The 48,053-nt window shown below is 66.3% G+C and carries 42 protein-coding genes (1 of these 42 cut by a window edge); 20 read left to right on the top strand and 22 right to left on the bottom strand.

The window, feature by feature from the left end; genetic code table 11:
* Positions 1 to 155: 155 nt before the first annotated feature.
* From N5C91_RS14275 to N5C91_RS14265, 3 genes are all read left to right on the top strand, one after another.
* Positions 156 to 632, top strand: coding sequence for a PaaI family thioesterase (locus N5C91_RS14275; RefSeq protein WP_236174677.1), 477 nt, complete (start codon positions 156 to 158; stop codon positions 630 to 632).
* 21 nt (positions 633 to 653) lie between these two features.
* Positions 654 to 1,787, top strand: coding sequence for a thiolase family protein (locus N5C91_RS14270; RefSeq protein WP_279830187.1), 1,134 nt, complete (start codon positions 654 to 656; stop codon positions 1,785 to 1,787).
* Positions 1,788 to 1,998: 211 nt separating this feature from the next.
* Entirely contained in the window at positions 1,999 to 2,565 is a 567-nt protein-coding gene (locus N5C91_RS14265; protein WP_279830186.1) for a TetR/AcrR family transcriptional regulator, read from the top strand.
* Positions 2,566 to 2,808: 243 nt separating this feature from the next.
* Here N5C91_RS14265 and N5C91_RS14260 read toward each other — a convergent pair whose 3' ends face one another.
* Positions 2,809 to 3,615, bottom strand: coding sequence for an SDR family oxidoreductase (locus tag N5C91_RS14260; protein ID WP_279830185.1), 807 nt, complete (start codon positions 3,613 to 3,615; stop codon positions 2,809 to 2,811).
* A 338-nt stretch (positions 3,616 to 3,953) separates the two neighbouring features.
* On the opposite strand from N5C91_RS14260, the gene N5C91_RS14255 reads away from it, so the two are divergent.
* Positions 3,954 to 4,091, top strand: a complete 138-nt coding sequence (locus N5C91_RS14255) for a PSPA7_2676 family Cys-rich small protein (protein WP_279830184.1) — start codon at positions 3,954 to 3,956, stop codon at positions 4,089 to 4,091.
* A 75-nt stretch (positions 4,092 to 4,166) separates the two neighbouring features.
* On the opposite strand, the gene peaD is transcribed toward N5C91_RS14255, so the two are convergent.
* From peaD to ccsA, 5 genes are all read right to left on the bottom strand, one after another.
* Positions 4,167 to 5,300: a quinohemoprotein amine dehydrogenase subunit beta gene (gene peaD, locus N5C91_RS14250; protein WP_082450592.1), complete on the bottom strand. Its 1,134-nt coding sequence runs from the start codon at positions 5,298 to 5,300 to the stop codon at positions 4,167 to 4,169.
* A 59-nt stretch (positions 5,301 to 5,359) separates the two neighbouring features.
* Positions 5,360 to 5,683 (bottom strand): quinohemoprotein amine dehydrogenase subunit gamma, encoded by a 324-nt coding sequence (gene qhpC / locus N5C91_RS14245; protein ID WP_015477047.1) that lies wholly within the window; start codon positions 5,681 to 5,683, stop codon positions 5,360 to 5,362.
* Between the two features lies 1 nt (position 5,684).
* Positions 5,685 to 7,115: a quinohemoprotein amine dehydrogenase maturation protein gene (gene peaB / locus N5C91_RS14240; protein ID WP_236174595.1), complete on the bottom strand. Its 1,431-nt coding sequence runs from the start codon at positions 7,113 to 7,115 to the stop codon at positions 5,685 to 5,687.
* A gap of 75 nt (positions 7,116 to 7,190) precedes the next feature.
* Positions 7,191 to 8,762, bottom strand: a complete 1,572-nt coding sequence (gene peaA, locus N5C91_RS14235) for a quinohemoprotein amine dehydrogenase subunit alpha (protein WP_236200000.1) — start codon at positions 8,760 to 8,762, stop codon at positions 7,191 to 7,193.
* Positions 8,763 to 8,959: 197 nt separating this feature from the next.
* Positions 8,960 to 11,140: a cytochrome c biogenesis protein CcsA gene (ccsA, locus tag N5C91_RS14230; RefSeq protein ID WP_279830192.1), complete on the bottom strand. Its 2,181-nt coding sequence runs from the start codon at positions 11,138 to 11,140 to the stop codon at positions 8,960 to 8,962.
* A gap of 489 nt (positions 11,141 to 11,629) precedes the next feature.
* Between ccsA and N5C91_RS14225 the strand changes: the two genes are divergently transcribed.
* Together N5C91_RS14225 and N5C91_RS14220 are read left to right on the top strand one after the other, a co-directional pair.
* Positions 11,630 to 13,303: an MFS transporter gene (locus tag N5C91_RS14225; protein ID WP_236174593.1), complete on the top strand. Its 1,674-nt coding sequence runs from the start codon at positions 11,630 to 11,632 to the stop codon at positions 13,301 to 13,303.
* A 359-nt stretch (positions 13,304 to 13,662) separates the two neighbouring features.
* Positions 13,663 to 15,156: an aldehyde dehydrogenase family protein gene (locus N5C91_RS14220; protein WP_279830183.1), complete on the top strand. Its 1,494-nt coding sequence runs from the start codon at positions 13,663 to 13,665 to the stop codon at positions 15,154 to 15,156.
* Positions 15,157 to 15,497: 341 nt separating this feature from the next.
* Here N5C91_RS14220 and N5C91_RS14215 read toward each other — a convergent pair whose 3' ends face one another.
* Both N5C91_RS14215 and N5C91_RS14210 read right to left on the bottom strand, forming a co-directional pair.
* Positions 15,498 to 16,157, bottom strand: coding sequence for a glutathione S-transferase family protein (locus N5C91_RS14215; protein ID WP_236174591.1), 660 nt, complete (start codon positions 16,155 to 16,157; stop codon positions 15,498 to 15,500).
* 30 nt (positions 16,158 to 16,187) lie between these two features.
* A complete protein-coding gene (locus N5C91_RS14210; protein ID WP_279830182.1) occupies positions 16,188 to 17,390 on the bottom strand; it encodes an MFS transporter in 1,203 nt (400 codons plus the stop codon).
* Positions 17,391 to 17,505: 115 nt separating this feature from the next.
* Between N5C91_RS14210 and N5C91_RS14205 the strand changes: the two genes are divergently transcribed.
* From N5C91_RS14205 to N5C91_RS14195, 3 genes are all read left to right on the top strand, one after another.
* Entirely contained in the window at positions 17,506 to 18,003 is a 498-nt protein-coding gene (locus N5C91_RS14205; RefSeq protein ID WP_279830181.1) for a MarR family transcriptional regulator, read from the top strand.
* 275 nt (positions 18,004 to 18,278) lie between these two features.
* Positions 18,279 to 19,691 carry a GABA permease gene (gene gabP / locus N5C91_RS14200; RefSeq protein ID WP_236175827.1) on the top strand — a complete coding sequence of 471 codons (1,413 nt, stop codon included), beginning with the start codon at positions 18,279 to 18,281 and terminating at the stop codon, positions 19,689 to 19,691.
* A gap of 64 nt (positions 19,692 to 19,755) precedes the next feature.
* Positions 19,756 to 20,772, top strand: coding sequence for a GlxA family transcriptional regulator (locus N5C91_RS14195; RefSeq protein ID WP_279830191.1), 1,017 nt, complete (start codon positions 19,756 to 19,758; stop codon positions 20,770 to 20,772).
* A 218-nt stretch (positions 20,773 to 20,990) separates the two neighbouring features.
* Here N5C91_RS14195 and N5C91_RS14190 read toward each other — a convergent pair whose 3' ends face one another.
* Both N5C91_RS14190 and N5C91_RS14185 read right to left on the bottom strand, forming a co-directional pair.
* Positions 20,991 to 22,685 carry an amidase gene (locus tag N5C91_RS14190; RefSeq protein ID WP_279830180.1) on the bottom strand — a complete coding sequence of 565 codons (1,695 nt, stop codon included), beginning with the start codon at positions 22,683 to 22,685 and terminating at the stop codon, positions 20,991 to 20,993.
* Positions 22,686 to 23,117: 432 nt separating this feature from the next.
* Positions 23,118 to 23,507: a hypothetical protein gene (locus tag N5C91_RS14185; RefSeq protein ID WP_279830179.1), complete on the bottom strand. Its 390-nt coding sequence runs from the start codon at positions 23,505 to 23,507 to the stop codon at positions 23,118 to 23,120.
* Positions 23,508 to 23,712: 205 nt separating this feature from the next.
* Between N5C91_RS14185 and N5C91_RS14180 the strand changes: the two genes are divergently transcribed.
* A complete protein-coding gene (locus N5C91_RS14180) occupies positions 23,713 to 24,132 on the top strand; it encodes a transcriptional regulator (RefSeq protein ID WP_236175824.1) in 420 nt (139 codons plus the stop codon).
* An 18-nt stretch (positions 24,133 to 24,150) separates the two neighbouring features.
* On the opposite strand, the gene N5C91_RS14175 is transcribed toward N5C91_RS14180, so the two are convergent.
* The gene (locus N5C91_RS14175) at positions 24,151 to 24,651 is read right to left on the bottom strand and encodes a GNAT family N-acetyltransferase (RefSeq protein WP_236175823.1); all 501 of its coding nucleotides are present in this window, start codon (positions 24,649 to 24,651) and stop codon (positions 24,151 to 24,153) included.
* Positions 24,652 to 24,734: 83 nt separating this feature from the next.
* The gene (locus tag N5C91_RS14170; RefSeq protein WP_236175822.1) at positions 24,735 to 25,130 is read right to left on the bottom strand and encodes a RidA family protein; all 396 of its coding nucleotides are present in this window, start codon (positions 25,128 to 25,130) and stop codon (positions 24,735 to 24,737) included.
* Between the two features lie 149 nt (positions 25,131 to 25,279).
* Here N5C91_RS14170 and N5C91_RS14165 point away from each other — a divergent pair, with 149 nt between their 5' ends.
* Positions 25,280 to 26,203 carry a LysR family transcriptional regulator gene (locus tag N5C91_RS14165; RefSeq protein ID WP_236175821.1) on the top strand — a complete coding sequence of 308 codons (924 nt, stop codon included), beginning with the start codon at positions 25,280 to 25,282 and terminating at the stop codon, positions 26,201 to 26,203.
* A gap of 14 nt (positions 26,204 to 26,217) precedes the next feature.
* Here the strand turns inward: N5C91_RS14165 and N5C91_RS14160 are convergent, their stop codons facing one another.
* Positions 26,218 to 26,883: a class I SAM-dependent methyltransferase gene (locus N5C91_RS14160; RefSeq protein ID WP_279830178.1), complete on the bottom strand. Its 666-nt coding sequence runs from the start codon at positions 26,881 to 26,883 to the stop codon at positions 26,218 to 26,220.
* Between the two features lie 96 nt (positions 26,884 to 26,979).
* On the opposite strand from N5C91_RS14160, the gene N5C91_RS14155 reads away from it, so the two are divergent.
* Positions 26,980 to 27,609, top strand: a complete 630-nt coding sequence (locus N5C91_RS14155) for a TetR family transcriptional regulator (RefSeq protein WP_279830177.1) — start codon at positions 26,980 to 26,982, stop codon at positions 27,607 to 27,609.
* Here the strand turns inward: N5C91_RS14155 and N5C91_RS14150 are convergent.
* Positions 27,599 to 28,306: a B3/4 domain-containing protein gene (locus tag N5C91_RS14150; RefSeq protein WP_279830176.1), complete on the bottom strand. Its 708-nt coding sequence runs from the start codon at positions 28,304 to 28,306 to the stop codon at positions 27,599 to 27,601. The two genes, N5C91_RS14155 and N5C91_RS14150, sit on opposite strands and share 11 nt — an antisense overlap.
* A 429-nt stretch (positions 28,307 to 28,735) precedes the next feature.
* On the opposite strand from N5C91_RS14150, the gene N5C91_RS14145 reads away from it, so the two are divergent.
* Entirely contained in the window at positions 28,736 to 29,659 is a 924-nt protein-coding gene (locus tag N5C91_RS14145) for an MBL fold metallo-hydrolase (protein ID WP_279830175.1), read from the top strand.
* A 149-nt stretch (positions 29,660 to 29,808) separates the two neighbouring features.
* Here the strand turns inward: N5C91_RS14145 and N5C91_RS14140 are convergent, their stop codons facing one another.
* Positions 29,809 to 30,693 carry a LysR substrate-binding domain-containing protein gene (locus N5C91_RS14140; protein ID WP_279830174.1) on the bottom strand — a complete coding sequence of 295 codons (885 nt, stop codon included), beginning with the start codon at positions 30,691 to 30,693 and terminating at the stop codon, positions 29,809 to 29,811.
* Between the two features lie 378 nt (positions 30,694 to 31,071).
* Here N5C91_RS14140 and N5C91_RS14135 point away from each other — a divergent pair, with 378 nt between their 5' ends.
* The gene (locus N5C91_RS14135; RefSeq protein WP_279830173.1) at positions 31,072 to 32,619 is read left to right on the top strand and encodes a nucleobase:cation symporter-2 family protein; all 1,548 of its coding nucleotides are present in this window, start codon (positions 31,072 to 31,074) and stop codon (positions 32,617 to 32,619) included.
* Between the two features lie 165 nt (positions 32,620 to 32,784).
* Here the strand turns inward: N5C91_RS14135 and N5C91_RS14130 are convergent, their stop codons facing one another.
* On the bottom strand, positions 32,785 to 33,711 hold the full coding sequence (locus N5C91_RS14130; RefSeq protein ID WP_279830172.1) for a hypothetical protein: 927 nt from the start codon (positions 33,709 to 33,711) through the stop codon (positions 32,785 to 32,787).
* A 192-nt stretch (positions 33,712 to 33,903) separates the two neighbouring features.
* The gene (locus N5C91_RS14125) at positions 33,904 to 34,782 is read right to left on the bottom strand and encodes a LysR family transcriptional regulator (protein ID WP_236199823.1); all 879 of its coding nucleotides are present in this window, start codon (positions 34,780 to 34,782) and stop codon (positions 33,904 to 33,906) included.
* 144 nt (positions 34,783 to 34,926) lie between these two features.
* On the opposite strand from N5C91_RS14125, the gene N5C91_RS14120 reads away from it, so the two are divergent.
* Positions 34,927 to 36,312, top strand: coding sequence for an NAD-dependent succinate-semialdehyde dehydrogenase (locus N5C91_RS14120; protein ID WP_236175812.1), 1,386 nt, complete (start codon positions 34,927 to 34,929; stop codon positions 36,310 to 36,312).
* 414 nt (positions 36,313 to 36,726) lie between these two features.
* Here the strand turns inward: N5C91_RS14120 and N5C91_RS14115 are convergent, their stop codons facing one another.
* The 5 genes from N5C91_RS14115 to N5C91_RS14095 form a co-directional block, all read right to left on the bottom strand.
* Positions 36,727 to 37,254, bottom strand: a complete 528-nt coding sequence (locus N5C91_RS14115; RefSeq protein ID WP_279830171.1) for a DUF3828 domain-containing protein — start codon at positions 37,252 to 37,254, stop codon at positions 36,727 to 36,729.
* Positions 37,255 to 37,317: 63 nt separating this feature from the next.
* The gene (locus N5C91_RS14110) at positions 37,318 to 38,634 is read right to left on the bottom strand and encodes an FAD-dependent monooxygenase (protein ID WP_279830170.1); all 1,317 of its coding nucleotides are present in this window, start codon (positions 38,632 to 38,634) and stop codon (positions 37,318 to 37,320) included.
* Positions 38,635 to 38,714: 80 nt separating this feature from the next.
* The gene (locus N5C91_RS14105) at positions 38,715 to 39,386 is read right to left on the bottom strand and encodes a S8 family serine peptidase (protein ID WP_279830169.1); all 672 of its coding nucleotides are present in this window, start codon (positions 39,384 to 39,386) and stop codon (positions 38,715 to 38,717) included.
* Positions 39,376 to 41,103, bottom strand: coding sequence for an ABC transporter ATP-binding protein (locus N5C91_RS14100; protein ID WP_236175808.1), 1,728 nt, complete (start codon positions 41,101 to 41,103; stop codon positions 39,376 to 39,378). The genes N5C91_RS14105 and N5C91_RS14100 overlap by 11 nt, the downstream gene beginning before the upstream one ends.
* Positions 41,103 to 43,001 carry a sigma-54-dependent Fis family transcriptional regulator gene (locus N5C91_RS14095; protein ID WP_279830168.1) on the bottom strand — a complete coding sequence of 633 codons (1,899 nt, stop codon included), beginning with the start codon at positions 42,999 to 43,001 and terminating at the stop codon, positions 41,103 to 41,105. Before N5C91_RS14095 ends, N5C91_RS14100 begins: the two co-directional genes overlap by 1 nt.
* A gap of 260 nt (positions 43,002 to 43,261) precedes the next feature.
* On the opposite strand from N5C91_RS14095, the gene N5C91_RS14090 reads away from it, so the two are divergent.
* The 5 genes from N5C91_RS14090 to N5C91_RS14070 all read left to right on the top strand — a co-directional run.
* A complete protein-coding gene (locus N5C91_RS14090) occupies positions 43,262 to 43,666 on the top strand; it encodes a MerR family DNA-binding transcriptional regulator (RefSeq protein ID WP_017517789.1) in 405 nt (134 codons plus the stop codon).
* A 56-nt stretch (positions 43,667 to 43,722) separates the two neighbouring features.
* Positions 43,723 to 44,886, top strand: a complete 1,164-nt coding sequence (locus N5C91_RS14085; protein WP_236199816.1) for an isovaleryl-CoA dehydrogenase — start codon at positions 43,723 to 43,725, stop codon at positions 44,884 to 44,886.
* 83 nt (positions 44,887 to 44,969) lie between these two features.
* Positions 44,970 to 46,577, top strand: coding sequence for a carboxyl transferase domain-containing protein (locus N5C91_RS14080; protein ID WP_279830167.1), 1,608 nt, complete (start codon positions 44,970 to 44,972; stop codon positions 46,575 to 46,577).
* An 88-nt stretch (positions 46,578 to 46,665) separates the two neighbouring features.
* Positions 46,666 to 47,463: a gamma-carboxygeranoyl-CoA hydratase gene (locus N5C91_RS14075; protein WP_236199814.1), complete on the top strand. Its 798-nt coding sequence runs from the start codon at positions 46,666 to 46,668 to the stop codon at positions 47,461 to 47,463.
* Positions 47,463 to 48,053 carry the start of an acetyl/propionyl/methylcrotonyl-CoA carboxylase subunit alpha gene (locus tag N5C91_RS14070; RefSeq protein ID WP_279830166.1) on the top strand. Its footprint extends 1,371 nt past the window's final position, so 591 of the gene's 1,962 nt are visible here — the first part of the coding sequence; its start codon is at positions 47,463 to 47,465; the stop codon falls past the right edge of the window. The genes N5C91_RS14075 and N5C91_RS14070 overlap by 1 nt, the downstream gene beginning before the upstream one ends.

The raw sequence follows: 48,053 nt of genomic DNA, 5'->3' as shown, positions 1-48,053 counted from the left end.
CTGCTGGATGGCGCTTTCGTCACTTATATGCCGATCATCATTCAATGATAGTATGATGACCGTAATATTTACTCGAAGTGCTGGAGCCCGCGATGACCGAACTGACACTGACCCGTGAACAGAAGATTGCCGCCTGGGAAGCGGCGGCCGCGCAGATGCGCCAGCGCCTGGCCGAGCCCGGCGTGATTGCCCTGCAGGAACTGCGTGGCAAGACACCCCAGGAGTTCTTCGACGGCATCGGCGCCGGTGAACTGCCCGCCCCGCCGATCAACGCGCTGATCGGCTTCGTCCCGCTGGAATGGAGCCAGGGCCGCTTCGTCTTCCAGGGCACCCCGGACATGCGCCACTACAACCCGCTGGGCACCGTGCACGGCGGTTACGCGGCGACGCTGCTGGACTCGGCCATGGGCTGCGCGGTGCACACCATGCTCGAAGCGGGCCTGGGCTACACCACCACCGACCTGCGCATCAGCTACATCCGCGCGCTGACCCGCGACACCGGGCCGATCCGCGCCGAGGGCACGATCGTGCACGTCGGCCGCTCCACCGCCCTGGCCGAAGGCCGTCTCTACGACGTCGACGGCAAGCTCTACGCCACCGGTTCCACCACCTGCCTGATCCTTGGGCGCTGACAGCTGTTCAGGAGACCGACCATGACTTCCGTAGTGATCGCGGGTTATGCCCGCTCCCCGTTCCACTTCGCCAAAAAGGGCGCGCTGATCGACGTACGACCGGACGACCTCGCCGCGCAGACCGTCAAGGCACTGGTACAACGCAGCGGCCTGGATGCCAGCCTGATCGAGGACCTGATCATGGGCTGCGCCTATCCCGAGGCCGAACAGGGCATGAATATCGCGCGCATCACCAGCTTCCTCGCCGGGCTGCCGGAAACGGTGGCCGGCGCCACGGTGAACCGCTTCTGCGGCTCATCCATGACCTCCATTCATTTTGCCGCCGGGCAGATCCAGCTCGGCGCCGGCGAGGCATTCATCTGCGCTGGCGTGGAATCCATGACCCGCGTGCCCATGGGTGGTTTCAACCTGTCGCCCAACCCGCGGCTGCTGGCCGAATTCCCCCAGGCCTATATGCCCATGGGGCAGACCGCGGAAATCGTCGCCGAGCGCTTCGGCATCTCGCGCGCGGACCAGGAAGCCATGGCGGTGGATTCCCATGCCAAGGCGGCCCGCGCCCGTGAACAAGGGCTGCTGGCGGCGGAAATCGTGCCCATCAACACGCCAAACGGAGTGGTCAACGAGGACGGCTGCATCCGCCCCGGCACCAATCTGGAAGCATTGGCGCAGCTCAAACCGGCGTTCGGCGGCAGCGTCACCGCCGGCACCGCCTCGCCGCTCACCGATGGCGCAGCGGCCGTGCTGGTGTGCAGCGAAGACTTCGCCCGTGCCCATGGGCTGGACATCCTGGCGCGGGTGAAAGCCGTCGCCGTGGTTGGCTGCCCGCCGGAAATCATGGGCATGGGCCCGCTCTACGCCACCCGCAAGCTGCTCGACCGCGCGGGTCTGCGCATGGCCGACATCGACCTGGTGGAAATCAACGAAGCCTTCTCCAGCCAGGCCCTGGCTTGCCTGCGCGGCCTGGAACTGGATATCGACCGGGTCAACCTGCACGGCGGCGCTTTGGCCATCGGCCACCCGCTGGGCGCCACCGGCGCGCGCATCACCGGCAAGGCGGCGGCGCTGCTGAAGGAAACCGGCGGGCGTTTTGCCATTGCCACCCAGTGCATTGGTGGCGGGCAAGGTGTGGCGACGTTGCTGGAGGCTGTTCGCTGAGCTGAGAGCCCGCTCCTGCAAGGAGAGTTTTCGAGCGGTGCGAAAACATCGCGGACGGAGTCCGCTCCTACCCGAGGCTGAGTCCCGTAGGAGCGGACTCCGTCCGCGATTGCCTTCAGCGCATGACCTGTCTGCCCTGAATCACCTCCCTGCGCTCACCCTGCGTTAGAATGTCACCCAGCATTCCATGCACCGCAGGAGACACCCGGTCATGCGTTACTCCGAAGACCACAAGGCCCAGACCCGCGAACGCATCATCAACGAGGCGGCGCAGCGCTTCCGCAGCGAAGGCGTCGACGCCACCGGCCTGCAGACGCTGATGAAGGCGCTGGGCCTGACCCACGGCGGCTTTTACGCGCACTTCAAGTCCAAGGACGAGCTGGTGGAAATCGCCCTGCAGCAGGCCGCCGAGCAACTGCGCCCGGTGGTCGACCAGCAGTTCGCCAAGGACGACCCGCTGCCCGGCTTCATCGACCAGTACCTCTCCACCGGCCACCGCAACACACCCGGCAAGGGCTGCCCGTTGCCGACCATCTCCGCCGAACTGGGTGCTCGCGGACATGCCAGCGCCACCACGGACGCCATCGTCCAGGCGCGCATCGAAGCCATCGAGCAGGCGCTGCCCAGCGAACATGCCGAGGATGAAAGCGTCGCCCTCCTCGCCACCCTGATCGGCGCGCTGGTGCTGTCGCGCAGCGTGGCGGACACCGAGCTGGCCGAGCGCATCCTGGAGAGCACGCGGCGGCACCTCAAGCGGGAGATTGGCGCGGCGGAGTGAATCTCCCACAGCAGGTGCGAATGGCGCTTTTGTAGGGCGATAACGCGCCAGCGTTATCCGCCGTTAAAGGGCCGGCGGATAACCTGTTCCAGGTTATTCGCCCTACGCCCCTGCGCCCCACCCTTCCTACGTGTAACAGCTTTGCGCCGGGGAATCAGGCACCTGTAGGAGCGAGCTATCTCGCGCGCATAAAAAAGCCCCGGCGCAAGGCCGGGGCAAGCTTTTCGCCACTCAGTTACTCGGTTAGCCCACTGCAACTCCGTAGCGCTGCGCCGGCGCGCTGCGCGAGAGGTTCGGCGTCATCTTCAGGCGCGCGGCGGTGAAGGCTTCGAATTCGCCCGCATCCGGCAGCGCCGGCAGGGTCACTACTTCGCCCTGGGCCAGGCCGGCCAGCGCGGCATCGACCATGTGGTTCACGTCCATCAGCATTTCTGCCGGCAATGCGGAGATATCGGTGCCGGCGCGGTCCCAGATTTCGGTGCGGGTGGCGCCCGGCAGCACGGCCTGGATACGCAGGCCCTGCGGCGCCAGTTCCTGCTGCATGGATTGGCTCAGGTTGAGCACGAAGGCCTTGGTGGCGCTGTAGCTGCCGTTGAACAGTTCCGGCGCCAGGGCCAGCACCGAGGCCACATTGATGATGGTGCCGCGCCCGCGACCGGCGAAGGCCTTGGCGGCAGCGCCGGCCAGGCGCGCGGTGGCGATCACGTTCAGCTCGATCATGCTTTCCAGGCGGTCCAGGTCAGTCTCCAGCAGGGTGCCGTTGATCGCCACGCCGGCGTTGTTCAGCAGCAGGCTGATGCTGCTGTCCTCAGCCAGGCGCGCTTCGACGCGGGCACGGTCTTCGCGGCGGGTCAGGTCGGCCTTGAGCACATCCACGGAAACCCCGTACTCCTCGCCCAGCCGCGCGGCCAGGGCTTCCAGGCGTTGCTGGTCGCGGGCCACCAGCAGCAGGTCATAGCCCTGCGCGGCGAAGCGCTGGGCGTAGGTGGCGCCGATGCCGGAGGAAGCACCGGTGATCAGTGCGCGGCCCAGTTCGGATTTGCCATTCATGGTTCTGTCTCCAGTGAGGCGGTTGCCCCGCATGCAAGGTGGGTAGGGCCGGTTGGCCGTCTGGAATGTCCGACCTGATTAAGATTATGGCCGTCATCTGAAGGTGAATATTATGCTCATAATATTAACTGTCAAGGTCCATTCCCTGAGGGTGACGAGTGGTAACCGGCGTGGCGGCAGACCGCACCGCACGGGCCATGAAGGCCATTGGGCGGTTTAGGTTGCCCATTCCAGAGCGCTCGCGAGAACCTCTCGGGCGTCTCCACACAAGAACAAGCCGGGACCCACACCTGCACCTTTCTGCCTGTCTCAACACCGGCGTTGCCGGAGGAGGACACATGCGATTGCGCTGCTTTTTCCTGGGCTGTGTTTGGGATGAAGGGAATCTGACCGAGGTCGGCCATGTGCCGATGCTGTGCCAGCGCTGTGCGCGCTGCGGGGCGCAGCGGTACCTGAGGCCCGCCCCGGAAATCTGAGCCGGGATTGCGGGCCGGAAACGAAACTGCCCGGAGCACGCAAGTGCTCCGGGCAGTCCGCTACAGCAAGGTGAATCAGTTGGCCACGAAGGCCTGGCTGGTGGTGATCGCCATGTCGCCGCCGGGCAGCTTCAGATCGCCGATGCGCTCCAGGCTGTCGGCATCGTAGATCGCCACGTCGTTCAGGGTGCCGGTCAGGTACAGCTTGTTGCCGGCCTTGTTGGTCGACAGGCAGTAGTAGGAGTGGTCCAGGTTCGCCGCCTTGACCAGCTTCTGCTCCTTGATGTCGTACTTGGCCAGGCGGTTCAGCACGCCGTAGATGACGTTGCGGTCCTTGGCCGAGCGGATGCCGCTGAAGTACACCTCGGTGACCGGGCCGAAATCGACGGTCTCGGTCTTGCCGGTGGCCAGGTCGATATTGAAGAAGCCGTAAAGGAAATCGGCCGTGGCCATGTCCTGCTTGGCATCCTTGAACTTCGCCGTGGTGTAGAGCAGCGAGAAGTCACGCGGGTAGGTCTGCTGGTTCCACACGTAGAGCACATCTGGCGGCGCGTAGTTGGGGCGCTTCCAGTTGCGGCTGGGGATGATCACGTCGAACTTGCCGGTCTTCACGTCCACCTTGTAGATGTCCGGGCCCGCCACGTAGAGGGTGCCGTCGTCGCCGCTCTGCATGATGGTCAGCTGGCGCGGCGCCGGGAAGGTGCGCACCGGCTTGGCGCCCATGCCGTCGGCCACCGAGTAGACCTGCAGGCGCGGCTGCTGCACTTCGTAGTGTTCGGAGAGGATCAGCGTCGGGTTGGCGATGGCGTAGATCTCCTTGCCGTCGTGGCTGACGGTCATGGAGAACATCGCCCGCGCGTTCTCGCCCGGCTTCTGCGCGATGGTGGCGTGGAACACCGGTTTGCAGTCATCGAGCTGGATGCCATAGATGTCCGCATAGTGGTTGCTGAGGATGTAGGCAACCTTGCGGTCCGGCGACAGCTGGGTCATGCCCGGGCCATAGGCGCCGGGGATGGTGCAGGTCTTGTAGAGCTTGTCGGTCTGCATGTCGATGACGTGCAGGTTGTTCGGGTAGTTGGTGCTGATCAGGTACTCGTGGCCACTTTCCAGCGCTTTGCCGGTGTCGGCGCCGGCATCGGCGGCGACGGCTTGCAGCGCGCAGGCCAGCGAGAGGCCGCCGAGCGCGGCGGCGAATGCTTTTCTGGACATGCAGGTTTTCCTCTTGTTCTTCTGGTCCATGCTCTTTGGGCCGATATTCGTCAGTCCGGTCATTTGTCGTCCGGGAATACGGTGCCGAGGTTGCGCCAGTTCTCGGCCGAGGCCTGCGCATCCTTGTTCCAGTCGGGGTAGGTGCTCATCATGTCCGGCACCTGGGCCGGCCACCAGCAAGGGTCGGAGCAGCCGTAGAGGTCCGCTTCCATCGGCTGGCAGAGCGAGGACACGCCGCCGAACACGTCGACTTCCCAGCCCGGGTCGGTGGTGGCCGCGCAGCCGGCCACGGAGTTCATCGCCACCACGTCCTCGATGCGATCCTCGGCGGCGGCCTGTTCGAGCTTCTGTGCTTTGGTGTTGATCGCTTTCAGATGTTTCATGTCAGTGCGCCTTCCGCGGAGTGATGTGGCGGTCGATGAAGCTGGGGTTGGAAGCCATGATCCGGCTGTAGACCTCGATGCCGAAATCGACCCAGTCCCTCATCAGTTCGCAGTAGTGGTAGGTGGGGTGCGCCGGGTCGCCGTAGCGCGCATAGCTCTCGTGGTAGCAGCCGCCGGAGCAGAGGTTGCGGATATGGCAGCTGGCGCAGCCGGTGTCGGTACGATCCAGGCGCTGGGAGAGGAACTCGTTCAGCTCGGCCTGCTTCACCCCTTCATGCACGTTGCCGAAGGTCGGCAGCGAGGAGCCGGTGAAGCGGTGGCACAGGTTCAGCTCGCCCTTGTGGTCCACCGCCAGCATCTTCAGCCCGGCGCCGCACGGCAGGGCCTTCTTCTGCCCTTCGTGGATGTCGGTGATCAGCTGGTGCAGGTTGGAGAAGCCGATGTTGCGCCCTTGCAGCGCCTCGTCCAGGTAGCGCCGGCCGAGGGCCTTCATGCCGGCGAAGACCGCCTTCAGCTCGTCCCCGGTGAGGTTGTAGCTGCTGATATCGCCCGAGGTGACCGGGGCGAAACCGACTTCGGCAAAACCCATCTCGTTGAACAGGTGGTTCCAGATGGTCTCGACATCGGTGACGCCGGTGGTCAGCGTCACCCGCGCGCCGACCGGCCGCGCGGTGTAGCGCGACAGCAGCATGTCGGCCTTGCGCCGCACCACGTCATAGGTGCCCTGCCCGCCCACGGTGATGCGGTTGCGGTCGTGCACCGTCTTCGGCCCGTCGATGCTGATGGACAGCCCGAAGCGATGGGCGTTGAGCCAGTCGACGATTTCCTCGGTGAGCAGCGTGGCGTTGGTGGTCATGACGAAGTCCACCGTCTTGCCCAGTTCGCCGAAACGGCGCTCGCAGTACGCGACCATGTGCTCGATCAGCGGGCGGTTGGACAGCGGTTCGCCGCCGAAGAACACCACGGTATAGCGCTGCTCGTCGGGGGATTCCTGGATCAGCATTTCCACCGAGGCCTCGGCGGTTTCCGCCCCCATCTTCTTGCCGGCGGAGGGCTTGTCCAGGTCTTCCTTGTAGCAGTAGGTGCAGCTCAGGTTGCAGCCGGTGTTGACGTTCAGCACCACAGTGTTGAGCGCGGTGCGGTCAACCTTCTTGATGCCGATTTCAGGGGTCAGCGGCGAGCCGTCGCTGACCAGTTCCAGCGCGATCAGCTCGCGCAGGGTCTCGTCGATTTCCTCGGCGCCGAAGCGCCCGGCCAGGCGTTGGGTCAGCTCGTCCGGCGAGCAGGCATGCCCGCGCAGCGCGTCGATGATCCCGCCGGTCAGCGCGTCGCTGGCGAACAGCGAGGAGCTGGGGATATGGAACAACAGGCGGTCGGCGTCGACCTGCACTTCGTGCAGGTTGCGTTCGACCAGATTCAAGATGGCGCCCATGGCGACCTCCCGGAACTCTTGGAATGTGCCCGCCCGAAGGCGGGACTCACGCGTTCAGTTCATCCGATCCGCTGCTTACGGAATCGGCGGGTTGTTCCAACGCTGCACGGTGACGATCATGTGCCCTTCGCCCTTGTGCGACTGGCCGGCGTCGTCCACCGCGGCAATCACCTTCAGGTTGCCGGCGTTGTTGGTCATCATCTTGCGCGCCGGGTTCGGGCCGGCGTCGCCCGGCGTGAAGATGCCGCTGTCGGCGTCCATCACCCCGGCGAACTTCACGTCCTCGTCCTCCTTGGCGCGGTCGTCGAACGGCTCCACCGACCACTGCGCGGGGAACACGCCGATGCGGAACGGCTTGCCGTCGGCGCCCTTGCCCCAGGCCTCGGCGTCGAAGCTGCCCTGGACCTTGGGCGTCGAGCCGCCATTGCCGCCGATGCGGGAGATGGAGAACTCCGGCACCACCTTCACTTCGGCGATGTCCTTGTACACCGCGAGGCTGCCGCCCTTGGCGCTGCCCACGGCAACATCGCGCTCGCCGACGGCAGCGGAGTCGGCAGCCTTGACCTTGACGGTCACGCGTTCGGGAGTCTCGGAAACCACCGACACCACCTCGACGCCCGGGCCGAACGACGGCTTGCCTTTCAGGCCGCTGCCGATGACGCTGACCTCGGTCTCGGCACCGGCCTTCAGGTAGGCCGGCTGCACGCCCAGCACGCGGCTGGTGCCGTTCTGCGCGGCGACGAAGTCCAGGCCGCGCTCATCGTGGGCCTTGTCGAACATGCGGCCCTGCATCTGGCCGTTCAGGGCGGCGAACACCTGGCGCATGGTGACGTCACCAACCTTCACCGCGCCGCGCCATTCGTAACCGTTGTACAGGACCGCGCTGCCGTCACCGTTGAACGGCGTACCGTCGGCGTACTGGCCTTTCACACTGACCTTGAACGCGTCGTCGCCGTCCTTGCTGACCTTCATGCTGCCAGCGACGTCGCCCTTGCCCGGCATGTGCCCGGCGAAGCTCCACTCGCCGGCCAGCGCCTCGGCCTTCGGCCGGTTCTTCTGCCAGTCGCTCCAGGCCTTGTCTTCCAGCGGGAAGCGCTTGGCCAGCTCCGGGACCATCTCTTTCTTCGCCAGGTCGAACCAGTCGCGGTCGCGGGCCAGTGCCTGGTACTCCAGCGACGGCCAGCGGCCGAGGTGGAAGTTCACCAGCTTCTCCCATTCCGCCGCCGGGCGACGCTGCAGGGCGATGCGCGCGGCCGAGTGGCAGCGGGCACACATCTGCTCGAAGTTGGTATCGAAGGTCTCGACGGTGTTCAGCCGGCGTTCCAGGGCGTAGCGCACGCCATCGGTCTCGCTGGGTGCCAGGCCCTGCTTGTCGGCGAGGAACTTGACCACCGCCCGACGCTCTTCGTCGGTGATCTTCAGGCCGTACATCACCTGCATGCGGCCGATGCTCATCAGCCAGCCTTCGGGAGTCTTGCGCTGGTGGCTGATGCGGCTGAGGGAGTTGTTGCCTTCGGGCGTGTGGCACGCCTGGCACTTGGCGTTGATGATCGCCTGGCCCTCGGGTGCGGCCTGGGCCGTCTGGTGCAGCGCAAGAGCCAGTGCGGCCAGGGTTCCGGCACCCAGATAGTGCCGAAGTCGTGTCATCTTCAAGGTCAGGCCTCCTCGGTATTCTTGTTGGTTATTGGCGCCCACCGATGGGCTAAGAGCGAGCTCTTCAAAGCGGTTTTGCAGGTTGTGTGCCACTACTGTGCAAACCCCGCCGAATCAGGCTTTCGGCGGTACTTGCCGGCACGCCCGGCGGGTGGCACCGGGGTTGCGACGTCACATTTCGCGATTGCTGTCTAACTCTGAGACAGGGCCTGTGAGACACCCTGCGAAGCAGTATGGTCCTGCCTGCGCAAAGTGCCGCCCGCCGGCAGCATCAGGGCGCCGAACAGCATGGTGAGCAGGCCGATCCAGACCAGCGAGAGGAACGGGAAGCGACGGACCACCACCACGCTCTCGATGTCGTCACCGGGTTGCTTGAGCAGCCTTGCGGAAGCCGGCACCCAGATCTGCAGGTCGCCACTCCAGCCACGGACGATGAAGGGATGCAGCACGTAGCCGCGGTCCGAGGCGAAGCGTGCGTAGTGGTAGTCGAGGATTTCGCAGAGTTGGCGAACCGGGCCCTGGTAGGCCGGCGGGTTGCCGCGGCTGTCCTGGAACAGCGCGTGGCCGGCAAGTGTCTGTTCGCCGTCGCGCAGCTCGACCTTGGCCACCGCGTGGTAACCGGAGAAATCCGGGCGGCTGGAGTCCGGCGAGACGCGCATCTGCATGCCGCCGATCACCGCGTGCCACTGCTCGAAGGAAGTACCCGGCGGGATGCTGATCTGCTGGTAGCTGTTCAGCGCGGTGGCAGCCAACCCGCCCACCAGCGCAATCACCGCGCCGCCGTGCACCAGCGCCAGCCCACCGCTGTAGCGCAGGTTGCCCAGGCGCCGACTGCGCCACAGGCTCTGCACGCCCCACAGCAGGCAACTGCCCATCAGGAAGGCGCCCCCCAGCAGCGCCGCGTCCAGCCAGGGCAGCACCCGCACGATGTTCTGCGAAAGCATGCCGTCGCCGTTGTAGCCACCGCTCAGCCAGCCGCCGCGCCAGCCGGTCCAGAGCATCAGGGCGGCCATCAGGGCGCTTGCCAGCAGCGCCAGCCGGGGCCGCCCGCAACGGCGCAGGAAGCTGTAGCCGCCCATCAGGCCGAGGGCCGCCAGCAGCGGCACCACCCAGTGCGCCAGGCCGTAGCCGTTGACGTCCCACTGGTCGAAGGCGCGGCGCAGGCTGTCCATCTCGGCGGTGGTGGCCCAGGCGGTCAGCGTCTCGAAGAAGGGTTTCAGCTCGCTCGGCCGCTCCATCCCCAGCCATTCGTAGAGGTGCGCCTGGAGCAGCGCGCCCAGGGCCAGCAGGCCGGTGCCGGCGAACAGGTAGATGGCCACGTCCAGCGTCCAGTCCGAGGCTCCGCGCCGCCCTGCCCGCTTGCGGGATCGCCATCCGGCCAGCAGGTGGAACGCCGCAAGGGCCAGCAGGATTGCCGCCAATGCCAGGTGGCTGAGCCAGGACGTGGTGCCGATGTAGCGGTGCGAACTGGCCAGCACCGTGCTGCGAGTCACCGCCATGGCACCGCAGGCCATGGCCGCCGCCAGCAGGCTGAGCGCCGGCAGCAGGCGTGCGTAGGCGCCGTCCGCGCGCCAGCGGCGGGCACCGTGCAGGACCGCGCCGAGCAGCGCCCAGATGATGAAGGCCGAGGTCTGCACCGGGTCCCAGTGCCACAGCTGACCGTAGGTGAAGTCCTCCATGGCCCAGGCCATGCCGACGCCGATACCGGCACTGAGGATCAACCAGGCACGACGGCTGTAGCGCGGCATCACCCAGGCGTAGGCGTGCCCGCCCCGCCCCAGCGCTTCGAGCGCGGCACCGGCCGGCGCCAGTACCCAGGCGTAGGCACAGAGAATCAGCGGCGCATGCAGCGACATCCAGAAGGTCTGCAGGTGCGCATTCATGCCCTGGCTCGGCTGCGCCGCCAGCCAGTCCCCCGGCGTCGCACTGAACGGCCCGAGCCAGGCGGCGGTGGCGGCATACCAGGCAGCGATCAGCGCCATGCCGCGCCCCGCCCAACCGCGCAGCGCAGCACTCTTCAGGGCGATCGCCATGCAGAAGGTCGCCAGCAGCAGCACCGTGCCTTCGTCGCCACCCCAGAGGTTGGAAAACTTCAGGTAGGCCGGCAGCGCCGCGGCGCTGTAGAGCCACGCATAACGCAACTGGAAGTGATCGGCCACCAGGTGCAACGCCAGCGCCAGGCAGGCGCCGCAGAGCGCACCGACGGCAATCGGCCAAGCCAGCCCTCGCCATTCATGGCGGATGGCGCCAAGGGCAATCAGGCCCGCCAGCCCCCAGAGCAAAGCGTTGCCCATGCCGGGCAGCAACCACAGCAAAAGGCAGCTCAACGCGGCGGCAAGCAACCCCGCCATCCACGGCAACGACAGATGCATCCTCTTCAAGCCAGGCCTCCTTGTGCAGCGTCGACGCGGCGCTTGGCGAAACCCAGCGCTCTTCACGTTGCGTGCCAGGGGGGAAAATCCTTGTGAAACAGCAGGCTGCGCTCACGCGATGGGCAATGCGGCGTGGCAGATCGCGACAGCTGTAGCAGCCTGAGACAGCTCCACCCGTTATAGACGATGGTCTAACGGCAGAAAGCCATCATCGAATACCGCCCCCGAAAAAGGCGCCAGCCAGACACGTCACCTCCCACCGCTTGTCCAGAACAGGTGCCAATCCGCGCCAGCCGGGGCTTTGCCGGTGATGGCCAGTGGATATCCGCGGCAGGCCGATTATGCTTCTCATTGACCTTGCGACGTGCCGCAGGGCTGCCTGTATTCAAGCTTCGCGCAATCCGTACGACCTGACATCAGCCCTGGGCTCGAGTGCGGTAACGGTATTGAGGGACTCCGGCCCAACACAACAACAAGACGGAGACGAACATGGCACAGACATACAGCCCGTCCGCGGGCAACGCGCCTTCCACCGGAGTGACAAAGGAGGAGCGCAAGGTCATCTTTGCCTCCTCCCTGGGCACCGTTTTCGAGTGGTACGACTTCTACCTCTACGGCTCCCTGGCGGCGATCATCGCCAAGCACTTCTTCGCCGGGGTCAACGAAACCACCGCCTTCATCTTCGCCCTGCTGGCCTTCGCCGCCGGCTTCGCGGTACGGCCCTTCGGCGCCATCGTGTTCGGCCGCCTGGGCGACATGATCGGGCGCAAGCACACCTTCCTCATCACCATCGTCATCATGGGCGTGTCCACCGCCGTGGTCGGCCTGCTCCCGGCCTACTCCACCATCGGCGTCGCTGCGCCGATCATCCTCATCACCCTGCGCCTGCTCCAGGGCCTGGCGCTGGGCGGCGAGTACGGCGGCGCGGCGACCTACGTAGCCGAGCACGCGCCCAAGGGCAAGCGGGGCTTCTTCACCTCGTGGATCCAGACCACCGCGACCCTCGGCCTGTTCCTCTCGCTGCTGGTGATCATGGCCTGCCGCACCGTGCTCGGCACCGAGGCGTTCGAAGCCTGGGGCTGGCGGATTCCGTTCCTGCTGTCGATCCTGCTGCTGATCATCTCGGTTTACATCCGCCTGCAACTCGCCGAGTCGCCGGTGTTCATGAAGATGAAGGAAGAAGGCAAGGCCTCCAAGGCGCCGCTGACCGAGTCCTTCGGTCGCTGGGAGAACCTCAAGGTGGTGATCATGTCGCTGCTCGGCGGCACCGCCGGCCAGGCCGTGGTCTGGTACACCGGGCAGTTCTACGCGTTGTTCTTCCTGCTGCAGACACTGAAGATCGACCCGCAGACCGCCAACCTGCTGATTGCCGGCTCGCTGCTGCTGGGCACGCCGTTCTTCGTGTTCTTCGGCAGCCTGTCCGACCGCATCGGCCGCAAGAAGATCATCATGACCGGCTGCATCCTCGCGGCGCTGACCTACTTCCCGATCTTCCACGGGCTGACCCAGTTCGGTAACCCGGACGTGTTCGCCGCCCAGGAGAAGAACCCGGTGACGGTGGTCGCCGACCCGAATGCCTGCGCCTTCCAATTCGACCCGGTGGGCAAGGCCAAATTCGTCAGCTCCTGCGACATGGCCAAGAGCCTGCTGGCGAAGCGGGCGATTCCCTACGAGAACATCAAGGCTGAAAGCGGTGCGGTGGCTCAGGTGCACATCGGCGACAAGATCATCGCCAGCTTCGAAGGCGCCGGCATGCCCGCGGCGGACTTCAAGGTGCAGTCCGAAGTCTTCACCGCGCAGCTCGCCGCGTCGCTCAAGGAAGCCGGCTACCCGGAGAAGGCCGACCCGGCGAAGATCAACCACCTGATGATGCTGGTGCTGCTGACCGTGCTGGTGATCTACGTGACCATGGTCTACGGGCCGATTGCCGCGTGGCTGGTGGAGCTGTTCCCGACGCGCATCCGCTATACCTCCATGTCGCTGCCCTACCACATCGGCAACGGCTGGTTCGGCGGCTTCCTGCCCACCGTCGCCTTCGCCATGGTGGCGGCTACCGGGGATATCTACTACGGGCTCTGGTATCCCATTGTCATTGCGGTGATGACGGCGATCCTCGGCATCTTCTTCCTGCCGGAAACCAAGGACCGGGATATCACGAACTGATGGGGCGGGCCACGCCGGAGAACCCCTCTCCCTGACGGGAGAGGGGGTTCCGTGCAACCCGAGCCAGCGGTGCTCGCCCACGACTCAGTCGCCAGCGAGCGGTGAACGTTCAGTACCTGCCAAACAGTCCCCTCTCCTGTCAGGGAGAGGGGACGACCAGCTCCGGAGCCAGTTCCGCAAACACCCATCCGCCGTCTCAGCCGCTGTCGCAATGTGCGACAGCGGCTTCTCTTCTGCGCCGCCCATCAATCTATTAAATCGTTATATTTCAATAAGTTAAAAATACAAACCAGCCTTGGCACAGCCGTTGCGATGCTCCGCCTCAACGTTCCAGGAACAGACAACAAGAGGCCACCGCAATGCTCGCTTCCCTGCCCATCAAGCCCGAATCCCGCGCCTTCCTGCAGCGCGCGCCGAAGATGCTCATCGGCGCCGATTGGACCTCCGCCAGCGACGGCGCCCTGATGGACCTGCGCAACCCGGCCACTGGCGAGGTGCTCTGCCAGGTGCCGGCCGCCACCCCCGATGACGTCGACCACGCCGTGCGCGCCGCGCGCCAGGCCTTCGACGATTCCGCCTGGAGCCGCACCCGTCCGCGCGAACGACAGAACCTGCTGTGGAAGCTCGCCGACCTGATGGAGCGCGACGCCGACCTGCTGGCCGAACTCGAGTGCCTGAACAACGGCAAGAGCGCCGCCGTCGCCCGTGTGATGGACGTGCAACTGGCCATCGACTTCCTGCGCTACATGGCCGGCTACGCCACCAAGATCGAAGGCAGCACCGTGGACGTGTCGATGCCGCTGATGCCCGACGGCGACTTCCACGGCTACATCCGCCGCGAAGCCGTGGGTGTGGTCGGCGCCATCGTCGCCTGGAACTTCCCGCTGCTGCTGGCTTGCTGGAAGCTCGGCCCGGCGCTGGCCACCGGTTGCTCGGTGGTGCTCAAGCCCGCCGATGAAACGCCGCTGTCCGCGCTGAAACTGGCGGAACTCGTCCTCGAAGCGGGCTACCCGGCCGGCGTGTTCAACGTCGTCACCGGCAGCGGCATCACCGCAGGCGCCGCCCTCTCCCACCACCCGCTGGTGGACAAGCTGACCTTCACCGGCTCGACCCCGGTGGGCAAGCAGATCGGCAAGGCGGCGATGGACAACATGACCCGCGTGACCCTGGAGCTGGGCGGCAAGTCGCCGACCATCGTCATGGCCGACGCCGACCTCGCCACTGCCGCGGCCGGCGCCGCCCAGGCGATCTTCTTCAACCAGGGTCAGGTGTGCTGCGCCGGCTCGCGCCTGTATGTGCAGCGCAAGCACTTCGACAACGTGGTGGCCGACATCGCCGGCATCGCCAATGGCATGAAGCTGGGCAACGGCCTCGACCCGAGCATCGACATGGGCCCGCTGATCTCCGCCAAGCAGCAGAAGCGCGTGTTCGACTACATCGAACTGGGCCGCGACAAGGGCGCCACCATCGCCTGCGGCGGCGAGCAGTTCGGCCCCGGCTACTTCGTCAAGCCGACGGTGATCGTCGACGTCGACCAGAAGAACCCGCTGGTACAGGAAGAGATCTTCGGCCCGGTGCTGGTGGCCATGCCCTTCGACGACATCGAGGACGCCCTGCGCCTGGCCAACGACAGCCCCTACGGCCTCGGCGCCAGCGTCTGGTCCAACGACCTGGCGGCGGTGCACCGCATGGTGCCGCGCATCAAGTCCGGCTCGGTGCGGGTCAACTGCCACAGCGCGCTGGACCCGGCGCTACCCTTCGGCGGCTACAAGATGTCCGGCCTCGGCCGCGAGATGGGCGCCGCCGCCATCGAGCACTACACCGAGCTGAAGTCGGTGCTGATCCGCCTGTAAGCGACCGGTTGCTCAACGCCAGCTATTGAGGACCGCGTAGGAGCGGACTCTGTCCGCGATGTGCCACGCCCACGCTCGGAGTCGCAGGGAAACGATCGCGGACGGAGTCCGCTCCTACGAAAGCAATACCGTCTACCTCGCCCACGCATCCCCTGCGCGGGTCTTGCATCCCTCGGCCACGGCAGTGGCCGGGGGATTTTTTTGCCGGCGGCCAGCGGCAGGCATGATGCCCTTTGTAGGAGCGAGCTTGCTCGCGAACCGCCCAGCACCCAAGTCGCCGGTCAATCTGTTCGCGAGCAAGCTCGCTCCTACAAGAGCAGGCGGCCCGGCGTTGGAGAAGCTCAATCCCGATCCGGCGCCCCCAGCGGGAACAAATCCCTGAGCGGTCGCGCTTCCTCCACCGCGCGGGCGAAGGATGGCCGCGCCAGCAGGCGCGAACGGTAGGCGCGCAGCGTCGGGTACTGGTCGCCGATGGGATGCGTCCAGTCGGCGTAGAACAGCGACGGTGCGGCGGCGCAGTCGGCGAGGCTGAAGCTGTCCCCCGCCGCCCAGGTACGCCCGGCGAGCTGCTCTTCCAGCCAGGCGTAGGCCAACTCGAGCTTGCTCACCGCGTGGGCCAGGCCCTCGGCACGCTTGCTCGCCTCGCCGCTCATGGCGCCCAGCACGGCATGCTGCACCGGCGTCATCACGTGCCAATCGAAGAAACGGTCGAGGAAGCGCACATCCAGCGCCTTCAGCGGGTCATCCGGCAACAGGCGTACCGGGCCGGGGTGCTTCAGGTGCAGGTATTCGATGACAATGCTGGTCTCGGCGACGCTGTGCTCGCCGTCCAGCAGCACCGGAAACTTCGCCAGCGGCCACAGCCGCAGCCAGTGCGCGCCATTCTCCGGCTCGTCCGGGCCGAGGCCGCGGAACTCGAAGGGCGTGGCATTCTCGTAGAGGGCGATCAGCACCTTCTGCGTGTACGAGGAAAACGGGTGGCCGAACAGGACGAGGGACATGGCGGGATCACCTGGGGCGGACGAAAGTACTCAGCCTAGACCCGAATGAAGCCGCCATGGACTCATGCAGGCCTGCGCCTGATCGGCAACCGGGCGCTGCGGCGCGAAACGGCTGGCCAGGACGAGCATTACCAGGCACACCAGCGCCATGCCGATCCAGGCCGGTGCCAGGCTGGCCATGGACTGCCGCGCCACCCCCGCCAGCAGCGGAAACAGCGCGGCGATCAGGTAGCCCACGCCCTGTACGAAGCCCACCAGCGCGCCGGCTTCGGCGGGACTGCGGGCGCGGTCCATGGCGACGATCAGCGACAGCGGGAACAGCGCGCCGATGCCCAGGCCGAGCCCGACCATCGCCAACAGCACCCGTTGCTCCGGCCACATCACCAGCACGATCAGGCCGCCGAGCAGCAGGGCAATGGCCAAGATCAGCGCCGGGCGGCGGTCTGGCAGGCGGTCGATGAACGCCGAGACCAACAGGCCGGCAAGCACTTCGGTCAGGGTCAGGCCACCGAGCAGCGCACCGGCCTGGGCCGGCGTCCAGCCGAGTGCGGTGTAGTACGGCGGCAGCCAGGCGAGCACCAGTACGTAGGCGCCAGTGCCAAGCCCGAAGAATAGCGCCAGCCAGGCTCCGCGCCGGGCGATGCTGGAAAAGACCGGCGCAGCCGCACTGACGGGCGCCGCGTCCCTCGCGGTGCGCACCCACAGCGGCAATGCCAGCGCAGCAGGCACGGCCCAGAACGCCAGCGCGGGTAATTCGCCCCAGGCTTTCGCCAGCCACGGCGATGCCACGCTGGCCAGCACCGCGCCGCCCATGATCGCCGTGGAATAGGCCCCCATCGCCCCACCCACCCGCGCGCCGAAACGCTGGCGGATGAACACTGGCAGCAACGCCTGGCAGGCGGCGATGCCCAGCCCTGCGAGCACCGCGCCACCCAGCAATCCGAATTGGCCCGGCAGCAGCCGCAGCGTGCAGGCCAGGACGATCAGCAACAGCCCGAATGCAACGCCACGGCGCACCCCCAGGTGGCGCAGCAACTGCGCGGCGCCCAGTGCGCCCAGGCCCATCAGCAGTACCGGCAGGCTGGTGAGCAGGCTGGCCAGGCTGTCGGAGAGATGCGTAGAAGCCTGCAACGCATCCAGCAGCGGGCCGATGGAAGCCAGCGCCGGGCGCAGGTTGAGACCGGCCAGCGCAACGGCCAGCAGGCAGGCGGCAAGGGAAACGCTTCGAGACATGGCAAACATCCTTCCAGTGGGGCGCCAGCGCTTGATCAAAAAGACGGCGCAGGCGAATATCTCTACATCAAGACAAATTCAATGTATCTCGACATCAAGATAAAAAGGAAGCCCTATGGACAGAGCCGCGTTCGCCATCGAGCAATGGCGCCAGCAACTGCCCGAGCTGGATACCGATGGCATGCTGGTGCTCGGCCGCCTCGGTGAAGCCGCGCAACTGATCGCCCGCGACCACCTCAACCCGCTGTTCGCCGAGTTCGGCCTGCAGCCCGGCGAGTTCGACGTGCTCGCCACCCTGCGCCGCAGCGGGGCGCCCTTTCGCCTCACACCCACTGTGCTCTACGAGGCCGCGATGATTTCCTCGGGCAGCATGACCAACCGCCTCGACCGCCTGGAAAAACAGGGCCTGGTGCAGCGCATGCCCAATCCCGAGGACGGTCGCGGCTCGCTGGTCGGCCTGAGTGAAGCCGGTCTCGCGCTGATCGACCAGGCCGTCGGCGCCCACGCCGACAACCAGCGCCGGGTGCTCTCCGGGCTGAGCGCCAGCGAGCAGGAGCAGCTCGCCGGCCTGCTGGAAAAACTCCTCGCCAGCTTGCCCGCCACCGAGCGCTGAGCGTCTGCCCGCCGCTCGCAGCGGCGGGCCTCCGCACACAGCGGCAGCGCCGCAGAGCGGCTCCTGGCCAGTATCGCGGCCGCCGCCCATGTCGTTTTTGGTCATGCCCACGGCGATTTCGAGCAACTCGCCGCCCCCCTACTGCCTTAGCTTGAGCCCCGCGTTAAGCGTATTGCCGCCACGCCGACTGCCCGGCCCCGACTGCAGGTGCCACGGCGGCGGGGAAGCTGCGCGTCAGCGCGTCCTGCATAACAATTTCAAGAAAAGGCCGACAGATGAGTGCTCCCAGTGCAAAAGGCGCCCATGGCGACCTGGTGCAGGGCTTCAAGCCCCGCCACGTAACCATGCTTTCCATCGCGGGCATCATCGGCGCCGGCTTGTTCGTCGGCTCCGGCCATGCGATTGCCGCCGCCGGCCCCGCCGCCATCGTCGCCTACGCCCTCTCCGGACTGCTGGTGGTACTGGTGATGCGCATGCTCGGCGAAATGGCCGTCGCCAGCCCCGACACCGGTTCCTTCTCCGCCTACGCCGACCAGGCCATCGGTCGCTGGGCCGGCTTCACCATCGGCTGGTTGTACTGGTGGTTCTGGGTACTGGTGATTCCCATCGAAGCCATCGCCGCCGGTGTCATCCTCAACAACTGGTTCCCGCAGGTCGAGACCTGGGTATTCGCCCTGTCGATGACCCTGCTGCTCACCGCCACCAACCTGTTCAGCGTGGCCAAGTACGGCGAGTTCGAGTTCTGGTTCGCCATGCTCAAGGTGGTTGCCATCGTCGCCTTCATCGGCCTCGGCGCGGCGGCGCTGCTGGGCCTGCTGCCAGGCCGCGAGGTGAGCGGCCTGCACAGGCTGATGGGCGAGCACGGCGGCTTCATGCCCAACGGCTGGACGGCGATTTTCAGCGCACTGATCACCACCCTGTTCAGCTTCATCGGCACCGAGGCAGTAACCATCGCCGCCGCCGAATCCAGCGACCCCAGCCGCAACATCGCCAAGGCCACGCGCTCGGTGATCTGGCGCATCAGCGTGTTCTACCTGCTGTCGATCCTGGTGATCATCTCGGTGGTGCCGTGGAACGACCCGCGCCTGGTGGAGATCGGCTCCTACCAGCGCACCCTGGAACTGCTGCACATCCCCAACGCGCAACTGCTGATGGACCTGGTGGTGCTGGTCGCCGTGGCCAGTTGCCTGAACTCCTCGGTGTACATCGCCTCGCGGATGATCTATTCGCTGAGCCGCCGCCATGACGCGCCGGCCTTCATCCAGCGCACCTCCGCCGCCGGCGTGCCGCGCGCGGCGGTAATCGCCAGCACGCTGATCGGCATGTTCACCACCCTGCTCAACTTCTTTGCACCCGGGCGGCTGTTCGAATTCCTGCTGGCCAGCTCCGGCTCCATTGCCCTGCTGGTCTACCTGGCCATCGCCGTGTCGCAGTTGCGCATGCGCGGCATCCTGCGGCGGCGCAACCACCAACTGGTATTTCGCATGTGGCTGTTCCCCTGGCTGACCTGGCTGGTGATCGGGATCATCAGCTTCATCCTCGCGGTGATGTTCATCATGCCGACGCACCGCATCGAGGTGAGTTCGACCCTGGCCCTGACGGTCATCATCATCCTGCTCAGCCAGACCAGCCGGCGCAGCACGGCGCACGCTCGATCAAGCATCGGCCGACGCGCCGTGCGCGGCTGAGCCAGACCGACAACCCACGCAGACGAGGTGCCGATTGGTCGAACGCCGCCAGTTCAGTGGGGCCATGCAGGGCCGCAACCTGCGCTACCTCGACGCCGAGCCCCGGGAGCCCGACCGCCTTGCGCGGGTGGGCTTCCTGCTGCTCGAACACTTCTCCCTGCCCGCCTTCACCCAGGCGCTGGATACGCTGGTCACCGCCAACCTGATCCGCGCACAGACCTTCACCACGCAGACCTTCAGCCTCGACGGCGAATCCGTCACCAGTGACCTCGGCCTGGTGATCTGCCCCGGCGACACGCTGGCCTCGACGCAACTCGCCGAGCTCGACCTACTGGTGCTCTGCGGCGGCCTGCGCACCCCGCTGCGCGCAATTCCCGAACTGACGCGCCTGCTGCAGATGGCCGCGGACAGGGGCATCGCCCTCGCCGGCCTGTGGAACGGCGCCTGGTTCCTCGGCCAGGCTGGCCTGCTGGACGGTTACCGTTGCGCCATCCATCCGGAGAACCGCGCGGCGCTGGCGGAGATCGCCCGGCATAGCGAGGTCACCAGCGAAAGCTACCAGGTCGACCGCGACCGCCTCACTGCCGCCAGTCCCACCGGCGCCTTCAACCTGGTGCTGGAATGGATCAACGCGCGTCATGGCCGCGCACTGGTGGACGCCATCGTCGACATCCTCGCCTTCGAGGAATCGCGCTTCCGCCGCACCCGTCCGGCGCTGCACGAGAAGCTCAGCGAGCCGCTGCGCGAGGCGATCAACCTGATGAGCGCGAACATCGAGGAGCCGCTGAGCCAGGATCAGCTGTCGAGCTACGTCGGGCGCTCCAAGCGGCAGATCGAACGACTGTTCCAGGAGCAATTGGGCACCACCCCGGTGCGCTATTACCTGGAGCTGCGCATCACCGAAAGCCGCCGCCTGCTGCAGCATTCCAGCCTGCCGATGTACGAAGTGGGCCTGGCCTGCGGCTTCGTCTCGCCCAGTCATTTCAGCAAGTGCTACACGTCGTTCTATGGCTACTCGCCGTCGAAGGAAGCGCGCTACGGCAATGTCAAATCCCCTCGCACAGCCGAGCGTTTCTTGTAGGAGCGGACTCTGTCCGCGATGGCTTCCCCGGCTGGGGTTCGCGAGCAAGCTCGCTCCTACGAGGAACTCGACCGCCACAGCCTGTAGGAGCGAGCTTGCTCGCGAACCATGGCCCATCAACACACGAGATCATCGAACACCTCGCACCCAACGCTTCTGGCAATAAAAAACCGCGCCCTGGGGCGCGGCTTTTTATCCTGCTTGAAGCAACCGACCGATCAGCCCAGTGGCGGCGTGCTCGGCGGTACCAGGCGCTTGGAGCCGGTGGCCTCGAAGGCCGCGGCGAAGGTCAGCAGCGCCGAGTCGTCATAGGCGCGACCGGCGAAGGTCAGGCCCACCGGCATGCCGATATCGGCCATCACGCCCATCGGCACGGTGACGGTCGGTACGCCCAGGTGACGGATCGCCAGGTTGCCATTGGCCACCCAGATGCCGTTGCTCCAGGCGATGTCGGCCGATTCCGGGTTCACGTCGGCGTCCGCCGGGCCCACATCGGCCACGGTGGGGAACAGCACGGCGTCCAGCTTCAGGCCATCCATCCAGTCTTCCAGGTCGAGCTTGCGGGTCTTTTCCAGGCCGCGCAGGCCGTCCGGCAGGCTGTCGATCTGGTCCCAGGTCTTCAGGCCGCGCTTGGCCATGTTGACGTACTCGTCCATGCCGGCGACCAGGTCGTCCTCGCGGTTCGGCAGGGTGCCCGGGTCATGCGGGAAGATCTGCGGCCCGTCGACGTCGGCCAGCTTGTTCAGCTTGGGGTCGCCGTTGGCGCGGAGGAAATCGTCGAAGCCCCAGCCGGACAGCTCCCACAGTTCGTCATGCAGGAACTCCTGGCTGACGAAGCCACGGTTGTACACGGTCGGCGCGCCAGGACGGTCGCCCTCGCAGTTGGAAACCAGCGGGAAATCCACTTCGACGACTTCGGCGCCGGCGGCTTCCAGGGCCTTGCGGGCCTGTTCCCAGAGGTCGATGACCGAGGCGCGGGTGTTGATGCGCTGGCCGGTCGGGCCGCCGATGCCGGGCTTCTCGCTGGTGCCGGCCAGTTCGTCCTTGTTGATGAACATGCGCGGCACGCCCAGGCGCTTGCCCTTGAGGGCTTCCGGGCCGGCGGCGAGGTCCAGGTAGGACGCCGGACGCACTTCGCTGACGGCGGGAATCGGCACCCACGGCTGCAGGCGCCACAGGTCGCCACGCTTGTCGGCGTCTTCGGCGACGACCACATCGAGCACTTCCAGCAGGTCGGCCATGGTGCGTGCGTAGGGCACGACCACGTCCATGGTCGGCGTCAGCGGCCAGTTGCCGCGCACCGAGATCACGCCACGGGACGGGGTGTAGGCGCACAGGCCGTTGTTCGAGGCCGGGCCACGACCGCTGGACCAGGTTTCTTCCGCCAGGCCGAAGGCCGAGAAGCTCGCGGCGGTCGCAGTGCCGGCGCCGTTGGACGAGCCGGAGGCGAAGGGCGCGGTGAGGAACTTGCGGTTGTACGGGCTTTCTGCGCGACCGTAAACGCCGCGCTGCATGCCACCGTTGGCCATGGGCGGCATGTTGGTCTTGCCCAGGCAGATCGCGCCGCCGGCGCGCAGGCGCTCGACGGTGAAGGCGTCGCGGTAGGCGACCAGGTCCTTGAAGGCCGGGCTGCCGGAGGCCGCGGTCAGGCCCTTGACCAGGTAGCTGTCCTTGGCGGTATAGGGGATGCCATCCAGCGGGCCGAGGGTTTCGCCACGGGCGCGACGGGCGTCGGAAGCTTCGGCCTCCTTCAGCGCCTCGGTGTTGCGCACGACCACGGCGTTGAGCATGGTCGGGCCATCATAGGCGTCGATGCGCGCGAGGTAGGCCTTGACCAGTTCGACCGCGGTGGTGCGGCCCGACTCCAGGGCTTCACGCAGCTGCGCAATGGAAACTTCGGTTACCTCGATCATGCTGTCACCGTCGGCTGAAGGTTGGTGGGAAGGGGCAGGTCTGCGTCGCGACGGACCCAGACGGCGCAAGTCGGAAAATGCGTGTTCATCTCGATTCTCTTGTACTTCTGTTACGCGACGGGAGTGAGTTTACCGTCGGCCGGCGGCCTCGTTCAGCGCCCGGCGGACAAACCGGATGCGCAGCTTGAGCAACGAAAGGCGAATACAGCCGCCAGGGCGCACACACTGGCATGCCCGATCAGAATACACAACAGTCGTAAATTAAAAAAAACGCCCACCGAGCGGGGACTCGGCGGGCGAGATGCGGGCGCTGGGGGAAGCGCCCCTGGAGAGTCAATCAGCGACAGCCCGAGGGCAGACACTGACGCAGGCTACTCGCCGCCTGCCGGCGCTGGGCGGGTCGCTGGGGGGAGCGACCGAGCCGAAGAGGGTTCAGCTGTGTTGCGCGCACTGGTAGGCGGCGTCCAGCAGCTCGCCTTTGTCCTGCCAGGCGCTGCGCTGGTAGGCGCTGAAGTGATTGCCGCCGGCGATCGGGGTCACCTGGACGATGCCGCTGGCCTGCAGTGGATCGGCGCTGCCGGTGAGCAACTGGCGAGTATTGCCGCTGTCGCTGACGAAGGTGGCGGTGCCGGGGGTGAGCCTGTTGTCGACACAGCTCAGGTAGGCGCCGCTGTCCTGGGCGGTGGTGCCGCCGAGACTGTCCCAGCTCAACCGGGTTTCGGCGGTCGATGCACAGCCGGCCAGGCTGGCCACGGCCAGCAGCAGCGGCGCGAGGGCGATGCGGACTGCCAGGCGATCGGGTGTGGGGCGCGGAGTGCTCATCGATTCTGTCCCTTGCTCGGTTCAACCAGCTGTTGGGACAGATAGTCAGGCGTGCCCGGCCCGCGCACCACTCGATTGCATCGATAGTGAGACTCGACGGTATTGATGGTTGCGCGCCGCCGCGCAGGAAGTTCGAACCCTCCCCGCTATGACCGGTCGCACATCAGGAGGCTCCCACCTTTCCCATCCCCTCGGAGGACACGCCATGAGCTACGACTGGGATCTGATAGAACGCCTGCTGCTGCACGCCCAGGAGTGTGCCGACCAACCCTACAAGGCCCGCGAATGCGGCGAGCAAGTCGCCGAGCAACACCGGCTGCAGGGCGAGCCATCGCATGCCAGCGTGGACCATCTGAAGCGCATCGCCGGCGACCTGGAGGGCGACCTGTTGAGGAACGACTACATCCGCGAGCGCCCGGTCGAGCATGGCGGCACCGGCAACAATTTCGAGTTGACCGAACGCGGTACCGAGCTGCTCACGCTGATCAGCCGCAGCTTCCCGGACCACCTGGTATTTCGCCAGTTGCTCGATGAACAGGGCGAGGCAGCGCTGCTGCCGGAACGTTTCGACCTGCTGGCCGAACGCGCCACGCGCGACCGCGTGAACGACCGGCCGGAACGCTGAGGCGCCAGGGGCCGGGGCTTACCCGGCGGCCAGTTGCATCTCCATTTCGTGCCAGGCCATGCCGCCGTGGTCGGACTCCGACGGCTTCACGTAGCGATAGCCCATGCGCTCGTAGAGCGGCACGTGGCGGTCCTTGCACATCAGGTGAATGGTGCGCTTGCCGAAGCCGCCCATACGCTCGATGAAGCTGCGCATCAGCAGCGTGGCATAGCCCTTGCCCTGCTGCGCCGGGTCGATCACCACGGACATGATCACCACGTTCGGCGCCGCCGGGTCATGGCCGATCAGCTCCTTGAACGCCTCGTCGGACATCACCACATCGAACGCGCAGCCGCTGTTGATGAAGCCGATGATCGCGCCGTCCAGCTCCATGATCAGGAAGCCTTCGGGGTACTGCGCGATGCGTGTGGCGATCTTCTCCCGGGTCGCCGCCTCGTCGCCTTCGTAGGCGGTGGTTTCGATCTCGAAGCAGCGGTCGGTGTCGGCGGGCGTGGCGGTACGGAAGGTCGGCGTGATCATGGAAAGTTCCTGGCAAAACAAAACAGGACAACATGGTAAAGAAACCCGGCTGTCCCGTCTCGCCACCCTGCCCTGCGACCGGTTCAGGCTTGCGGCAGGCGCGCGATCACCTTGATCTCGAAGTCGAAGCCGTACAGCCAGGTGACGCCGATTCCGGTCAGGGTGGGATGCGGAGCGTCGCCCCAGTATTCCGGGACGATCTGCCAGATGCGCTCGAAGGTCTGCTCGGGGTTGACCAGGAACACCGTCACGTCGATCACGTCATCGAACGTGCAGCCGGCGCCAGCGAGGATCCCATTGAGGTTGTCGAAGGCGCGGCGCACCTGGGCTTCCAGCCCTGGCTCGGGCGAGCCGTCTTCGCGACTGCCGACCTGGCCGGAAACGAACAGCAGGCCGTTGCTGCGGATTGCCGGGGAATAGCGGTTGCGTTCATAGAGGGCCTGGCGGCCGGCGGGGAAAACCACATCACGTGTACTCATCTGCTTGCTCCATCGAGAGGGTTTCAACGATGGAGGCAGGTTACGGCGCACAGCGACGCTGATAATCGGGCAACACTGGCCAGCATTGTTTGTAGAATCCAAACAATCAGTCCTTTTGCCGTCCCTCATCCTGTTCCGCCGGAGCTGCCATGGACCGTTTCGATGCGATGCAAGCTTTCGTCCGCGTGGTGCAAACCGGCAGCTTCACCAGGGCCGCCGAAACCCTGCACATGAGCCGCACCAGCGTGACCCAACTGATCCAGCAGTTGGAAGCACGGCTGCGTGTGCGTCTGCTCAACCGCACCACACGCAAGCTCAACCTCACCGCCGACGGCGCCGCCTACTACGAGCGCGTGGTGCGCCTGCTGGCGGACATGGACGATGCCGAGACCAGCCTCTCCGGCGCAGCCGCCATGCCGCGCGGGCGATTGCGCGTCGACGTGCCCAGCCCGCTGGCACGCCTGCTGCTGATCCCCGCCCTGCCGGACTTCCATCAGCGCTATCCGGACATCCAGATCGACCTGGGCGTCAGCGACCGCATGGTCGACCTGATCGACGAGAACGTCGACTGCGTGGTGCGCGGCGGCGAACTCACCGACCTGTCGCTGATGGCCCGCAGGATCGGCGACCTGCCGCTGGGTGTTTTCGCCGCGCCCGCCTACCTGCAACGCGCCGGTGTACCGGCGCACCCGAGCGAGCTGGAGAACAGCCAGCACCGCATCGTCGGCTACCTCTGGGCGCGCACCGGCAAGCCGCTTTCCTATGCGATGGACAGGGCTGGCGAAACCCTGCAGGTGCATGGCCGCCCGGTGCTCACGGTGGACGACGGCAACGCTTACCTGGCCGCCGGGATCGCCGGCATGGGGGTGCTCTGGTTGCCGCGCTACATGGCGCTGGAAGCCGTGGCGCGCGGCGAGCTTGTGGAACTATTCGAGGACTGGAGCATGCAGAGCATGCCGCTCTATCTGGCCTTCCCCGCCAATCGCCACGTCAGCGCCAAGCTGCGGGTGTTCATCGACTGGGTCGCCGGACTGATGGCACGGCATGCGCCGGTGGCCCCGCCACCGCGGTAGCCAGCGGCCAGGTTTCAACCCAGGCGCATGGACAGCTCCACATCGTCGGCAAAAGGAATCGACAGGTAGCGCCCGCCGGGCATGCGAACCTCGGCGAGGTACTCGGGGCAGTAATCGGCGTTGTCCGCGATGATCATCGCACCGGGGCGCAGGCGGCTTTCCACCAGGGCAAGGATTTCCGAATAGAGCGCCTTGGCGCCGTCGAGCAGCAACAGGTCGATGCGCTCCGGCAGGTCGCGGGCGAGGGTCTGCAGCGCATCGCCCTGGCGGATTTCCACCAGGTCGGCCACACCGCCAGCCAGCAGGTTGGCCTGCGCCCGCGCCACTTTCGAGGGCTCGAACTCGCTGCTGATCAGCCGGCCACCGCCGTTGTCGCGCAGCGCCGCTGCCAGATGCAGGGTGGAGATGCCGAACGAGGTGCCGAACTCGACGATATGCTGTGCGCCGATGCTGCGCGCCAGCATGTACAACAGCACACCGGTTTCCCGGGAGACGGGCAGCGGCTGGTCCTTGAGCTGGCCGTAGAGTTCGCGGTACTGGGTCTTGCTCTGCATCAGGCGGGTCAGCGCGGCCTGGTCGAGGTCGGCGAATGCCGGGCTGGACTGTGGCGAGGCCGCGTCGGCCTCCTCGAACAGGTGTTGCAGCAGGGGCGCCACGGGGGCGGAAGTCAGAGTCGTCATGCTGGGTTTCCCGTGTGGAATTTGAGTGCGAAAAAGCGCCCGGCTAGAATGCGATCTTTTCGTCAGGTTTTACTATTCGCATTGCCGGAGCCAGCCATGGGCGAACGCCGCAGCCCGCATATTTCCACGCGCAAGGAACCCCAACAGGCCCGTTCCAACGATCTGGTAACGGCCATTCTCGACGCCGCTGTTCAGGTTCTGGAAAGGGAAGGCGCCCAGCGCTTCACCACTGCGCGGGTTGCCGAGCGCGCCGGGGTCAGCGTCGGTTCGCTGTACCAGTACTTCCCGAACAAGGCCGCGATCCTCTTCCGCCTGCAGAGCGACGAATGGCGGCAGACCACCGAGATGTTGCGCGGCCTGCTCAGCGATGAAACCCAGGCGCCGTTGCAACGCCTGCGCAACCTGGTGCACGCCTTCATCCACTCGGAGTGCGAAGAAGCGCGCATGCGCATCGCGCTCAGCGATGCTGCCCCGCTCTACCGCGATGCGCCCGAGGCCAAGGCAGCCAAGGCCGCCAGTGAAGGTATCTTCGAGGCGTTCATCGCCGAGGCCCTGCCGCACACCGGCGATGCGCAGCGCAGGCTGGCCTGCGAACTGATCACCACGACACTGGGCTCGGTGGGCAAGCAGTTCTCGGAAAGCCCGCGCACTGCCGAAGAAATCCAGGCATTCAGCGAGTCCATGGCCGACATGTTCTGCGCCTACCTGAAGAGTTTCACGCCGTAACGGCTGGTCCCTGGCCCTCCACCAGCAGCATCCGGGCAGTGGCGCCCGGCATCATCGCCTGAAGCCCGGCGACCAGTTGCTCGCCGGCTTCGTGGAGTGCCTCCAGCGGCATCTCCGGCAAGCTTTCGAGGATGAACCACATGCGCTGCGCCTCGGCGTCCAGGCGGGTGCGCACGCCCTGCCGCCAGTTCCAGCGGCGGCAGGTAACGCCAGCGTCGTCGCGCCAGATGACTTCGCCGGCATCGGGGGATTCCTCGGCCGGCGCGCCGTCCTTGAAGGTGTCGAAGGTCTCGCTGCCATTGGCGATCAGCAGCCGCGGCGTACCGACGTAGGCGGCGAGGTTTTCCCCGCCGACAGGAATCGCGAACTGCACACTGATGGCGTTGTACAGGTCCACCACTGGATCGATGTTCGGCAGGCTGCCGTCACGCAGCGCGCGCTTGCGCAGCGCTTCCGCCGAACAGGGTGTGCGCTGTGGTTTGGCGCCGAAGCGGCGGAACACCTCGGCCCAGGCCGCCAGATGCGCTTCAGCCCAGGCCGGCTCCCCCGCCGCCAGTGCCGCGCAGGCGCACTGCAGAGCCTGCTCCGCCACCTCGGGATGAACTATCGGCGCGGCGTCCAGCGTGATGCTCAGGGCACGAAAACCGGGAGCGATGGCGACGATGGCGGGATCGATGTGGGGTGTGACAGCTTGCATGGCGCAATCCTTGTACGGCGAAACAGGGTGATTCGGACTCTCGGGGCGCGCGCCTCAGCGGCGGACGATGTTGCGCTTGTTGTAGTCGCCCCAGGCGACGGAAAAGGTGTTCAGCAGGCAAAGCAAGGCGGTCCATCTGGACTTCATTGGAATAACTCCGGAAACAGTGGGGATGGGGCACGAACAGCGCGCCCGACCCGTACAGTTCTACCGGCATGGCGTCAGCGCTGCCATGAAATCCCCGAATGAACAATTAGCCCTGCTTATGCAGGAGCATGAAAATCAGCTTCGCTAATCCCGCCAGGCTTTAGCTGAACTGAACTGTCGGGCCACAGAAATCGTGCATTGAAGTACACCCTCGCCAGCGCTGAGATGGGCAGGCGGCCGACCCGCCGCTACCGACAACAACGAGAAAGAGGTTCGCGCCCCATGCGCACGCTGATCAAAGTCCTGGCCCTGGCTTCCACTACCCTGCTCGGCGCTCCGTTCGCCGCGACCGCCGCCGAGCCAACCAAGGCCGCTGCCCTCAAGGTGGAGAATCCGGCCTTCGTGGTGCACAAGCTGACGGATTTCCTCTACGCCATCGGCGAGCCGAACTACTACCAGAAGAACTATTCGTACCTGCTGGTGGGCTCGAACCAGGCGCTGATGTTCGACTCCGGCGCCAACCAGAAGGACGATATCACCCAGGTCGCCCGGCAGATCACCGACAAGCCGCTCTCCGTGCTGCCCTCGCATCTGCACTTCGACCACCTGGGCGGGCTGCACAATTTCCAGAGCATCTACCTGGTGGATACGCCGTTCACCGCGAAATTCCGCCGCGCCGACGGTCTCTACCACGTACCCGAGCCGGTCTACCTGGGCAATATCGATCACATGACGCTGCCGCCCTTCAAGGTGTCGCGCCTGCTCAAGCCCGATGAAGTGATCGACCTGGGCGGCCTCAAGCTGCGCCTGCTGAGCATGCCCGGCCACACGCCGGACGAAGTCGCGCTGTTCGATGAGGCGCACAACATCCTGCTCTCCGGCGACCACCTGTATCCGTCCTGGCTGCTGGCGGGGAACCTGAAGGATTACGTCGCCTCGCTGGACGCCACCCTGAAGGTGATCAACCCGCAGACCACCCTCTACGGCGCCCACGCCGACGAGGACCCGAGCAAGGTACCGGCGATGACCTACGCCGACGTCGTCGCGGTGCGCGACAAGATGCTGCAGATCCAGGCCGGCCACGCCAAGGGCGAAGCCTTCAGCGACCCGGAGCTGATCAGGAGCTCGGAGCTGTACAAGGTGGAGAAGGACATCAGCATCCTCACCGATATCCAGTTCACCGATGGGCGCGGTTACGGTTACTGAGCCCTGCGCCCAGTGCTCTGCGTAGGACCGAGGGGGACGCCCAGTCCTTGCTTGCGAACAGCGCGAACTTCGGCGCTGCCAGGAACCGCGTTCGCGAGCAAGCTCGCTCCTACAGGCTCACCAGACTCACAGCGCTGCCGGGTTGAGCACTACTCAGCCACCGACAGCAACCACTCAATGAACGCCCGGACCTCCGGGCGTTCGCGTTTCGCCTCGGGGCAGACGACGTAGTAGTTGTGCACCGCCGCCACCGCAATCGGCAACGGGCGCACCAGGCGACCCTCGTCGAGGTCGCGCTGCGACACCGTCTCGTCGCTGAGCGCCACGCCGAAGCCATCGCGCGCCGCCTGCAGGACCATGCCGAAATCCTCGAAATGTATGTCCTCGGCGCCACCTCGGCTGTAGCCAGCCTCGGCCAGCCACTGCTGCCACTGGCTGCCGTCGTCCTCGTGGAGCAGACGGTGCCGCTGCAGGTCGGCGGCCGTACGGATCGCCAGCGGCCCGCGCAGGAACTGCGGGCTGCACACCGGCGTCATGCGGATGCCATGCAGCAGACGCCACCAGACACCGGGCCACGGCGGTGTGCCGTAGATCACCGCGACGTCGGCACGACGCCAGTCCACCTGCGGCACGCCCGGCGCGGTGATCACGCTTACCCGCAGCGAACGCGATTCCTCCATGAAGCGCAGCAAGGGCCGGGTCAGCCACTCCACACCTTCGGCCGGCGGGATCGACAGGCAGATATCCGTGCGTTCCTCCTCCAGCCGGGCTCCCGCCTGCAACGCCTGAACGGCCTCGCTGATCTCGCCCATGGCACTGGCCACGCGCTTCTGCAACTGCCGCCCACTGGCAGTCAGCACCAGCTGCCGGCCGCGCTTCTCGAACAGCTCCACGCCGAGGCTGGCCTGCAGTGCCTTCACCTGTTGGCTGACCGCACCGATGGTGACGTGCAGTTCGACGGCAGCCGCGGCCAGGCCACCCAGGCGAGCCACGCTTTCGAACACCCTGAAACTGTGCAGCGGCGGAAGGGCCATCTTTTCTGCAATCCGGCGGAAACCTGGGCGCACGGTTATAGCAGGAGCTGCCTTCGGCGGGGAGAGCAGCGGGCAACCCACACCGCTGGCGCGCAATTTGCGAAGCCCTGGCTCCAGGTGCTGGCAAAGAACCTTTCGGCGCTTTGCATGCAGCCTACTGGTGCTTTTGGATTCAAAGATGCACACATTTTGTGCAATACGCTGCGAGTCAGGATTTCATGCATAACGCCGATTGCAGAGCCATTTAAGCGAAAAAAACACTTAACCGCCCGGTCAGATTCCGGACCATCGGCCACGAAAATGTATACAAACCAGTGGATATTTCCTACGAACTTTGTCTACAGTGGCCGCACAACAAAAACAAGCGAGTCCTCAGCCATGAATGATCGTTCAGCTGTAGCGTCCGCCGGAGCACGCCCGGAAGACGAGAACCTCGGAATCGGCGCCAACCTGGCGTACGGCCTGCAACACGTTCTGACCATGTACGGCGGTATCGTCGCCGTGCCCCTGATCCTCGGCCAGGCGGCCGGGCTCTCCCCCAGCGAGATCGGCCTGCTGATCGCCGCCTCGCTGTTCGCCGGTGGCCTCGCCACCCTGCTGCAGACCCTCGGCATCCCCTTCTTCGGCTCGCAGATGCCGCTGGTGCAAGGCGTATCCTTCGCCGGCGTCGCCACCATGATCGCCATCCTCGGTGGTGGCTATGAGGGCGGCGGCATGCCCGCCGTGCTCGGTGCGGTGATGGCAGCCTCGCTCATCGGCTTCCTGATCACCCCGGTGTTCTCGCGTATCACCAAGTTCTTCCCGCCGATGGTCACCGGCATCGTCATCACCACCATCGGCCTCACGCTGATGCCGGTGGCGGCGCGCTGGGCCATGGGCGGCAACCCCAAGGCACCGGACTTCGGCAGCATGGCCAACATCGGCCTGGCCGCGCTCACCCTGGTGATCGTCCTGCTGCTGAGCAAGCTGGGCAGCGCCTCCATCTCGCGCCTGTCGATCCTGCTGGCGATGGTGATCGGCACCCTGATCGCCGCCGCCCTGGGCATGACCGACTTCTCCCGCGTGGCCGAAGGCCCGATGGTGGCCTTCCCGTCGATCTTCCACTTCGGCATGCCGACCTTCCACATCGCGGCGATCCTCTCGATGCTGATCGTGATCATGGTGACCCTGGTGGAAACCTCGGCGGACATCCTCGCCGTCGGTGAGATCATCGGCACCAAGGTCGACTCCAAACGCCTGGGCAACGGCCTGCGCGCCGACATGGCGTCGAGCATCGTGGCACCGATCTTCGGCTCCTTCACCCAGAGCGCGTTCGCCCAGAACGTCGGCCTGGTGGCCGTGACCGGCGTCAAGAGCCGCTACGTGGTGGCCACCGGCGGCCTGATCCTGGTGACCCTCGGCCTGCTGCCGGTGATGGGCCGGGTGATCGCCGCGGTGCCCTCCTCCGTGCTCGGCGGCGCCGGTGTGGTGCTGTTCGGCACCGTGGCGGCGAGCGGTATCCGCACCCTGTCCAAGGTCGACTACCGCAACAACATGAACCTGATCATCGTCGCCACCTCGATCGGCTTCGGCATGATCCCGATTGCCGCGCCGAGCTTCTACGAGCACTTCCCCAGCTGGTTCGCCACCATCTTCCACTCGGGCATCAGCTCGGCGGCGATCATGGCCATCGTCCTCAACCTGCTGTTCAACCACTTCAAGACCGGCAACTCCGACCAGCAGTCGGTATTCGTCGCCGCCGAGGAGCGCACCCTGCGCTACCGCGACATCGCCGCGCTGAATGAGGGTGACTACTTCCAGAATGGCAAGCTGTATGACGCCGAGGGCAATGAGGTACCGGTGATCGTCGACGATCACGACCACGACGAGCACCACGCGCCAGCAACCCGAACGGTGAAACGCGAAACGGTGAACAGCAGCGCCTGACCCGGCTCCACCCATGAAAAAGGCCCCTTTGCGGGGCCTTTTTCATTGCCGTATCTCCGGCCTGGGGTAGGAGCGAGCTTGCTCGCGAACGGCTCTGCCGGCGGCACCGGTGTGAAGCGGTTCGCGAGCAAGCTCGCTCCTACAAAAGCCAAAGACACTCGTGGCTCAGTGCAGCGCTACCGCCGAATCCTCTTCCGCCGACGCCACCACCATCGCCACCGGCCCGGCCTGTGCCGGTTCTGCCTCGGCGTCGGCGGCCTGCACTACGTTAACCTCCAGCATCAGCGACGCGGACGGTCCGCCTCCCGGCGGCGGGTTGACCACCACCACGGCCAGGCTGCCGGCGCTGGCCACATCCTCGGGCAACAGCTGGAACGCCAGCCGCGAACTGTCGGCCAGCGACGTCTCGCGCTGCAGGCCGTTCACCTGCACCCGAGCACCACGGCTGAAACCGCTGCCGCGCAAGGTGACGTAAAGCGACTGGTCATCAAGGACCGGCGGTTGCGCCTCACTGATGACCGCCACGGGATTCTCCAGCTGGTCCTTGCGCCGGGCGTCACCTCTGGCCTGCCGGGTGCGGAACAGCCGGTCGAGCACTTCGGCGAACTTGTCGGTGCCCTGCTTGGACGCCATCCCCACCAGGGTGGCCATGGCCATCAGCCCGTAGAGATTGACGCTGGCCGCGTCGCTGGCGGCATTCACCATGAGCAGCAGCGCGCGCACGATCAGGTAGAGCATCAGGGCCAGCGCCATGCCGATGCAGGGCTTGAGCAGATACCACCAGATCCAGCTGGCCATGAAACGGTCATTGCCGACGAAATCACCGAAGGACTTCGCCACATGCACGAAACTGCCCAGCGCGCCGGCGACCATGACCATCACCAGCAACCGCGCATCCGCGCCCGGACACCAGCCGAGCAGGCATTGCACGCCAGGGTCGCCGACGGCGCCGGCAGGGGGAAACTTCGGATAGGACTGCGGCCAGAGGCTGACCAGGGAAACTGCCAGCAGCAGGGCCAGGAGCATCAGCCCCGCGCCCATCAGGCTGATCTGCAAAGCATTGGCGCGTCGTCTCTTGCTGCGTGTCTCCATCATGCGCTCCGGGCAGAAGGCCAGCGGGGAAAACGCCCTGCCGCGAAGGGCGTATTCCGCCTTCGCACGACGGACAGAGAGACTCACGTTAGCGCAGCGCAAAGCCTCCGCAAGAGGCCCTGATGAATTTTTAACCGCTGTCTCGAAGGCGTTACGTAACGCTGGCGCAACAGCCTGCGCAAAGCCCCGCGCTCAGGCCACTTCGGCCTCGGCCAGGGGCGCGTCCAGTAGTCCGATAAATGCCCGCAGCGCCGGCGTATCGGTGCCGCGCCGCCAGAACAGCCAGGTCGTCGCGTCGGCATGCTGCGGCGCCAGCCGGTGGATGGCCACGTTACGACCGCCGGCCAGGCTGTCGAACATCGCCCGCGGGATGATCGCCACGCCACCGCCCGCCGCGATGCAGGCAAGCATGCCGTGGTAGGACTCCATCTCCATGATCTTGCCCGGCACCACGCGGTGCTCGGCGAACCAGCCCTCCAGGCGCTTGCGGTAGGAGCAGGTATCGCGGAAGGCGAACACCGTCTCCCCCGCCACGTCCCGCGCATCGTGCACCGGCGCATGGTGCCGGGCGCTCATCAGCACCAGCTCCTCGTGGTACACCGGCTTGCCGTCCAGTTGCGGGTGATTGGCCGGGCCGTCGGCGAAGGCGGCGATGAAGCGCCCGGAGAGCACCCCGTCGATCATCTCGCCCGAGGGGCCGGTGGAGAGATCCAGCTGCACCTTCGGGCACTGCTGGTGATAGCGCGCCAGCATTTCCGGAATGCGCACCGCTGCCGTGCTCTCCATCGAGCCCAGGGAAAAACCGCCATGGGGCTCGGCGCCCACTGCCACCTGCCTGGCCTCTTCCACCAGATCGAGGATGCGTTCGGCGTACTCGAGGAAGCTGCGCCCCGTCGGCGACAGGCGCAGGCGCAGCTTCTCGCGGATGAACAATTCGGTGCCCAGCTCGGCCTCCAGTTGCTTGATCCGCGTCGTCAGGTTCGACGGCACGCGATGCAGACGGGCGGCGGCGGCGGTGATGCTGCCTTCGTTGGCGACGGCGCGGACGATTTCCAGCTGGGTGAGATCCATGATTCTCTCCGAGAGAAAGAGTCTTTCTTGATTATTCATTTTACATGAATGGTTGCGCATCTTAATTTCTGTGCCATCCCGGAGCTACTCGCCCGGACGAACGACCGGCCTTGCGGCCCCTCAACAGAACAAGCAGGACTCACCATGAACCAGATCGCCGCCATCCCCGCTGCCATCTCCCGCAGCCCCGCCACCGGCCAGGAACTGGCCCGCTACACCTTCGAAGACGCCGCGCAGCTGGAAACCTCGCTGGCCCGCACCGATGCCGCGTTCCGCCAATGGCGCGACACCAGCATCGCCGAACGTGTCGCCGTGCTGCGCAAGATGGCCGAAGTGCTGCGCGCCAACGTCGAGCCGATGGCCCGCATGGAAGCCCAGGAAATGGGCATGCCGGTCACCCAGGCGCGTGGCGAGATCAACAAGTGCGCCAACCTCTGCGAGTGGTACGCCGACAACGGCCCGGCCATGCTTGAAGACGAGAAGACCAGCATCGAGGGCGCGTACATCTCCTACCTGCCGCTGGGCCCGGTGCTGGCCGTGATGCCGTGGAACTTCCCCACCTGGCAGGTCATGCGCGGCGCGGTGAGCATCATCCTCGGCGGCAACACCTACGTGCTCAAGCACGCGCCCAACGTCATGGGCTGCGCCTATCAGCTGCGCGACGCCTGGCTGCAGGCTGGCCTGCCGGAAGGCGTGTTCGAGGTACTGAACGTCGAGCCGCCGCTGGTTTCCAAGGCCATCGCCGATGACCGCATCGCCTCCATCGCCGTGACCGGCAGTGTCGGCGCAGGCGCCGCCATCGCCTCCCAGGCCGGTGCCGCGCTGAAGAAGTGCGTGCTGGAGCTGGGCGGTTCCGACGCCTTCATCGTGCTCGCCGACGCCGACCTCGACGCCGCCGTGAAAGCCGCTGTCGCCAGCCGCTTCGGCAACTGCGGCCAGGTGTGCATCGCCGCCAAGCGCATGATCCTCGAAGAGTCCATCGCCCCGGCCTTCACCGAGAAGCTGCTGGCTGCGGTCAAGGCGCTGAAGATCGGCGACCCGCTGGCGGATGACACCTTCGTCGGTCCGATGGCCCGCTTCGACCTGCGCGACGAGCTGGACGGACAGGTGCAACAGGCCATCGCCGACGGCGCCACCCTGCTGCTGGGCGGCCACAAGCTCGACGGCGAAGGCAACTACTACGCGCCGACCGTGCTGGCCAACGTGCAGCCGGGCAACACCGCGTTCAAGAAGGAAATCTTCGGACCGGTCGCTTCGCTGATCGTCGCCCGCGACGCCGAGCACGCCCTGGAACTGGCCAACGACAGCGAGTTCGGCCTCTCCGGCGCGATCTGGACTGCCGACAAGGCCAAGGCCCAGCACATGGCCCGTCGCCTGGTCAGCGGTGGCGTGTTCATCAACGGCTTCTCCGCTTCCGATCCCCGCGTACCGATCGGCGGCGTGAAGAAGAGCGGCTTCGGCCGCGAGCTGTCGCACTTCGGCCTGCGCGAATTCACCAACCCGCAGACCGTGTGGATCGACCGCAAGTAAGCCACGCCAGTCAAAAAGCCCCCTCTACCGCCTGGCGGTAGAGGGGGCTTTGTGTTTGCAGGTGGACGGTTGATGTGCCGTGCGGTTCGCGAGCAAGCTCGCTCCTACAAAAAGCACGGAGCTCCCTGTAGGAGCGAGCTTGCTCGCGAACCCACCGGGATGTCAGCGCGATATCAGGGCTTGGCCGCGCCGCTCTTCTGAACGTAGGGCGCATGACCTGGAACAGGTTATGCGCCCTACAGGCTTCGGCCTGCGCGAGTTCACCACCCCGCAGACCGTGGGGATCGACCGCAAGTAAGCCAGTGCTCGCGTAGGAGCGGACTCCGTCCGCGATGGTGTCCGGCGCGATGCAGACCTATCGCGGACGAAGTCCGCTCCTACGCTCCTGCCAACAACGATCCGAGCCCTGCGATATCAGGGCTGGGCCGCATCCTTCTTCAAGCGCAGGAGTTCCTGTGTGCTATGCCGCAGGTTCTCCGCCAGGCTGCCCTGCTCATTGAAGCAGTCTTCGACCAGCCAGCCCCCGGCCGTGCGATGCAACAGCAGGCCAAGATCGCGGTCCTCTCCGGTCAGTGCGTCCTTGAGCACCACCCGGGCCTTCAGGCGTTCGTCGTCCACCGCGGCAAAATCCAGCGACTTCACCTTGATATCGCCCCAGTCCTGGCAATCGCACAGCGGGTCCCCACCGAGGTAGCCCAGCTCGCCTCCGGCGGCGTCCTGGTCGGCTTTCATCAGGGCGATCAGCGAGGCATCGTAGACGTCCTCTTCCTTCAGCGTCTTGTTCGGCACGCCCGGGCCGTCCGGCGAATAGCTGGCGTACAGCTGGCGCAGGAAGCGTTCCGCGCTGGCGGCATCGGTCGCCGACGTCGAAGCCGCGAGCGAAGTATCGAAGAGCGTCAGCAGGATCAGCGACAGGGCAAAGGCGGATCGCAGGAAGGCCATGGGATTCTCCATCGGGCAGCCGTGCATCATCGCCCAGCGCAGCCTCGAAAATCCGTGAAGTGGTTAAAGCTGCGGCCGATAGCCCTGAGACAGCAGCCAGCCCTGGAAGGCCCGGCGACGCTCCGGCGGCAAGTCCGCCAGCACCTGGCCCTCGGGCTCCGTGCGTAGCCGCCGCAGCCAGGGCGCCAGCTCCAGGCCATCCAGATGCCAGATGCCCAGCGGCTGGTCGGCGCTGACCACCACCTCCGCCTCGTCGACGAACTCGCCCTTCAGCACGGGCGCTCGTTCGATGCGCAGGCTGGCGAAGTCCGTCGGCACATGGCTCGGCTGCTCGTCCGGCCAGGCGCGGCGGGCTTGCCAGAACGGCTGGTCGGTCCATTGATTTTCGCTGGCATAGAAGTCGCGGCCGACACGGGCAAAGCGCAGGAACAGTTGCTCGACCCGTTGCTGGTGGAAGCGCTTGGCCAATTCAGCCCGCTCCGGCGCACGCAGCAGCGTGTTGATCACCAGTGGCGCCTGCAACGCCGATGACAGCGACTGGAAGATGCCATTGCCGGACAGCGGGTCCACCGCCATCGCCGCATCGCCCACGCGAATCCAGGTGTCGCCACAGGCTTCCAGGCAGAGGATCGCCGTACTGCTGCGGGCGTGCAGGTCCAGTTCGCGCTCCTCGGCATCCCCGAAGAATTGCCGGACCAGCTGCGACGTGGCGCGGCGCTCGCGGCAGTAGGCGAGCAACTGCTCGCGCGGCGGCAACTGGCTGCTGGCGACGTCCAGGGTCAGTTGCCAGTAGCAGCGCCCATCCTCCAGCCGCGCCATCCACGCCCAGCCATCGGCCAGGCTTTCCACCGCCGTCGCCAGCGGGCCGGGCTCGCCCTGCCAGCGGTTGAGCAGGCTGAGGGTTTCCGGGCCGCGCCGGGCCTTCTGGCCCTTTTGATTCAAGGGTGCCTGGCGGCCACGGGCTTCGACCAGAAAAGTACCCTGCACTTCCCGGCCGTTATCGAGTTTCACGCGCCAGCCGGGGCCTTCTTCCGCCACGGCCAGCACCTGGGCCTCGATCAGTTCAACGCCCGCCTGCTTCAGGTCCTCGCGCAGCCCGGCATCGAAGCGCGGGCGGTCGAGGATGCATTCGATGTTCTGCGCGCTTTCCACGCCGTTCCAGTGCACGCGACGCTGTGACGGTGGCGCGGCGCATTCCAGTGCGTGCTTCAAGCCGGAATTGCGCAGGCCTTCGAGCACGCGCTGGGAAATACCTTCGACGGCGGCGAAGCGGCGCCATTCGCTGATCACGGCGACGGCATGGCCGAGACGGCGCAGGCCAAGCGCGACGGTGGCTCCGGCGGGGCCGGCGCCGAGAATCAGGATCGGGCATTCACTCATGCTACGGAGGCCCTCACCCTGGCCCTCTCCCTCTCCCTCCGGGAGAGGGTTGGGGTGAGGGGCAAAAACTCGACCATGACTCACAAACGCACCTTCCGCTCGATCCCCCGAAAAACCGCCCGCTCGCGCATCACCTCAATGACCTGCACATTCGAAAGCTCCGACCGCTCCGCAAGCAGCGCCGCCAGATGGCCGCTGAAGGCTGCACACCCCAGGCTCGCCCCGGAACGCCCGGCAACCTTCACTGCCGCGCCGAAATCCGCCTGCGGGCTATCCAGCCAAGACCACTCTTTTTCACCGCAGCGCGCATCACCCGTCACCCTGATTACGCCGGGATAGCCCGCCGGAAAAACCGCTTCACCCCGCGCCGGGCTGGACGCGCAAACGATCACGCCCGCCTCGACCAGCTCCGCCACGGCCTCGCGCAGGATCGGCCGATCCTGACGCACACCCAGGCTCAGGTTGATCACCCGCACGCCCTGCTCGCCGAGCCAGTGCAGTGCGGCGGCGATCTGCAACGGACTGGTTACACCGCGCTCATCGAAGACCTGGGCGACACACAAGTGCGCGGCCGGCGCATGGGAAAGAATGGCTTCGCAGACAGCGCTTCCGTGGCCAAGGGCATCCACCTGGGGCTCGCCTTCAGCATGGCCGGTGTCGGTGAGGAAGAAACGTCGCGCAGCGCGTACGTTCGCTGAATGCGACTCGGCAAAACCACTGTCGACCACCCCAACCCGCAGCTCAGGCTTCATGTCGCTGCACCGGCTGCGCTTCGCGCACGCGCATCCGCCCCTCCTGCAATTCCAGATGCAGGTCGGCTGCCGCCAGTGTCGACGTACGGTGACTGATCAAAAGTCGCGTGCGCCCGGCGAACAACCGGTCGATGGCAGCAATCACCTCGCGCTCGGTGCTCTCGTCCACCTGCGAAGTAGCCTCGTCCAGCACCAGGATCAGCGGGTCCTGCAACAGCGCGCGGGCGATGGCGATGCGTTGTTTCTGCCCACCGGAAAGCTGCTGGCCGCGCTCGCCCAGCGGGCTGTCGAGGCCCTCGGGCAGGCTGGCGATCAGGCTGTCCAGCTGCGCCGCGCGGGCGGCCCTGTCGATGGCTTCGCGGCTCGACTCGGGTGCGCTATAGGCCAGGTTGTCGGCCAGGCTGCCGCGGAACAGCACGATATCCTGGCTGACCACCGCCACGCGCCGGCGCAGGGCGTGCAGGTCGAGCTCACGCAAGTCGATGCCGTCGAGCAGGATGCGCCCCTGGTCGGGGTCGTAGAAGCGTTGCAGCAGGTCGATCAGGGTGCTTTTGCCAACGCCGGAGGGGCCGCTCAGCGCCACCTTGAGGCCCGCGGGAATAACGGCCTGCACGTCCTGCAATACGGCCTGCGCACGGCCCGGCCAGGCGTAGTGCAGATTCTCCAGGCGCAGCTCGCCCACCGACGGCATCGGCCGTGGTGCGGCGGGTGAAACGATGGTCGCTTCCTCGCCGCGCAGCTCCATCACCCGGCCCAGGCTGACGGTCATGCGCTGCAGCGCCACGTACAGGCCGAGCAGGCTCTGCACCGGCCCGATGGCCATGCCCAGGTAGGTGGAAAAGGCGATCAGCGAACCCAGCTGCCAGGTGCCCTGCACTACCCAGTAACCACCGACCAGGAAAGCGCAGGCGCGGGACAGCGACATCAAGGTGCCCGGCACCGCCTGGGTGAAGAACTCGGTGAGTTGCAGGCGCAGCAACTGCCCCAGATAACCCTGACCCAGGCCCTCCAGGCGCCCGGCTTCGCGGCTCTGCTGGCCGGCGGACTGGATGAACTTCATCGCCGGCAGGGTCTCGACGAAGAACGACGAGAGGTCCGCCGAGCGCTCACGCAACCCGCGCGCCTCGCGCTCGACCTTGCGCCGCATCCAGCGCAGCCAGAGCACGTCCAGCGGGATCAGCAGCGCTACCAGCAGCGACAGCTTCCACGACAGGGTAAGCAGCAGCGCCAGCGCGCCGATCAGGCCGATCACGCTGGAAACGGCAGAGAACAGTGAGTCCACGGCAAAGCGCTGGATTTCCGCGACGTCGCCATCCAGGCGGGACATCAGATCGCCGATGCGGCGGCGGCCGAAGAAGCTCGGCGACAGGGTCTGCAGGTGGCGGTACAGCGCATCGCGCAGGGAAAACAGGATGCGCCCGGACAGCCGCGTGTGCAGGAAGCGGTTGAGGCCGGACAACGCCGTGCCCACCAGGCCGACGACGATCATCGCGCCGGCCACCATCACCAGTACCGGGAAGTCCTTCGCCAGCAGGCCATCGTCGATCAGCAGCTTGGTCAGCCAGGGTTGCGCCAGCACCAGCAGGGATGCGCAGAACGACAATCCGAGCAAACCGGCGATGGCCGCCTTGTGTGGCCGCACGAAGGCATACAGCCAGCGCAGCGAGGCCTTGAGTTGCTGCGGGTCGTCGCTGTCGATCAGGCGGGTGAAGAACATCAGCCCACCTTGAGTTGCTTGAGCTTGCGGTACAGCGTGGCGCGGCTGATGCCCAGCGCGTCGGCAGCAGCAGAGACGTTGCCCTGGTGGCGCTCCAGCGCCTGGCGGATCAGTTCCAGCTCGTTCTCGCGGATACTGCCGCTCTGCGGGCGCTCGCCGGCGGCGAGTTCGTCCAGGGTACTGTCGGGCAGATGATCGAGGCACAGCTCGTCTTCGCCGTCCTCTCGCATCGCCAGCGCCGTGCGCAGGACCATCTCCAGCTGGCGGATGTTGCCCGGCCAGTGGTATTCGCGCAGCAGGCCGAGCAGTTCGGCGGAGAGTTTCACCTTCGGCGCACCGAGACGAGCCAGCACGCCGGTTGCCAGCTCGGCGAGGTCGTCGCGCTCGCGCAGCGCCGGCAGCTTCACGCTGATGCCGTTGACGCGGTAGTAGAGGTCCTCGCGGAAGTGTTTCTCTTCCACCAGGCGCTTGAGCTCGCGGTGGGTCGCGCAAATCAGCGCGATGTCGATGTCCTGCTCCTCGCCAGCACCCAGCGGCGCCACCTTGCGCTCCTGCAATACGCGCAGCAGTCGCGCTTGCAGGGCCAGCGGCATGTCGCCGATCTCGTCGAGGAACAGCGTGCCGCCATGGGCCTGCTGCAGCCGGCCGACCATGCCGCCACGCCGCGAGCCGGTGAAGGCGCCATCGCGGTAGCCGAACAGCTCGGACTCGATCAGGCCTTCGGGAATCGCCGCGCAGTTCACCGCGACAAAGGGTTTGTCACTGCGCGCACTGGCCTGGTGCAGGGCGCGGGCGACGACTTCCTTGCCGCTGCCGGTTTCGCCCAGCAGCAGTACCGGCAGTTCATTCACCAGCCCCTGGCGCGCCATGCGCAGGGCGCGGGCGTAACGCGGGTGATTGCCGGCAAGGGCTTCGAGTTCCTGGCCGGCGGCCGGGCGCGGCGCACGGGCGCTGACCGGCACGGCATGGCTGCGCAGCGGCGCCTGCAGGGTCTTGTAGAACAGCTCGCCCTTGGGCGTCTGCAGGCTGCCCACGCCGCCCTGGTAAAGCCGCGCGATAAGCTGCTCGCCGCGCAGGCCGAGGAAGTCTTCGCTGCGGCGGCCGACGAGTGCTTCACGGTTGGCGCCGAGCAACTGGCAAGCCTGGCCGCTGACGGCCAGCACCTTGCCGTCCAGCCCCAGCGCCAGCAGGCCCTGCCAGGCGGAATCCAGGTACTGGCGGCGGTAATGGAAAGCGATCACCACCTGCCCCGGATGGCTGACAGCGAACAGCCGCGCCTCGATCTGGAACACCGCCAGGCTGAGCAGCGAGAGGCTTTCCCGCGGGCCGGAGAGCGGCCCTTCGCGGGTCATGTCGAGCACGCCGAGCAACGTGCCCTGCGGCCCTTCGATGGGCACCGAAGTGCAGGAGAAGCGGCTCAGGCGGTCGAGGAAGTGCTCGCCGCAGTCGATCTGTGTGGCGCGCTTTTCCACCAGCGCGGTGCCCAGGGCGTTGGTGCCACGCGAGGCCTCGCTCCAGCAGGCGCCCTGGACGATATCGGCCAGGCCCTTGCTCTGCATGCGCTCGCGCGCGCCTTCGACGGACAGGATGGTGGCGTCGGCGTTGGCCAGGATGATCACGCCATCGTGACCCTGGCGCTGGTGCAGATAATCGAGTTCGGGGGTGGCGGCGTCGAGCAGCAGGCGATTGCCGGCCAGCAGCACGTCAGGTTTGACCCGCGTCTCGAGGCCGTGTTCGGTGCCGCTGGCGCAGTCCAGGCCGTGACCGAGGCTGCGCCGCCAGGAGGCGTCGATTTCCTCGCGGAGCACGCCGCTGGGGACCTCGCCTTCCTGTTGCAGGCGTTCACGGGCCAAGTGGGCTTCACGCAGCAGATCGCTGCTTATTGTTCTTGTAGTCATGCATCGCTCCGGTAGGTTCGGCGCCCCTGTTCAGGGAGGCAGGGACACAGAACTCGCAGGCTGGTCAGGGCTGTGTACACCCGCAGGCGGCGTCCGTAAAGGGGAAGTCCCCAGCAGGAAGATTCGTAGCGAGCACGAGGCAATTCCCGCGCCAACAAACCTTTCCAGAACCTTCCTACGCCGCCTTGGCGTTGTATTGACAGTGACCCCAGGCAGGTTTACGTTAACGTAAAGGTAAACAACCGAGCAAGAAGATTCCCATGCCCACGACCTACACCATCTCCGAGCTGGCCCGCGAACTGGACGTCACCACCCGCGCCATCCGCTTCTACGAGGAGCAGGGCATGCTCAGCCCCGAGCGTCGTGGCCAGGAGCGCATCTACAGCCCCAAGGACCTGGTAGCGCTGAAGCTGATCCTGCGCGGCAAGCGCATCGGCTTCTCGCTGGCCGAGTGCAAGGAGCTGATCGACCTCTACGACCCCAGCAGCGGCAACACCCGGCAGCTGCAGACCTTCCTCGACAAGATCACCGCGCGCCGCGCGCAGCTGGAACAGCAACTGCTCGACATCGAGCAGATGAAACTGGAACTGGACACGGCCGAGGAGCGCTGCCTGGCGGCCATGGCCGAGACCGACAAACCCCGCAAGCAGCGCGCCACGAGCTGATCTCGCCGCCCTGCCCGCTCTCTCATCCGATTACAAATACAAGTACAGGTGATTCCATGAGCTACCCCTCCCTCAACTTCGGCCTCGGCGAAACCATCGACATGCTGCGCGAGCAGGTGCAGGGCTTCGTCGCCAGCGAACTCGCCCCGCGCGCCGCGCAGATCGATGCGGACAACCTGTTCCCCATGGACATGTGGAAGAAGTTCGGCGACATGGGCCTGCTCGGCATCACCGTCGCGGAGGAATACGGCGGCGCCAACATGGGCTACCTGGCCCACGTCATCGCCATCGAGGAGATCAGCCGCGGCTCGGCGTCGGTCGGCCTGTCCTACGGCGCGCACTCCAACCTGTGCGTCAACCAGATCAAGCGCAACGGCAATGCCGAGCAGAAAGCCAAGTATCTGCCCAAGCTGATCAGCGGCGAGCACATCGGCGCCCTGGCCATGAGCGAGCCCAACGCCGGCTCCGACGTGGTATCGATGAAGCTGCGCGCCGAGAAGCGCGGCGACCGTTTCGTGCTGAACGGCAGCAAGACCTGGATCACCAACGGCCCGGACGCCAACACCTATGTGATCTACGCCAAGACCGAGCCGGAAAAAGGCGCCCACGGCATCACCGCATTCATCGTCGAGCGCGACTGGAAAGGCTTCAGCCGTGGCAGCAAGTTCGACAAGCTGGGCATGCGCGGCTCGAACACCTGCGAGCTGTTCTTCGATGATGTGGAAGTGCCGGAAGAGAACGTGCTGGGCGCGGTCAACGGCGGCGTGAAGGTGCTGATGAGCGGCCTGGACTACGAGCGTGTAGTCCTCGCCGGCGGCCCGATCGGCATCATGCAGGCCTGCATGGACGTGATCGTCCCCTACATCCACGACCGCAAGCAGTTCGGCCAGAGCATCGGCGAGTTCCAGCTGATCCAGGGCAAGGTCGCCGACATGTACACCCAGCTCAACGCCAGCCGCGCCTACCTGTACGCGGTGGCCCAGGCCTGCGACCGTGGCGAGACCACCCGCAAGGACGCCGCCGGGGTGATCCTCTACACCGCCGAACGCGCGACCCAGATGGCCCTGGACGCCATCCAGATTCTCGGCGGCAACGGCTACATCAACGAGTTCCCCACCGGCCGCCTGCTGCGCGACGCCAAGCTCTACGAGATCGGCGCCGGCACCAGCGAAATCCGCCGCATGCTGATCGGCCGCGAGCTGTTCAACGAAACGAAATAACAGCGGCTATAGGCGGCAGGCCATAGGCTCCAGGCCTGCCTGCCGCCTGCAGCATGAAGCCTGCAGCTCGGACGGAGTCCGCCATGACCATTCTTAGCACCCAGATCAATACGCGCTCCCCGGAATACGCCGCCAACGCCGCGACCATGCTGGAGAACGTCCAGGACCTGCGCGCCGTCCTCGGCCGCGTCCATGAAGGCGGCGGCGCCGCCGCCCAGGCCAAGCACACCGCGCGAGGCAAGCTGCTGGTGCGCGAGCGCATCAACCGCCTGCTCGACGCCGGCTCGCCCTTCCTCGAAGTCTCCGCCCTCGCCGCCCATGAGGTGTACGGCGAAGACGTCGCTGCCGCCGGCGTGGTCGCCGGCATCGGCCGGGTGGAAGGCGTGGAATGCATGATCGTCGGCAACGACGCCACGGTGAAAGGCGGCAGCTACTACCCGCTGACCGTGAAGAAGCACCTGCGCGCCCAGACCATCGCCCAGCAGAACCGCCTGCCGTGCATCTACCTGGTGGACTCGGGCGGCGCCAACCTGCCGCGCCAGGACGAAGTCTTCCCCGACCGCGAACACTTCGGCCGGATCTTCTTCAACCAGGCCAACATGAGCGCCCAGGGCATCCCGCAGATCGCCGTGGTGATGGGCTCCTGCACCGCCGGCGGCGCCTACGTGCCGGCGATGAGCGACGAGACCATCATGGTGCGCAACCAGGCCACCATCTTCCTCGCCGGCCCGCCGCTGGTGAAGGCCGCCACCGGTGAAGTGGTGAGCGCCGAGGACCTCGGCGGCGCCGATGTACACTGCAAGACTTCCGGCGTCGCCGACCACTACGCCGAGGACGACGAACACGCGCTGGCCATCGCCCGCCGCTGCATCGCCAACCTCAACTGGAGCAAGCAGGGCAAGCTCAACACCCGCACCCCGCGTGCCCCGCTGTACGCCAGCGACGAGCTGTACGGCGTGATCCCAGTGGACAGCAAGCAACCCTTCGACGTGCGCGAGATCATCGCGCGGCTGGTCGACGGCAGCGAATTCGACGAGTTCAAGGCGCTGTTCGGCACCACCCTGGTGTGCGGCTTCGCCCACCTGCACGGCTACCCGGTGGCGATCCTCGCCAACAACGGCATCCTCTTCGCCGAGGCCGCGCAGAAAGGCGCGCACTTCATCGAACTGGCCTGCCAGCGCGGCATCCCGCTGGTGTTCCTGCAGAACATCACCGGCTTCATGGTCGGCCAGAAGTACGAGGCCGGCGGCATCGCCAAGCACGGCGCCAAGCTGGTCACCGCGGTGGCCTGCGCCCAGGTGCCGAAGTTCACCGTGATCATCGGCGGCAGCTTCGGCGCCGGTAACTACGGCATGTGCGGCCGCGCCTACGACCCGCGCTTCCTGTGGATGTGGCCCAACGCGCGGATCGGCGTGATGGGTGGCGAACAGGCCGCCGGCGTGCTGGCCCAGGTCAAGCGCGAGCAGGCCGAACGCGCAGGCTCTGCGCTGTCCGCCGAAGACGAAGCGAAGATCAAGGCGCCGATCCTCGAACAGTACGAGCGCCAGGGTCACCCCTACTACTCCAGCGCGCGCCTGTGGGACGACGGCGTGATCGACCCGGCACAGACCCGCGACGTGCTCGGCCTCGCCCTCTCCGCCTCGCTCAACGCGCCTGTCGAAGCGACCCGCTTCGGCGTATTCAGGATGTAAGCGGCGGCAGGCAGCAGGCTTCAGGCGGCAGGCAAGAGAGTTCTCGCCTGCAGCTTGTGGCCTGCAGCCTGCGGCCCAGGAGTCCCTAATGACTACTTTCGAAAACATCGAGCTCGATATCGACCCGCGCGGCGTCGCCAGCCTGTGGCTGAACCGCCCGGAAAAGAACAACGCCTTCAACGCCCGGACCATCGCCGAGCTGATCCAGGCACTGGACGCCGTGGCCAACGATGAGCGCGTACGCCTGCTGGTACTGCGCGGACGCGGCAAGCACTTCTGCGGCGGCGCGGACCTGGCGTGGATGCAGGAATCGGTGAAGCTGGACTACCAGGGCAATCTGAACGACGCCCAGCAACTGGCCGAGCTGCTCTACAACCTGCACCAGCTGAGCAAGCCGACCCTCGCCATCGTCCAGGGCGCGGCCTTCGGCGGTGGCGTCGGCCTGACCGCCTGCTGCGATATGGTGCTGGCCGCCGAGGACGCGCAGTTCTGCCTGTCGGAAGTGCGCATCGGGCTGATCCCGGCCACCATCGGCCCCTTCGTCACCAAGGCCATCGGCCAGCGCGCCGCGACTCGCTACGCCATGACCGCCGAGCGCTTCAGCGGCATCCGTGCCCGCGAGCTGGGCCTGGTCGATGAACACTATCCGGCTGCCGAACTGGACGATGAGGCCGAAGCCTGGATCGCCAACCTGCTGAACAACAGCCCGGCGGCCCTGGTCGCCTGCAAGGCGCTGTTCCACGAAATCGGCGCCGGCGAACTCACTCCCGAACGCCGCCGCTACACCGAAGCCGCCATCGCCCGCATCCGCATCAGCCCCGAGGGGCAGGAAGGCCTGCGCGCCTTTCTGGAGAAACGCAAACCGGCCTGGCAGGAGCAAGTCTGATGAAGAAGATCGATACCCTGCTGGTGGCCAACCGCGGCGAAATCGCCTGCCGCGTGATGCGCACCGCCAAGGCCCTGGGCCTGACCACCGTGGCCGTGCACAGCGCCACCGACCGCAACGCCCGCCACGTCGAAGAGGCGGACATCGCCATCGACCTGGGCGGCGCCAAGCCCGCTGAAAGCTACCTGCGCGCCGACGCTGTGCTGGCCGCCGCGAAAGCTGCCGGCGCCCAGGCCATCCACCCCGGCTACGGCTTCCTCTCGGAGAACGCCGGCTTCGCCCGCGCCTGCGAAGAGGCCGGGCTGGTGTTCCTTGGTCCGCCGGCCAGCGCCATCGACGCCATGGGCAGCAAGTCCGCGGCCAAGGCCCTGATGGAAACCGCCGGCGTACCGCTGGTGCCCGGCTACCATGGCGAGGCTCAGGACTACGCCACCTTCCAGCGCGAAGCGCAGCGCATCGGCTACCCGGTGCTGCTCAAGGCCGCTGCCGGCGGTGGCGGCAAGGGCATGAAAGTGGTCGAGCGCGAGGCCGAACTGGCCGAGGCGCTGGAATCCGCCCAGCGTGAAGCGCAGTCCGGTTTCGGCGACTCG

Origin of the sequence: Pseudomonas sp. GD03903, assembly GCF_029840045.1 — a bacterium.
Taxonomy (GTDB): domain Bacteria; phylum Pseudomonadota; class Gammaproteobacteria; order Pseudomonadales; family Pseudomonadaceae; genus Pseudomonas; species Pseudomonas pseudonitroreducens.
Note: the sequence above shows the minus strand (reverse complement) of the source record. Positions and strands in the feature narration are given on the sequence as shown.

Excerpts from the sequence above, each read along its gene's own strand:
- N5C91_RS14275 (WP_236174677.1), top strand. The coding sequence starts at position 156 with ATGCGCCAGCGCCTGGCCGAGCCCGGCGTGATTGCCCTGCAGGAACTG.
- N5C91_RS14270 (WP_279830187.1), top strand. The coding sequence starts at position 654 with ATGACTTCCGTAGTGATCGCGGGTTATGCCCGCTCCCCGTTCCACTTC.
- N5C91_RS14265 (WP_279830186.1), top strand. The coding sequence starts at position 1,999 with ATGCGTTACTCCGAAGACCACAAGGCCCAGACCCGCGAACGCATCATC.
- N5C91_RS14260 (WP_279830185.1), bottom strand. The coding sequence starts at position 3,615 with ATGAATGGCAAATCCGAACTGGGCCGCGCACTGATCACCGGTGCTTCC.
- N5C91_RS14255 (WP_279830184.1), top strand. The coding sequence starts at position 3,954 with ATGCGATTGCGCTGCTTTTTCCTGGGCTGTGTTTGGGATGAAGGGAAT.
- peaD (WP_082450592.1), bottom strand. The coding sequence starts at position 5,300 with ATGTCCAGAAAAGCATTCGCCGCCGCGCTCGGCGGCCTCTCGCTGGCC.
- qhpC (WP_015477047.1), bottom strand. The coding sequence starts at position 5,683 with ATGAAACATCTGAAAGCGATCAACACCAAAGCACAGAAGCTCGAACAG.
- peaB (WP_236174595.1), bottom strand. The coding sequence starts at position 7,115 with ATGGGCGCCATCTTGAATCTGGTCGAACGCAACCTGCACGAAGTGCAG.
- peaA (WP_236200000.1), bottom strand. The coding sequence starts at position 8,762 with ATGACACGACTTCGGCACTATCTGGGTGCCGGAACCCTGGCCGCACTG.
- ccsA (WP_279830192.1), bottom strand. The coding sequence starts at position 11,140 with ATGCATCTGTCGTTGCCGTGGATGGCGGGGTTGCTTGCCGCCGCGTTG.
- N5C91_RS14225 (WP_236174593.1), top strand. The coding sequence starts at position 11,630 with ATGGCACAGACATACAGCCCGTCCGCGGGCAACGCGCCTTCCACCGGA.
- N5C91_RS14220 (WP_279830183.1), top strand. The coding sequence starts at position 13,663 with ATGCTCGCTTCCCTGCCCATCAAGCCCGAATCCCGCGCCTTCCTGCAG.
- N5C91_RS14215 (WP_236174591.1), bottom strand. The coding sequence starts at position 16,157 with ATGTCCCTCGTCCTGTTCGGCCACCCGTTTTCCTCGTACACGCAGAAG.
- N5C91_RS14210 (WP_279830182.1), bottom strand. The coding sequence starts at position 17,390 with ATGTCTCGAAGCGTTTCCCTTGCCGCCTGCCTGCTGGCCGTTGCGCTG.
- N5C91_RS14205 (WP_279830181.1), top strand. The coding sequence starts at position 17,506 with ATGGACAGAGCCGCGTTCGCCATCGAGCAATGGCGCCAGCAACTGCCC.
- gabP (WP_236175827.1), top strand. The coding sequence starts at position 18,279 with ATGAGTGCTCCCAGTGCAAAAGGCGCCCATGGCGACCTGGTGCAGGGC.
- N5C91_RS14195 (WP_279830191.1), top strand. The coding sequence starts at position 19,756 with ATGCAGGGCCGCAACCTGCGCTACCTCGACGCCGAGCCCCGGGAGCCC.
- N5C91_RS14190 (WP_279830180.1), bottom strand. The coding sequence starts at position 22,685 with ATGATCGAGGTAACCGAAGTTTCCATTGCGCAGCTGCGTGAAGCCCTG.
- N5C91_RS14185 (WP_279830179.1), bottom strand. The coding sequence starts at position 23,507 with ATGAGCACTCCGCGCCCCACACCCGATCGCCTGGCAGTCCGCATCGCC.
- N5C91_RS14180 (WP_236175824.1), top strand. The coding sequence starts at position 23,713 with ATGAGCTACGACTGGGATCTGATAGAACGCCTGCTGCTGCACGCCCAG.
- N5C91_RS14175 (WP_236175823.1), bottom strand. The coding sequence starts at position 24,651 with ATGATCACGCCGACCTTCCGTACCGCCACGCCCGCCGACACCGACCGC.
- N5C91_RS14170 (WP_236175822.1), bottom strand. The coding sequence starts at position 25,130 with ATGAGTACACGTGATGTGGTTTTCCCCGCCGGCCGCCAGGCCCTCTAT.
- N5C91_RS14165 (WP_236175821.1), top strand. The coding sequence starts at position 25,280 with ATGGACCGTTTCGATGCGATGCAAGCTTTCGTCCGCGTGGTGCAAACC.
- N5C91_RS14160 (WP_279830178.1), bottom strand. The coding sequence starts at position 26,883 with ATGACGACTCTGACTTCCGCCCCCGTGGCGCCCCTGCTGCAACACCTG.
- N5C91_RS14155 (WP_279830177.1), top strand. The coding sequence starts at position 26,980 with ATGGGCGAACGCCGCAGCCCGCATATTTCCACGCGCAAGGAACCCCAA.
- N5C91_RS14150 (WP_279830176.1), bottom strand. The coding sequence starts at position 28,306 with ATGCAAGCTGTCACACCCCACATCGATCCCGCCATCGTCGCCATCGCT.
- N5C91_RS14145 (WP_279830175.1), top strand. The coding sequence starts at position 28,736 with ATGCGCACGCTGATCAAAGTCCTGGCCCTGGCTTCCACTACCCTGCTC.
- N5C91_RS14140 (WP_279830174.1), bottom strand. The coding sequence starts at position 30,693 with ATGGCCCTTCCGCCGCTGCACAGTTTCAGGGTGTTCGAAAGCGTGGCT.
- N5C91_RS14135 (WP_279830173.1), top strand. The coding sequence starts at position 31,072 with ATGAATGATCGTTCAGCTGTAGCGTCCGCCGGAGCACGCCCGGAAGAC.
- N5C91_RS14130 (WP_279830172.1), bottom strand. The coding sequence starts at position 33,711 with ATGGAGACACGCAGCAAGAGACGACGCGCCAATGCTTTGCAGATCAGC.
- N5C91_RS14125 (WP_236199823.1), bottom strand. The coding sequence starts at position 34,782 with ATGGATCTCACCCAGCTGGAAATCGTCCGCGCCGTCGCCAACGAAGGC.
- N5C91_RS14120 (WP_236175812.1), top strand. The coding sequence starts at position 34,927 with ATGAACCAGATCGCCGCCATCCCCGCTGCCATCTCCCGCAGCCCCGCC.
- N5C91_RS14115 (WP_279830171.1), bottom strand. The coding sequence starts at position 37,254 with ATGGCCTTCCTGCGATCCGCCTTTGCCCTGTCGCTGATCCTGCTGACG.
- N5C91_RS14110 (WP_279830170.1), bottom strand. The coding sequence starts at position 38,634 with ATGAGTGAATGCCCGATCCTGATTCTCGGCGCCGGCCCCGCCGGAGCC.
- N5C91_RS14105 (WP_279830169.1), bottom strand. The coding sequence starts at position 39,386 with ATGAAGCCTGAGCTGCGGGTTGGGGTGGTCGACAGTGGTTTTGCCGAG.
- N5C91_RS14100 (WP_236175808.1), bottom strand. The coding sequence starts at position 41,103 with ATGTTCTTCACCCGCCTGATCGACAGCGACGACCCGCAGCAACTCAAG.
- N5C91_RS14095 (WP_279830168.1), bottom strand. The coding sequence starts at position 43,001 with ATGACTACAAGAACAATAAGCAGCGATCTGCTGCGTGAAGCCCACTTG.
- N5C91_RS14090 (WP_017517789.1), top strand. The coding sequence starts at position 43,262 with ATGCCCACGACCTACACCATCTCCGAGCTGGCCCGCGAACTGGACGTC.
- N5C91_RS14085 (WP_236199816.1), top strand. The coding sequence starts at position 43,723 with ATGAGCTACCCCTCCCTCAACTTCGGCCTCGGCGAAACCATCGACATG.
- N5C91_RS14080 (WP_279830167.1), top strand. The coding sequence starts at position 44,970 with ATGACCATTCTTAGCACCCAGATCAATACGCGCTCCCCGGAATACGCC.
- N5C91_RS14075 (WP_236199814.1), top strand. The coding sequence starts at position 46,666 with ATGACTACTTTCGAAAACATCGAGCTCGATATCGACCCGCGCGGCGTC.